The sequence below is a fragment of the Leuconostoc fallax KCTC 3537 genome, from assembly GCF_000165675.1.
In the GTDB taxonomy this organism is placed as follows: Bacteria; Bacillota; Bacilli; order Lactobacillales; family Lactobacillaceae; genus Leuconostoc_B; species Leuconostoc_B fallax.
This window is the reverse complement of record NZ_AEIZ01000026.1, coordinates 1-57671: the sequence shown is the minus strand read 5'-3', so window position 1 is coordinate 57671 and position 57671 is coordinate 1. Positions and strand designations below refer to the sequence as shown.

Genomic DNA, 57671 nt, shown 5'->3' with positions numbered 1-57671 from the left:
GATAATTCGATTAATACTTCAAATTTATCATGGAAACGAGAAGCAACACTAGCGTCGATATTATACTTGCCTTTTTGGGCGTTCTTAGTGATAGAAATAATACCATTGCGACCGTAAAGTGTTTCGCGCATAGCTTTAGCATCAGACGCACTTAGATTTTTACTGTTGTGCTTAATAATTTTAGTACCTGTTTTTTCAACAGCAGCCATTGTTGTCGGTTTTGTATAATCAAAATGGTCTAAATCATCAAGCAATTGAGAAATATTTTGCTTAGATGTTTTAAGTTGCCGATAATCGGATTTTGGCATCGAAACGCCAGCATAGGTTGGTTGCTGATATAGTGTTATAAAAGCAATAAATAAACCAACGACCAGGACACCAAGTGCAATTAATGCTTTTCTCATAAGAATCTCCATTGAAATGGTATTTATACTACTATATACAGTATACCAATTATATAGACTAAAAACATGTGGCGAAGGCCTAGTATATATGGTAAAATATTGTTCGTACGCACTGGTAGCTCAGCTGGATAGAGCAGCCGGTTTCTACCCGGCAGGTCGAGGGTTCGACTCCCCCTCAGTGCATTAATGATTTCAAGACGTTTCAAGAGATATCAAAAAGCTGATACAGCGCCTTTTCTAAAAAATAACGTTGCATTGCATTTCATAGTATTTCAAGCAAAAAGGTACTTTTCCAGGTACTAAATTAAATAAGCGAGTAGGCAGTGTAACGGCATTTAAGCCGTTTTTTATTTGCTTATTTTTATCAATTTTAGACCTCGTCAAGCTATGACGTTAGATGATAGAATGGATGCAATGATAATATCAATTTAGAGGTGATTATATTGGCTCAAAAAAGGACTTATGCGCATCTACTACGGAGCTATTTTGATGGTAGAATTGATGCCCTGATACATTTATTTGATATGAGATCACAGTACAATAAGTACAGTAGGGAAGCTAAACAATTTGTAGAAGAGGTCAAGCAAGTAATTGATGATTTTCTTAGTGAGCAGAGCCCTGAAATACAGGAGATGTATTATAAAAAATATAGGGATGGCATACCGTTTGGCGATTTTTACAATATCGTAGCACCGACAAATAAAATATTGGCACTGAATGCGGACTTAAAGCAACGTGTTGAAGCTATTAAACAGCCAGAACGATTCTATATTTATACATGATTTGCCTGCAATAATTCAGAATGGTATACTTTAGGTGTAATATGAAATCGGTTGGGCGTAAGCTTCAAGAATGAATTAGTCGGGGAACTAATTGATTTTTGAAGCTTTTTTATTAAGGAGATAATATGGTATACGGATTAATTTTATTACTGGTTGTAGTAACACTGATATTGGGAAAGATATCAATAAAACTAGGCATGTCAGAGGTAGTAGGCCAATTATTATCAGGAATTATTTTAGGCGCAGGTCTATTAAACATTGTGCATCCGACAAATTTAATTCATCTAATATCAGAAGTGGGTATTTTTATTTTAATGTTAAATTCTGGAATGGAATCAGACATTAAGGAGATGCGAAAACATATCAAGGCTTCTACGATAATAGCTATATTAGGTGTTGTGTTACCCATGGTGGCATTCCCTATTGTATTTGCATTATCTGGTTATAGTCTAATTAGTTCATTGTTTGCTGGTGTTGTGTTCTCGGCTACATCTATATCAATTACATTATCAGTACTTGCTGAGCAGAAGAAACTCGGGACCCCAATGGGTGCTATTATTCTATCAGCGGCAGTTTTAGATGATATTATTGCATTGGTTGCAGTGACACTGTTTTCTATATTTATTGGTGGCGGAACATTAGGTATTACTAGCATATTGCCGTTGATTGCTTTTATATTGGGTATTTTATTAAGAAAAATACCAGCCTCTGATATTTTATCTAAAGTATCAAGTCAGTTAGGTCGTTGGTTCTTCTATCCTGTGTTTTTTGGTGCCATTGGTTTAGAAGTTAGTATCCAAGGTTTGGGTAATAAAGTCATACCCATCATTCTATTTAGTGTGTTAGCTGTGATAACAAAATTTGCGGGTTCCTTCATTGGTGCTCGGTTATCTGGATTGAATTATAGGGTAGCTAATGCAATCGCTGCCGGAATGGTATCAAGAGGGGAAATGGCACTAATTATAACGCAGATAGGTATCGCAGCAAATATTATTAATGAGGACATTTCTGGAGAATTTATTATTGCCATTATTATTTCAACCATAGTAGCCCCGATTATGATGAAACCCTTATTTTCCAGAACCTAATCTTATTAGACGGCCCTCTATATATCTGAAGGGAGCGTCACAAGGTGGCGTCCTGAAGTCTTAACAATGCAGAAATTAAAACTTTTTAAGTGTCTATATTGACGTGGTAAAACACTGATATAAAGGCATTTTTAAACAAAAATAGGCGTTTAGGGGTAGCACAAACATTGGCCGTTATTATAACGATTTGATGCAAATAAGTTAGATTTACATGACAAAAAAGAAATAGGAACTTGCTATTCTAGTCTAACTTTTTATGATTTTTAGTGATAACTCCAAAAATAGGTTTATTAATTGAGTATCAAGTATAATTAGTTTTAGGATAGTATTTTATAAGTTTAAAGGAATGGATTAATGAAAATTTACTTTTTGTGCACAGGAAACTCCTGCCGCAGTCAAATGGCAGAGGGATTTGCGAAAGACATTATGCCTAAGAACTGGATAATTAAGAGTGCAGGTATTGAACAACATGGATTAAACCAAAGAGCTGTAAGTGTCATGGCAGAGGCGGGAATTGATATATCTAATCAAACGTCTGATTTAATTGATGATGATTTTTTATTTAGTTGTGACTATGTGATTACATTGTGTGGTGACGCCAATGATAAATGTCCTGTCACTCCAGCCAATGTTAAAAGGTTGCATTGGCCATTAACTGACCCGGCTGGTGCCACAGGGTCAGAAGAGGTTATTCAAAGTCAGTTTAGAAAGACACGTGATGAAATTCAGATTTTGGTACACCAATTAAGAATGAATCTTGTTTGATGAAAAAGCCAATAAAAAGAATTAGTCAAACCATAAAAAAGCAGATTATACTCGAATACCCAGAACTTGACGACGCATTAAAAGAGCAAGATTTCAGTTGATTAGTCGATAATAACGTTGAATAAGCGTCTTAAATATAAAATGGTGTTATTTATACCATTAACAACTAACAACGCTTAAAACGGCGTTCATAGCGTTAAAATAGACACAATAAAACCACGTCCTAGATTGAAACTGGAGCGTGGTTTTTTATTTTATATATGTTTGTTGTTCACTAAGGATAGCATCATATTGTTTACTTATCTCATCAGCATTTTTTTGTTTGCCAATATTTATTACACGACTAAGTAATAGAGCTTTATTAATTAATTTATCAATGTGTTCAATTTTATTGTTATAAGTGCTCCAGTGCATACCTTTTGGTTTATTGTGGAGTGATAACGTTATAGGCTCATACCTTAAATAACTTGAGAAGGCCCATTCAAATTTAGGGTTCAGTTCGGTGCGAGCTTTAGACAATAGACGATCATAATACAAGAATTGTGAAACACTATCACGTTGTACGATATTTTCTTGCAGTGGGTAATATAGTTTGGCACAGTTACGACAAGCCATTACTGACTTCACATCATATAATGTGCCTTTACGTTTACCACATACAGGGCATACAAGCCAATAACGCACACCACCATAATTAGGGAATGTTGTCGTGAGTTTCACTTTATGGTCATTGAATCTAACGCAATCCTTAACACTGTGAATATTAGAGACAACATTTTTTATATTTAGTTGTTTATAGTCTGTAACTGTACGCATATACTGTCTAAATCATTAAGCAAATTTTGTGACCGGTTGCAACCTTAATTGATTGTATATGTCTATTATACTTGATGTGGTAGGCGTTACAAACGTTGTTACAACGTGTAACCTTGGTTACAAAAAAGGCCAACTCATTTGAGCATTTCATTGACCACAAGATCAATGAACTAGGCTTAGCTGACACGGTTGGGTATTATACTAGACGTGTTTTTAAAAATAATCAATACTGTATTTGTGAAAGATTATGAAAATAATGACATCTTAATAGTTATAATCAATTTACGAACATTATTTTTAACGTGAACGCTTGGCACGTATGTACGCACTCTGTGAGTGCTTATAAAATTAGACTATTAATAATAGTATTGCGACAATGACAGCCAGCGTGCCTTGCTTGAAAAATATAGACTTATCTCCAGATGAGAAACTACCATACAAAGCTACTAGAATAATATAGATCATAATAGCAAGTAAGCTGTTGTGGTAGTTGTGTGTGAAGAACAGTGTATAAATTATACCTACTGCGATCAAACCATTGTAAACACCTTGATTTTTTAACAAAGTTTGTATTTTTTACTTTGTAAATCAGTTTCTGACATGTTAAACGTGTCGGCTGTCTTTGGGGATGTTGTAGCAAACGTTTCTAAATACATAATGTATAGAAATTCTACGGCAACTAAAAGGCTAATAATAGTGATTATTAAACTCATTTTTCTCTCCTATTGCTTTTAACGTGGTTCTGGCACGTATGTACGCACTGAAGCAGTGCATTATTTGTAAATTATCATAGCGGAATAGGCAAATATGGGTGTTTTATACTGCACTTCGATAATTTCATGCCCGTTTGCTTCTAGATCAGCTATAGCAGTATTTAATCTGTTAGTGAAGCTTGTAGTTGACCAGTAACCATTTACAAGTTGTGTTTTCATAGTTCAACATCCCCGTAATGCTTTTAACGTGGTTCTGCACGTAATATTTACGTACTTTTTGAGTGCTTTTTATTTTGATGAAATAGCTGAAATCGCTAGGTAAATAGTTGCCAATGCAATTAGCGGACTATTTGAACTATGACCGATATTAAACAGTGGCAATACCAATGCAAAAGTTAGATATAGTACAGCGACTATGTCTAATAATATGAGTACATGTTTCTTGGTTAATTTCATGTTTTCTCTCCTAGCTTGTTTGAACAGTCAGTGGGGATGTCATCCCCGCCCATAGCTTGAACAGGGAAGCGTATCACAGAGCAGGTTCCCTTGTTAAAACAAACAGCTATTTTTTCGTTTTATCCTGCTCTTTATCCTTTTTATATTGCTCGACGGTTTTACCACTAGCAAAGGCCCCGACTATTGATTGAAATAAGTCTATAATAACTGAAAACATAATTAACAACCTTTCATTTATATATTCTTCCGCACAGCACTTTCAAGCGACATAGGGATGCCAAAGTACGCCATGAAGTCGTAGAGTTTGCTGTATCTGTCTGTGCTTTCGTCAAAGTAGAAATCAGCAAGCATTTTTAGCGCATAGGCATTGGCATTTATTTCAGCGTCACTCTTGGCCAAAGGTGAGAACGCGTATGTTTTGTGTTGTTCGCCACTTAAAATGTGTTGTAACTCGTGAAACTTCCTAAAAGGCAGTGAGAACTTAGTCTTAAAGTTGGGGTTAATGATGATTGTATTGTCAAAAGGGGATGCAACATCAGGATCATATTCATGGCCAGGAACTTCAACGACATTTATTTGATTATAAGTTGAACGTTTAACATTGTATTTCACAATAACATCATCAAAGTATTCAAGTGGTGAACTGTAGTCGAGGTATTCATACATTTATTTTTTGCCCTCTCGCATAGTTTTTAACATTGCGATAATGGCTTGCTTATAGTCCTCTGATAGTTCTTTACCCTCAAAAGACATGATTAACTCATCATCATTTAAATCGACATACTTTTTGTCATCCCTATCATCAGAGCCATTATGAGACGTTTTAAGCGCGTTGTCTGTCTTACCTTGTAAATACTCTACTGTGGTGTCTAAAGCGTCAGCAATCAGTGAGAGCATGGCTAATGTAGGGGTGCTACGTGCATTTTCATATTTGGTTATTGTGTCTCTAGATGCTTCAATTTTATCAGCTAGCCCTTGTTGGGTTAGCTTTTTTTGTTTGCGTAATTTTTTATACGGTCAGCAGTAACAGACATAAAAATACCTCGATTAAATATTAAGAAAAATTAAAGAACTTAACTAAAAATAAAACTAGATTAAGAAACAATAAAGTTCGTTGCAGAAAAAATCTGCAAAATATATGATTAAAACATCGAATGAAGAAAAAAACAACAAATAAATGTGTAAATAATCTACATATACACACATCATACCAGACAAGAAAGGCTATTTAAAGGCAAATGAGGACATTAAAACATGGAACTAGTATATTACAAAGGCTTACAAGACGAGCCATACACAACAAATGAAGTTATAGCAGAGTACACAGGAATTAAATACAAATCAGTTTATGAAGCAATTAGAAACAACATAACAGATATTGAGGACTTTGGAGTTTTACCATTTGAAATGGTAAAACCTACTCAAGGTAACGGTGGACGACCTAAAAAGATTTATCACTTGAACGAACAACAAGCAACATTTTTAATCACATTGCTAGATAACACACCAAAAGTTAAAGAGTTTAAGAAGTTATTAGTTAAGAGTTTCTATCAGATTAAATCAGAGCTGGATGAACGAAAGATACACCGACAAGTCAACAAAGTAGTGAACATTAGTTTTGGGGATGTGATCAAAGCACATTATCCAGCGAGTAAGTACGCTTATAGTAACTACCACAGATTGGCGTATAAGTATGCTTTGGGCGTGACACCTAAGCAAATTAAAGAGCAACGTCACACAGATGACCCACAAAGTGCATTGACATCAGATGAAAGTGAAAGGCTAGAGCGTACTAAGCAACAAATTGCCTTATTTATTCAAGATGGCAATGATTATCAAGCTATTAAAACGAAATTATTTGCTGATATTTAAAAATACGTGCAAGAGTGAACCACGTTAAAAGCAACGAGATAGGAGGTAGTAATATGCAACGGCAAGAAGTTGTTCAAACAGTCAATTATTTTGACGATGTACCCGTTAGAGCTGTTTTATTGCAAAACAAGACATGGTTAGTTGCTAGAGATGTTACGAAAGCTATGGGATACAGCAACTCACGGCAAGCAATAAAAAATCATGTTTCAAAATTAGATAAGGGGGTCACAAAAATTGACACCCTTACAAACGGGTCAGTGGGTGGTGGTTTACAGGAAGCAACTATCATCAACGAGAGTGGGTTTAATGCTTTGATTTTACACAGCAAAAAACCTAAAGCGAAGAAGTTTCAACGTTTCATTACTAGTGAAGTAATTCCGCAGATTTTGAGAACAGGAAAATACGTTCCTAAATCCAAACAAGCAACAAATAGTTATCCTAAATTTAATACAGCAGACACTACACCGAAGTTAATTGAACAGATTAAATATTTTGAAGAATTTAAAGCATTTCAAGAAGCCCAAGGGTGGGTATAAGGAGAAAAACATGACAGTATCAAATGCATTATTCACAGAGGCACAAATTATTAAGGATACTAATAGCGCATTGGCAGACATCCAAGAAACGTTGGCTCTCTCATTGGTTGACAGTTTGAAAGCAGGGGACCACATCACAACTCCAACCGTCATTAACATGTTGAAAGATTTGGAAGAGATGCAACTCAAATATTATGACCGTTTGGAAGATAACGAGAACACACAAGGTGGTTTAGAACGTCAAGCACAATTAGGGGATGATGAACAATGAACATCATGGCATTTATCGGTGAAATTCTAGTATTGTTGCTTCTGGTTGGTGGCGCCTTTGTATTAGGGGTAACCATTGGTGGAAATGTGAAGGATGGACATTAGTCATGAGTATGTATATACAGACGTTACAAAAGCTATTTGAAACATTACCAATGATTGCAAACAGTGATGCAGTTAGTCGGCATGTTTTGGCCAAGGAAGAAATCATGTCAGCCTATGAACATTTGGACAAGGCAGTGACGTGTTTAATTATTGATCGGTGGTAATCAGCAGTTCGATTTAGAAAGGGGAAAACATGTCAGTTACTAATGATGATTTGATGTCAGAGTTGAAAATAATTCAAAGCTAATTAGATGGACAATCAGCACATGTATGGAAGAGAGCTGAACAGGTTGCCAAACACTTTGATGTTAGTTTAGGAACAGTTAAGAGTTGGAAACGTCAGGGTATCATTACACCACATAAGCATAATCGCACGGTTATTTATGACATAATCGCCATTGAACGTGATTTGTTTCAAGTGAGGCATTAGAAAGGAGATAGCAAAGTATGAAAAAGGGCAATAAAAAGGACATCCCCTACCGACCAAAGTTGTGGATGAACCTAACGACAAACGCCCTTTTAAAGCTTTTGTTATACACATTTTAACATGAAAGACGAAAATTTAAAAATATTGAGAACCAAATACTCAATACCTTGCCCGCAGGGCGCTCACAAGCCATTACATTAGAGAAACTAGCCTATCTCTTGCATATCAATAAAAAGCGTGTCAGTGATGTTGTAGCTGATTTACGTAAACGGGGTTATCTGATTGGGAGTAACCGTCAAGCACATGGTGGGATGTATCTCATTGTGACGAGTAATGAATTTTGGGAAACGGTTAACACGTTACAAAAGAGTGTTAATAGTCAGCAGGCTATTATTAATGCCTTGCTAAAACATGAAGAAAGATTTGCGAGGGTTTAATAATTATGGCCAAAGGAACGTTAGCAGATTTAGTTGAGACATTGAATGCCGAAAAGGCAGCAGCAAATCAAACAGCTTTTCAAGATATTAATGATGATGCGCAAGTATTACTAGAATATGCACAAGGTATGACTGATTATTTAAGTCGAATTAATGATAATCAGCATGCAATCAATCGCGATTTGGTTAAATCCGATTACCTAGGAGGCGAGATTAGCAAATCAGAAGTTGCTATCACAATGTTGGATAAATACTTGAATAAAGCAGTGGTGTTACTAGAAAAGGCACAGCGATGAATAAATGGGAACATATCAAGCAGTATCAACAAGCTGGTGCGTATGTCTTCATGGCATTACCTAATCAGAAACACAACGGCATTGCGGGTGGCTTTCATAATAGCTTTAACAAGTGGGTTGAGTTAAAAGACTGGATCAAACGCCACTCAGACTATCAAAATGGCAATGTTGGGATAGATTTATCAAAGAGTAATCTAGTTGTTGTGGATATTGATAAGCATGAACATAACGGTATGGCTAGTATCTTGGCATGGTTTAAAACACATCACATTGAGCCGGATACGATACAAGATACTTACATAAAGCGGACACCTACAGGCGGGTTACATGCCTTTTATCTCATCCCCAACGGACAAATTAAGCCTAAGCATGTGATCAATGCTATTAAGGGTGTGGATGTTTTATCAGAGACTGGTGTTACAGTGGCACCGTCCATGATTGATGAGGGGCAATATCGACAAATCACTGCTTTTGACAAAATTAAGCCAGTACCACAGTGGGTTTATGACTTAGTAAATGATTTGGGTACTGATAGACCTAATAATACTTACAAAGCAAAATACAGCCTTGCAGACAGGTGGGAAATGACGATAAACGGTTTTGATACAGGAGAGCGAAACAATCAAGCCATGAGTTTAGCAGGTTATCTGTTTGCCATTGATGTGACACCACAATACATTTACGACATTATGCAAACAGTTAATGAACGGAGTAACGAACCATTACCTGACCATGAATTAAATACCGTGTATATGAGCGCTAGAAGACGTGAGGAGAAAAAGCGAGCAAGGATGAGTGAATATGGCAGAGATTGATACAACAGCATTGCCAACAAGTCAGAACGTACCTGATTGGCTACACGTGAACGACAACGGGGATGTTAAAGGCATTGACACCTTAAAATTGAGTGAAGCAATCATCAAAGATAGTCCAGTTCTAGGCGTTCCTTTTAACGGTAGCATTAGATATTACAAATACAATGGCATATCATGGGAAAACCTAACAGAGAAATCAGCAAGGGCTTATATTGAACGTGAAGCATTGGAAAAGTTGAAACAATACCACGCTTACAATGTGAAGCGCATGCAAGATGTGAGCAAAACAACGCTTATTCAAACGATTAGTGAACACAACCCGTTTGAAGACCAGCGCACTGATATCATAGCGTTTAAAAATGGGACTTATGAGATTGAGACAGGGAATATCACACCTAATCAGCAATCACATTATTTGGTTAACGGGCATGATATTGACATCAACAAGGACGGACAAGCAAATAATATTGAAGAGTGGGGCAGTTACTTGTTTGGTAACTCGTGGCAGTTTATCAAAGAGTTGTTAGGATATGCCTTTATCCCCGAGTATAAGACTTTTAATACCATTGCAATCATTGTGGATGAAATGGGTGGCACGGGTAAAAGTTACTTTTTTGATAGTATTGTGTTCCCGTTGTTAGGAACTAAAAATATTGTCGCAAAGGATATGGACACAATCGCAGGCAGTAACGGCAAGAGTGCAAGATTTGGACTGATTGGATTATTTGAGAAGTTGAGTAATATTCATTTGGACTTGCCAGACACACGCATTGAAGTACCAGATACCTTAAGGAGCTTGTCCGGTGGCGACAAGATAGATGTTGAAGCCAAGAACGCAGACGCATTGAGTTTGAAATTCTACGCTTTGTTACTGTTTGGCGCAAACCAGACACCTAATATAGCGGTCAACGTAGCATTATCACAACGTATCAAGATTGTACCAGTGACAGCGCCCAGAGCTAGAGAACGACCACAGGAACAAGCCAAACGAGCGTTATTGTGGGATGAAAAACAAGCCGTTAAGGAAGTTGGTGCGTTTGCGTATAGTGTGTTAACAGCCTATCAGCAAGCAAAACAACGGGGTAAGTTTTCAACCAGTGATGAGATTGAGACAGCAACACGTGAATGGTTAGAACGCCAAGACTTAGTAACTATGTTTTTGAAAGACGCCGTACAAGACACCGAGATTGACTTTGGTGGCGGTGCTACCGTGGTGCAAACGTGGGAATTGTTCGAGTTATGGTTATCAGAGAATGGCATAAACTCAAAAATACAACGTAAACAGTTTAATGTAAAAATGGAGCAATTAGGTTACACCAAGGTTAAGACAAGAAAACATCAATCAGCCACTGAAACAGATAATCCAGTTTGGAGTTGGGATGGTTTAAATTTGAATAAATATTTTAGTGACTAAGCAAAATATGCAAAAAACACGAACCAGAAACGTACCTAGATAACTCCAAAAGTGAAACGCTGTAACCCTTGATATGTAAGGGTTTGTCCCAATGTTCCATTTGTTCCTATACTTTTCATTAAAAAATAAATAAACGTATATATAGTGCGTAGTATGAAAAAAGTTGGCACATTCGACACAAAAAATAAAAGTCAGTCATATCAAGGGTTACAGGCGACATAACTCGAAAAAAAGAGGCACATCATGGGGTATATTTTTGGTACGGATAACAAAATCAGGAGAAAACAACCGAAAAGGGGATGAAATGAACTATTTAATAGGCTTTATATTTGTAGTATTGGTAGCCATTATTCTAAGACAGCAATATCAATTTGGAAAAATGAGACAGTCAGCCAGGTTTATGAGTTACTATTCGAAATTAAACGAGAATGCCAAGCTACATGCAAAGTTTCAAGCAAATACAGCAGAAATGTTGTTGCGAATGCAGGGTTATGACGTTGAAAGAATAATCAACGGAGATAATAGTCAACGAGTTATTAATAGTATGGAAAAAGAATCTATTTTAAAAGAGCATGACGCTAACAAGAAAAAATAGATGAAGCAGACCAAGTATTTGAGGAAGTAAAAGCAAAGTATGAAAGTGAGGTCATGCAATGAAAATAATAATTGTGACCATATTCTTAGCATTAATTGGCTATATTATTGAACAGCATAGACATGCTAAGTATTTGGTAGAGCGTAATCTTAAACAAAGCAATCTAAATGTTATTCAAGATTATCAATATGAGATGTTGAAGCATAAGACAAACATGCTAGAGTTGATGCTCAATGCCTTAGGTTATGATTTTGAACGTTTCAAACAGAATGATTTTGTAAAAATACAACCAACGACAGAACAATTACAAGAGATTATGGCAACATATCAGCAAGAAGCTAGTAAGTCACGTAGTGAACAGATTAAGCTCGAGGTTGATATGGAGTTGCGAGGATTGAAGTAATAGCAATAATTAACAGATAAACATTAAAATTGGAACATTGCTTTTACTAGTAAGGAAGTGTTATGGATATTTACCAATACATGGCTCATTTAAAACCACGAGAAAAAACGTATGCAGAGCGAGAAAGTAGCATGTTTTATGTTTATGTTCATGAACTGGTTACAAGTGAATTAATTAAACGCAAACTTATTACACATAAAGCAATGAGATTTATTGTGGAATATACAACACATGGCAATAAAACAAGAGCTTATCTTGAAACCCACCCTATGGCTAGTAAACGGACAGCTAATGTTAATGCTAATAAGTACTATAAGCGATTTGATGTTTATGTATCACAGTCTGTAACAATGTATCTCGTTCATAAAAGTAGATTAGAGTTAGCGTGGGCAATTAAAGCCATCAATAAAATGGGTGTAGATAGGTATGTTAACCAACTCATACAAGAAATTTGGAAAGGAAAAATATGACATCAAGCACAGAACATCCCCAGTTATGGCCAAGATGGCTAAAACGGTCTCAAGCACATAAATATGCTGGTGTGGCGGATAATACCTTCATCAATTATTACGTTAAGACAGGTAGGGTAAAAGCTTATCCTACGGACCATGGCGTTAGATATGATAGTCAAGAAATAGATGAAGCTATTAAGCATTATTATGGCTAATAGAGTTTAAAAATTACTTAAGACCGGTGAGTAGATCGTAACAGTGTGGAATAATGAAGCGTGTGAACTTGTAAAAGCCCATGCTTTTTTATTTATCCCTGTACATAGCCTACTCGCTTGAAGATAGAGGGATAGGATTGATGAAGTTACAACAAGTGAATACACCCAAAGGAAAGGTTTGGGAAGTAAACGGCTATTTAATGAATGATGACCAGAAGGTCCGAGTTAAAAAGCGTGGTTTTGCTAATAAGCGTCGTGCGCAACAATGGTTTAATAACGAGAGTGTCTTATTTTATAATGGTGAAAGTAAATATAATAAAAAAGAACGCCCAACCGTATTAACGGTTAAAGCGCTGTATGATATATGGATAGATGCCTACCAACGGACGGTAGAAGAGAGTACCTTAAGAAAGACAATGAATCTCTTTGCATTGCATATATTACCCGATTGGGGGGATGTACTGGTTTCAGATATTAAGCCAATACAATTACAACTATATGTTAACACATTACAAAGTAAGCTATTACGTTATAGAGTAGTGATTAACTCCTTTAGACGACTATTAAGTTTGGCGTTAAAGATGGACATGATTGCTGTTGATCCTTTTACCAAAATTGATTTGCCAAAGGAGAGGCGAAGGCTTGATAAGCCCAAGCAATTTATGGATATTGATGAGTTTAAAAGATTTATTGATGTTTTAGATAGTCAATATCGATTGATTAATAAACAAGCTTACACGTTATTACGATTGGGCGCGTTCACTGGTATGCGTACCGAAGAGTTATTAGCACTACAATGGCAGTCTGTTGATTTTGATAACGGCTATATTAGTGTGGTCCAAGCTTTAGGTAGAGGACTAAATGGCGGTACGTATGTTAAAGAACCTAAATCAAGAACAAGTAGGCGAACACTAAAAATAGATAATAAGATGTTGGCCGTATTGTCTGAATGGTATGAATATACTGCCTATAAAGAGATTAATGATTATGTATTTAATCATGAAGGGCACACATTACAGATTTTACGACCGAATAAGTGGTTGCATGATGTCAGCAATAAATATAACGTAGCAGTGGGCTTATCCATGCACAAGTTACGACATACTTGGGCAACATTGGCTTTGGATAGAGGTGCTACAGTTAAACAAGTCCAAACATATTTAGGTCATGCTGATGCATCTATAACGTTAAATGTTTATAGTGATATTACCAAGAGAGCCAGTGATGAGGCGGGATCAATACTTTCTGGTATTATAGGATAGGTACTAAAGTAGGTACAAAACGCCTGAAACGTTGGTATATTAAGGCTGGATAAACTCCCCCTCAGTGCATATTTAGCCACTCTATCAAAAACTGATAGCGTGGCTTTTTTAAACCTTGATATTACAATATTTACTTGGCTTTTTGTGATATTTTTGGATTGAATGAAATAATCTATAAATGTTAAAAATTATTAGCTGTTTCTGGCAAGAACATATTGCTTAATATAGCAATCAGTGAATGCATAAGAATTACTAATAGTGTGAGGGGAACATACATATGATATTGAATATTATTTATTGGCTAGTTATCGTCATGTTGGTGACAGGTGGTTGTTTCTTAGTCTTTAAACGCTATAAATACAGTAATATTAAACTAGCCTGGTGGGATTATTTACTATACATATGCGTGTTCGTGGTATGGATTACGGTCAAAATAGATGCTAATATTAATTTCTTTATTTCTTTGGTCACGACGTTAGCGGTATTGTATTTAATGTTAGACAAATATAAGCAAAATAGATAATCTTAATAAAAACGCAATCTAAATCAAAACTCTTTGAGATAGTTGGAAATGCGTAACTCATAAAAATGTAAGTCTGAACGTTTGGTATATATGTATGCACTCTGTGAGTGCTTTTTTATTTCTTTTATTAAATATACAACTAAAAATATTTATCTATGTGTTGCAACTGATAAGCTAATTCAGTATTAACTGATCGTTTGAAATCGATATGGTTTCTTGATTATTTAAGGTGATGAGGTCTAGTTTGTCATGGTATTTGTTAAATATAGTGCTAGTTTCATTTTCAAAAGGTTTATCAAGATAGTGTGGTAAAATGCTGAAATCAGTTATGCCAAGCCCAGTATATGTATTCAAATTAGGCGCAAAACTAGCATCGTCCAGTTCTTGGATATAAGTAATATCTGGTGATAGTATAATTGCACCGGCTGACTCACCAATGTAAGGCGTACCAGTGTTTATTTTATCGATAAGTAATTTGTCTAGCTTTTGAGACTTTAGTTTGTCTAGGAGGTAGAAAGTATTACCACCTGCAATAAAAATCGTATCCGCGTTTTGTATTTGATTTTTTGATTTGATTTTGTCAGAATTTGAAATATCTAATGTGTCAATAGTATAGTTTAAATTCAATAAGGCTTTATACGCTTCATCTATATATCCTGTATATTCTTCAACCTTACTAGCAGTATCAATGAATAGGATATTTGTAATTTCAGTGCTTTGGTTAGCCATGAATTGCTTAAATTGCCGAATGGTACCCGCAAAATAAGAAGTTAATAAAATATTTTTCATGTTTGATCTCCAATTATATTTTGAGTGGTAGGCGTATGAGTGTTATGTATGCGACTGTATGGGTATTTATTTGTAGTGAAGTGGTTTTTTATATTTGCGAGATTTAATAGTAAGTGTTTTGCTACCACTTGTTAAAGTTTCATTACTTTTGTTTTTTTCCAGATAAGTGGAATCCATATAGTGTTAACCACCGTTAATATTGGATTTACCCATTTCCATGGAGTTGTGAAAAAATAACCAGTACAAATAAAACAGATATTGAAAATAGTAACCATTTTACTTGAGAAGTACTTAACACTTGATTGGGATTTCTGATTGTATCTTTTTTGGCCAGCCATAAAATCTCTGATATTATCATCATGAACACAGTTAAAATTGGAAATAGTGATTTTAAAATATTTAAGTGATACTGACCGACTGTGAACATATTCTGAATACTGCTGTTCATAAAAATTGGATAAGATACCCCAGTGATAGAAACAAGTATTATGGAAAAAATGAAAAACCAAAATTCCCATAATTTTATTGATGATTTACTTTTCTTAATAATTTATATGTTCTCCATTTATATATTCTTCTAAACGGCTTCAACTGACATGAATATACTAAAACACGCTATGATACGGAAACCGGGTCCTCGCTAATTCGTAGCTGGTTTTTAAATAACAGCCTTCTTCCATTTACGGATTTTAGTTCTGAATGTTTTAAAGGGTGCTACAGAGTTGATATGAACCCATTTCCAGACGGGCCATTGTGCGTTTATTGTGGCCCATCGACGATGGTTTGGTTCAAAAAGAATATCAGCAGGTAGCTTTTCTACCAAATTGCATAGCTCTGTTACGCGTAACGTCAGTAAGTCGATTAATTCTGGCAAGGAATGGCCACTGTATGTTTGATAGAAAGATTGATACAAGCCACCTAAGTTATTCCATTTGTAACCCTTAGCAGGCACGAAGACCTCTTTTCCCGCCATTTCGTCATTTTCCCAATTCAATAAAGCAGTAATCCATCCAATTTGATAGGCAAGGTTTTCAGCGGGAGTCCGATCTACTGTCTCAACACGTTTATCTTTCAAATCATTAGGAATATTCTTAAATTCTTCAATGTATTTTTGATAGCTTGTTTGAATGGCTTGAATTAATTCATCTTTATTTGAGTATGATTGCATCTTTAAATCCTCCTTAAATATACATATATCATATCAAATGGCCAAAGGTACTTAAAGTTAAATAAAGGCAATAAAGGCAAGCGTGAATCATGTTATGAGCAACAAAATGGGAGTAATTAGTATAATTTTTTATTATGAAAATGTTAAGAAAATGAATGCGCTTACAACTATTTCTACATGTGTGTTAACATTTACCCGTAATTTAATGTGGAGATAATGGAGAGTAGTATGAATAGGAAGTTATTTTGTGAAATTTCGCCTTTGACTTATAAAATATCGTACGAAGGACATATTTTAAAGCGTAAAATATTAGATAGAATAAGGAAAAAATTATCAGAAGAAAAATCTGACGAGCAATTGCCGTATTTGGTTTTTAGTCATCAATCGTTGATGCGACGCAGGTTACGTAAAGTTCCGCTTCCTGTTGAAGAAGCAAAAGTAGCTAATTTGAATATTGCAGCGCCAAGAGTAAATCATGTGTTAATTAGGCCGGGTGAAACCTTTTCGTTTTGGCATTTGGTGGGACGGTGTACAGAAAATGATGGTTACAAAATGGGATTAATGGTAGCTAACGATGGCGAACTCAAGAAAGGAACCGGCGGTGGTCTGTGTCAATTTAGTAATTTGATACATTGGATGATACTACATACACCGCTAGATATCGTTGAAAAGTATCATCATGAGCAAGTGGATATGTTTCCTGACTCTGATCGACAGGTACCTTTTGGCAGTGGAACATCTATCGTTTATAATTATTTAGATTATAGGTTTAAAAATAATACCAACTCTACATATCAATTAGTGACTTATGTTGGTGATACACATTTACATGGTGAACTATATGTCTCTCAACCACAAGAAGACAATTATGAAATTAAAATGGTTAATGAGAAGTTTATAAAAGAGGGTGCTATGGTTTATAGGTGTGGTGAAATATATCAGTATCACTACGATAAAGACCATAATTTATTGGATAAAAGGCTAATACAGACTAATCATGCTAGAGTTGCGTATGACACGAGCCATTTAAATGTCATTACTCAGGGCCAGTAATATAAAAAAGTAGTCTATTAAAATTGGATAGACTGCTTTTTATTTACAAATTAAATATGAGATTCCCATAGGTAAACGAGCTGTAGTAGCATCTACAGTGAAAAATAATTGTTATGAGCAACAAAAAAGAATCAGAGATACACGATGGATTTAAGGATTGTAACTTAAGATAGTGTGTATTCTGATTCAATTATTCAAATGATTAATCATTTGAATATGATTAATATATCGTATCTTGATTAAGTTAAAAATAAAAACCAAAATAACATTTTAAAAACGATATTTCAAGACTGGTCAGTCATACATCAATAATGGGAGTGAAATATATCGTTATTAAAAAATTATATTGGTGTGCAAGTAAATACATTTGGTAAAAAAATCTCATAATAAATTTTTAAAGGAGAGATCTACTTGCAACTTCATAATACCACTTTCTGAAAAATAATGTTAATTTTCAGAAAATAAAAGACTGAAGCATATACTCCAGCCTTGGAAGTGTAAAAAGTTAAAAAGTTGAGTAACCGAGTCATTAACAATAAACACTTCACCACTAAATATTACCACGTCGGTGTTTAAAACACAGTGATTAAGTTTGAGGGGTATGCGATATTACTAATAAATGATTTATTGTAAATAATGATTGAAGTATTGGACTAAATTGCGTTCGATGGATAAAAATATTGATATAATAAATTTTTGAGGTCAGTTAATTAACGCGATAAAGAACGGTATCTCATTCAAAAAATATGCTTACTTTATAAAAAGGGAACAACCATGTATTTAAATGAAATTTACACACGATTTGATAGTAATAGTTTTTTAGTTGGCGATATTGCATTCAATAATGACAATGAAGTTGTCATCCAATCAATTGACAGCGTAGGGCGGCATGATTCCTTTAGATGGATAAGAAAGCAAGATATTGTACATGTTAGCTGAGCAATCCAAATATCTTGACATGATGCGTTCATTCGTTGCATATCAAGAACAGCATGATAATTTTAACCCATTTAATTTACAGTTGGCAATTGATCAGGATGAAGTATTTTTGACTCAAATTATCAGCACAACAATTAAGAATCGACATCTCATTCTTGTCAAAAGTGGCGACGACTTTTTAATTGGATTTGTTAAAAGTTTTAATCAAAACCAAATGGTACTTGAAAAATTTGATAATGAATTATTTGATAGTAAAAATGTTTTATTATCACTCGACAAAGTTGATTATCTACAATTAAAGACAAACGAAACCACATTATTTGAAAGATGTTAATTAACATCTATTTTTGAGAATCCATTATGATACTGTATTATGCTTCAACTTTTCAACGATAGATTTTTACTGTATATAAAAATGGAGAATTATTAATATTTTTTATATGTGCTGACTAGATATTGTTTAAAATAAAGTACATAGTTATTTAAAAATATTAATTTGATTACTGTATTGACCACTATGAGTTAAGATAATATACTAGAATTATTGTTGCTCCATAGTTCAGCGGTAGAATAACGCACTGTTAATGCGCAGGTCCCTGGTTCGAATCCAGGTGGAGCAGTATGTTATATAAAAATAATAAATGGATATGCTATTTTTAGTTTGTAATAATCAGCACAATGGTAAAATGTATTTTATTTTTTCAAAAAGGTAATACAATAAAAAACGGATAGAGAATATTTAATAACGTATATTTTAAAATAAAAAGGAACCTTTATATCAATACAGGTTCCTTTTTATTTAGTAAAAATAATTCTTCAGTGCTGCAATGAACTCTACTTCATATAAAATATGGACAAGGAATTTTTGTTTGAAACACGATAGCACAAACTGAATGTTCAATACCATCATATTTCACAAATTTCTTTTTTGAAAGGTGGTTTGTAGTAGCTCAACATAATACACACAAGCATTTTTTAACTATATAAAAGTAGTTTTGAAATGACATATCCGCTCTTTTGGTATGTCGATTGATTGATGGTGTAGTCCATTAAATGTATTATTTCTCATATTTAACGAAACTAAAGCCCACCAAACCAAGAATTAGTAAAATGGCTGAAAAGTAAAAACCAATAACCATGCTACCAGTTAGATCAATAAATACGCCAGTAAGATATGGTGCTAGAATGGATGCAATCATACCAAAGAAATTGTATACGCCAAGGGTTGTAGATAATTGATTAGCTTTGGCATTCTTGTTAACTGTATAAAGTAAAATAGGGTCAATAGCCATTTTACCGGTAAATCCATAAACTAATAGGGCAATAATTAGTACAGGGTAAGAGTTAATTGACATACCAATCATGAGTGCTAAGGCAGCGATGGGAATCAAGATATAAAGCAGTAATTTTGGGTTAGATAATTTATCATTAATTCTTGCAAAAATTAGGGAGCTTGGTATGGAGGCAAAAGGTACGATGGAAGCAATCCAACCAACACTGGCACCAGATATACCGCGATCGGTAATTAAAAATTGGGGTAACCATGTTAACATGGCAATTTGACCGTAAATTGACGCGAATAGCAAAAGGTAAGTGAGTATTAAATTTTTATTGAATAATGCTTTAACGTCTATTTTAATTAGTTCATTGTTGCTATTTTGATACATAGTGCTATGAAGATTATTTGATTCTAAATTTTTAAGACGGCGTTTTTCATTAACAAAGATGAGATACATTAAGCCAACAAGAACGGTTGGAATTGAAATAATGATAAACGGTGAAGACCAATGCATATTATATTGTAATACTAAAAAGCTAGAAAGTAGTGTACCAGCTGCTTGTCCGAATGCTTGTCCGGAATTAATAAGCGCTGTACCGAATGTTAATTTTTTAGTAGGAATATTTTCAGAAGCTAGACTGAATGAGGGACCATAAAATGTTCCTTCACCAATTCCTGTCAGTGCACGCATCAATAAGAAAAGGCCAAATGTGGTTACAATACCAGAAAGCAGTGTCATTAGACCAAAAAAACAAATCCTAATCCGATAACCCATTTTTTCCCAAGGTAATCTGCAATAGCAGCAAAAGGAATTTGTGCAAAGGTATAGGTTAGAAAAAAGACGGATGAAATCAAACCTAGTTGTGAATTATTCAAGTCAAAATGACTTTGAATATTTGGCATAATTGGATTTAAAATAGTACGATCAGCATATATAAAAATCCAGCCAAAAAAGTTTAAAAGCACTATTTTTTCCAGGAATTTTGAACAATATTAGCATTGGTTTGATGATTTGTCATAATTTCTCCTTAAAAACTAATCTTTAGTTAATTATGTAGAAAAAATAAAACATTTCATCGTGCTTTCAATACAAAAAATTAAATTTTTGGCTTGTTTAACATATATAATCGAATTGCTAATTGTAATTGTTCACTTTCATTGAAATCATCCAACTGAAATCCGAGTAGTTTTTCGATCTTTTTTAAACGATACATCGTAGTATTTCGATGAACAAATAATATTTTTGATACAGATAGAATTGAACGGTTTTCTGTAAAGTAATAAGCAATAGTTTGCAATAATTGTTCACGCTCGTCTTTATTTTTAATATCCAGTATGGGTTTTAGAATGTTATCAATAAAAGTGGTTGTCTCTTTTTCAGGTAATAATTGTAGGAGATCAGATACTTGTTTTGGTCGAAATTTTGTTAATTTGGCTTTATTACTATGAATAGATAATGTTAATGCTTCAGTTGCTTCATTAACAAGTTTTTTGATATCTAGCAATGTTTGCTCATAAGGTGTGTAACCAATGTGTATCTTTGAGTTAACAAGTGTTTGTTGTAGGAAGTTTTGTAATAATTTTAATTCGGCTAATATATTAGTAGAATATGGTAATAAAACAAATAATTGAAAATTCCAATAAATAGTAATCGGAGTAATATCCTTTTTTCAAAAAACCAATGAATTAATGAAGAAACACGATGCATAATAGAATTATGATTGGGTGCTTTAATAAAATTCATATCTTCAATGGCAAAAGCTTGATAATAATCGTCAACACTGAATCCATTGAGTTTGAGGTTGCTTGAGATAATATTTTTTGAAAGTGATTGGTTTAGTAAAGTAACAAATAATTCGTTTTGGCGAATGCGGGAAGTCGATATATTCATTTGAACTTTCATATTTTCTAAGCTCAAAAGATTAACAATATTTTCAATGAGTAACCGTTGTTCAGAATATTCTATTGATTTTTGTTGAAGAATTAAAAAGCGTCGATTTAAATTGTTGTCCGATTTTAATGGAAATAGTAAAACTGCAGTATCTTTTAAGTACAATAGTTGTTGGTTATTAATACTGAGTAGATCTAACTTTCGAGTGTTCTCTTCTAGATCTTCTTGATTAATAATGGCGTTGTTATTTTTTGAAATCAATTGGCCATATGAGTTGATCAAAAAAACATTATGGCCTAATAGAGAAGCAATTTGTGTTAGTATTTCCTGATCGCTTCTCCCTTTCAATATGAATTGTGATAATAAAAGTGTTTGTTGCATAATATTAGTTAATTGGTCAGTTTGCTGTTCTAAGACAACATGTAATAAATCACGCACAATAACTGATAATCCAACGTCTGCCGGTAGTAGAAGAATTGCAAATTTGAGGTCATTAGCTTTTTGCAAAACTACATCGGGAATCTTGTCAAAATAGCGATGTTGTTTAATACCTATAGCTGCTGCACGATGTTTTGACATGACCTCAATAAGGGCAATTAATGCGGGAATATTATTTTGAAAGTGAAAACCTGTGGTCACCAGTATCTGACCAGGTACGACATATTCTGCTATATCCGGTGCTTCCATCATACCAATCGTAATAACATTGACATCTAAATTTGCAGTATGATTAGCTAAAAGAATACGATTGAATTGTGGTTGATTTAATAGTATAGATAGTTGCATAGCAGCTCCAAATTTATAAATTTTAACTAAAATATTAGCTTAAATTATGCAATTTTACAATGCTTGTTGCGAGAATTATTGACATAATAATCTTATTAAGGAGATGGCATGTCAAAAATCACACAATTAAAAAGTTTAATCACATTATTGAACGAGTTTAAGATGATTGGCGCAACTAACCAGCATGGTGTTACTAGATGTGTGTACGATGAACACTGGATATTAGCACAAAAAAATATGCTGAAATTGCACGCAATTATGGGTTATATCCGTTTGTGGATAACATGGGTAATGTATACGCATCTACTTCTAAAGATATTAATAAACAACCAGTTATCTTAACAGGTTCACATATTGATACAGTAATTAACGGTGGTAGTTTAGATGGTACCTATGGTGTACTTTCTAGTTTAACGTCATTAGGTGAGCTCGTACAGCAGCATGGTACCCCTAAAGTACCAATAGTTTCAGTATCTTTTTCTGAAGAAGAAGGTTCACGCTTTGATGCGACGTTTACAGGGTCTCGTTATTTAACTAATCAATTTGACGAAAGTATTTTAAGTCTTGCTGATAACAAGGGAGTTGTTTTTGAAACTGCTCGACAATTAGCAGTGACTGAACTTCAACATGAGATGCCCATTCAAGAGTATTGGAATATTGGGAAATATCTCGAATTACATATTGAACAAGGACCAATTCTAGAACAAACATCTCAAAATATTGGTATTGTCACAGGTATTGTTGGACAAAAACGAGCACAAATTAAAATTGTCGGACAAGCTAACCATGCGGGCACAACGCCAATGAATATGCGACATGATGCTTTACGACAAGCTATAGAATTAATCAGTAACATTCATGAATGTCTTGATGATGTAGCTGATTTACGTTACACTATTGGACAATTTGATGTACTACCTAATGTGTCAAATGTTGTTCCTGGAGAAGTTACTTTTTCATTAGATATGCGGCAACTTAACCAGGATATTTTGGAAAAGTACTTCGCTCAAGTTGAAAATATAGTCCATCAGTATCAGGGTACTATTGAACCCACAACCAATGTAAAATCAACTAAAATGTCTGACGAGTTACAGAAAATTTTGGTTGCTGCAACGGAAGATCATGAATTAACTTATACTTCATTGCCTTCAGGTGCAGGGCATGATGCACAGGTTATATCTTACAAAATACCTACTGGAATGATTTTTGTACCTAGTATTGATGGTGTTAGTCATTCACCACTAGAACAAACACAAGATGATGATCTTTTAAATGGTCAACATGTGTTAAAAAAAGCTCTTTACAAGTTAGCATATTAGAATTGGAGATAAAATTATGTCACTGGAAATTACTGATCGTCAAATTATGACACCTGGACCGACTATGGTAGATCCACGTGTTTCACAAGCTGCAAGTAATGCTATTTTGGGACAATTTGATCCTGCATTTACACAAATTATGAATGAAAATATGGATTTTATTCGTAAAGCATTTCAGACTAAAAATTATTGGTCATTTCCAATTGATGGGGCTTCAAGAGCAGGATTAGAAGCCGTTATTAATTCAATTGTTTCACCCGGAGATAAAGTGTTGGTGCCACGGATGGGGCGATTTGGTGATTTGGCAGTAGAATTAGCTACACGCGCTGGTGGCAAAGTTATTACGATGGATACTGATTGGGGAACAGTATTTAATCAAGAGGATATTATTAAGAAAATTAATGAAGTTAAACCCAAAGTATTAGCTATTGTACATGGCGAAACATCGACTGGAAGATTACAACCTATTGATAAAATCGGTGCAGCTGCGAAAACCGTTGGAGCATTCACAATTGTAGATGCTGTAGCTAGCTTTATGGGAGTAAGTATTCCCGTTGATGATTGGGAGTTAGATGCAGTAATTGGAGGCGCTCAAAAATCATTATCAGCACCGGCTGGTATTACACCAATTACGTTTAATGAACGTTTTGCAGATGAAATTAAGTTACGTAAACGTGTCGAAGCAGGAGTGGCGACGTCAGAATCCGATATATCAGAGAATTATATTAATTCAAACTATCTTGATTTAACACAGTTGATGGATTATTGGTCACCGGCAAGGTTGAATCATCATACAGAATCAACAATTTTAAATTATACTTTGCATGAGGCTCTTTCATTAGCTGTTGAAAATGAGGGAATATTTGAGCGCTTTAATAGGCAAATAAAGCAACAACAGATATTAAAAGAAGGTCTCAAAAAATTGGGCTTGAAAATATTTGGTGACGAAGACCACGAAATGCCTAATATGGTAGCTGTTGAAATTCCAGAAGGTGTTGCTGGAGATAAAATAAGAGCTATTCTGCTTAATGATTATGGTGTTGAAATTGCATCAAGTTTTGGACCAATGGCAGGCAGAATTTGGCGTGTTGGTTTGATGGGATATGTTGCACAGAAACATTATGTGTTAAGATTCTTATCAATTTTTGCCAGTGTATTAGCACAAAATGGTGTGAAAGTGAATACAGCACTAGCATTAAATTGGGTTACAGAAGCTTATCATGAATTAGAAAACTAAGTAAAAGAAACTATCCATAAGGACAGTTTCTTTTACTTAGTTTTCTGTTAATCCGCTATTGATAATTATAAAAATATCCTGATAAGGTTGATGCCAACAAATCATTGGTCACTGAGATTATCAGGATATTTTGCTATATTCAGCAATTGTTATAACTGCGGATGACTAACGTGATAACCATTGACCAATTGCAGGAATTCCTCTCGAAAAATTCAGCGCTTGGACTAATTATTTGATGTAGTTTTACTATTGCGGCTGGTAGTTTCATATTATGCGTCAGAGAATATCCTACAATCGCATTGTTTAATTTAGTTTTGATTGTTTGGCGATTGACACCATTCTCGAGTGCCTTGGCAGAATTTAATAATATTCTTGCTAGATCAGCATTATCTTTAACGTCGGGATCATTGTAAGCAATATCAATCGCTGAAAAAAGGGCAGTATCTTTTTTGTTCATTCTGAATACCTTTCTGATATCAATTTGATATCTGTTAATGACTGCACCGCCATTATACACTTTTTATCATGAAATTGATTAAAATTATCGCATATAAAATAACTTTTACTATTGTATCTGCAATGGAAGTTTGTTATTCTTGTATCAAATAGTAATGGTTACTATTTATATGTCCATATATTTGAAGAATACGGAGATAAGAATTCATGAAAGCACTTGTTTTGAATGGCATCAAGCAGTTAGCTATCGAGGACTTAGAACAGCCAAAACCCCAAGATGATGAGGTTTTGGTAAAAATTGTGTATGCTGGTATCTGTGGCACTGATAAGCATCTTTATGGTGGCTTGCCCGGATCAGCACCAGCAGAGCCACCTATTGTATTAGGACATGAAAATTCTGGTACAGTAGCTGCGATTGGGAAAAATGTCACAAATGTTAAAGTTGGAGATCGTGTCGCAATTGACCCCAATATTTATAAAGATGATGATTTTTACACGCGTACTGGCCGTCCTGAATTATCAGACGGATTATCTGCTGTTGGGGTAACACGTGACGGTGGTTTTGAAGAGTACACAACGGCGCCTTCATCAGTTGTTTATTCAATTCCAGAAAATGTGTCGTTTAAAGCAGCTGCCATGATTGAACCAATTAGCTGTGTGATTCATGGTATCAACCTAATCAAGTTAACGCCTTATCAAAAGGCTTTGGTTATTGGGGATGGCTTTATTGGCCAATTATTTGTACAAGCACTTCAATCTTACGGTGTTCATCAAGTCGATGCTGCAGGTATCAGTGATGAAAAGTTAAAGAAAATGAAAGAACTTGGTGCAGTTGAGACTTTTAATACCTTAAAAGATGACATTAAGTCAGGCTATGATATTGTTGTTGAAGCCGTTGGTTTACCAGCAACCCAAAAGGCAGCCATCGAAATGGCAGCCAAGGGTGGACAAGTATTAATGTTTGGTGTTGGTAAGCCTGATCAAACATTTGAAATCAACACATATGAAATTTTCCAAAAGCAATTAACGATTCAAGGTTCATTCATTAATCCGTTTGCCTTTGAAGATTCAATTGCCTTACTGCAATCTGGTAATATTGAAGCTGAAAGTTCAATCAGTCATGAATTATCTCTGGAAGAAGTTGAAGATTGTCTAGAAGGTAAGATTGAAAATGTGAACAAAGCCGTTGTTAAAGTATCAGATTAATTATATTTAAAGCTGAGAAGAGAAGGAAAGTAGTTGCCTTCTTTTTTGTGCAAAACGTGATGATACTATATGGATCGTAATTAAATTAACCAAAAAAGCCCGCTAACATAGCGGACTTTTAATATTCAATTATAAATCGATTTATGCCTTAACCCATTTATCTCCGGGCTTATTGGTAGGTGGCAAGCGGTCACCTTGATCGATCATGACGTTTTTACCATCGGGAACGGTGCCACCTCGAGGTCCAACCTCTTGGTAACGGCCAGCGGGCTGATTATCAGTGCCGGGATTGATTAACTTATTATCTGCCATTGCTTTTGCTCCTTTCGATTACTAGGTGATCAATATCGCCTACACCCTTATTATATGACGAAGGGGTAAAAGTTGTTCAAATTATGATTATAAATATTTTGTATGCCACTTTATTGATACTAGGACTGTATTTTTTTAATAGTATTCTTAATTGAACGTTGGACCAATTTCTTTTTGTCAGATTGTTCGATGAATAATGGCACAGTTTCTTCAATAACATCACTGAATTCTAGGCCATAAAAGTTACTTGGTGATACAGTGTGTGATTGTAACCATAATCTACCACCGATGAGTAAGCGATCAATTGAACTAATTTGTGGTAGGTTTAGCAAATCAGCATAATATTGAGTCGCAATAACGTACTTAAAGTCACCAATATTACCATGTTTATCAATGGCATATTTAGGGAATTGTGGTGACAAAATCTTTTGTTTGACGAGGTTATTGGCGATTTGTTTAATGTAGGTGTGAATTTGCGGTTCAACTTTAAAGCCAAGGTACAAAGTAACGTGAATAATATTTTCTGTTCCCAACATGTCGAGTGTATAACTTTTTTCGTGGGGATCAGATGACTCTTGAACCGTCACAAACCAGTAAACGGCTGCCTTTTTCGGACGAGAACCAATCAAGGAATAGATGATTGAACGTTTGAGCGCATAATTTTGGTGCATATTGGCGATATAAACTAAGTTCGTTGCAAAGGTTGGTTCGTCGACATCCTTTGATAAATTCATTAATTGTTTACGATAGTCTTTTAATGTTAGATAATCATCCTTACTTGAAATGGCTTCACGTCGCTTATTGCCATAGAACCAAAGCACCATAACGGCCAAAATGACTCCCATAATAATCAGTGTGGCATAACCACCGTGAAGGAATTTCCCTAAACTTGCAATGAGGAAAACAGATTCAATAAAACCAAAAATGAGCAAGAAGGTAATCGCAAAAATGGTTTTGCTTTGTCGACGAATAAATTCAAATAGTAAAACAGTTGTCATTAACATCGTAATTGTAATTGAGAGACCATAGGCCGCTTCCATATTATGCGATGTTCTAAAGGAGATAACAATAAAAATAGCAATGATACATAATAGCCAATTGACCGCACTGATATACATTTGGCCTCTAGTGTCACTGGGATAGAAAGTTCTCAATCGTGGCAATACTTTTATACTGATTGCTTCGCTGACTAATGTATAAGCACCAGAAATTAATGCTTGTGAGGCAATAATAGCAGCTAGAGTGGCTAAAGCAACACCAACAAGACGCCAAGGACCCGGTAAAATTTCAAAAAAGGATTAGAAGATTGTTCTAATAAGTTGGTTTGATGACTATGTGATATAATCCATGCACCTTGCCCCATATAATTCAAAATTAGCATACTATAAACAAATGGCCAACTAATGTAGATATTTTTCTTACCAACATGACCCATATCTGAATACAGTGCTTCGGCACCAGTTGTCGCCAAGAAGATACTACCAAGAATGAAAATACCGCTTTTATTTATTGGACTAAACAAAATTTGTATGGCGTAGACGGGAGATAACGCTTTTAAAATTGATAAATCAGCAAAGATGTTAATGAATCCAAAAAGCCCAATAAAGCCAAACCATACCAGCATAACAGGGCCGAAAATATTACCAATTTTTTGGTACCAGCTCTTTGAAAAATAAAAATCATGAGTAGCAATATCGATACAATGACAATGACTAAAGTTTGATTGTCTGGGAAGACTAGGTTGCCAATGTGCTGACTTTTTAAACCTTCGATGGCTGTCGTTACGGTAACAGCAGGGGTTAAGGTGCCATCTGCTAATAATGCAGAACCACCAATTAATGCAGGAATAAGTAACCATTTTTTGTGCGTATCTTTGACACGACTGTATAGCGCGAAAATACCACCTTCACCATGATTATCTGCGCGTAGTGCAATAAAGACGTACTTGAGCGTTGTAATCAACATTAACGTCCAAAAGACTAGTGACACAGAACCGATAACAAATTCTTGTAGTTGTTCTGTATTGCGGGCGCTGTTTAAGACAGAATTCATGGTATACAACGGTGATGTACCGATATCACCGTATACGATGCCAAGCGCAATCAATGCACCGGCTGCAGTCCACTTATTCTTTTTTAGTGTCATTTGGTGTGTTTCTCCTGAGGATATATTTCTAAATTCTGACGCTTATTATCTCACATTCTGTCCTGGTTGCGTAGTTTTTTATTATTTAAAGTAAGTGTATGTGCTGAATGAAGTAGTGGTGCGAATTTTATCAAACAAATACGACTATACATTTTGAGAAGTATTGTAAACTTTAACTAATATATGTCACAGAATTGATATGGATAGTTCAGGAGGTTATGATGACAAAAGAAGTCACTAATTTTGACGAATATCTCAATACAATTGCTAATCCAGCGCATCGTAATGAATTGGCACAGGTATTGGATTGGGTGAGCCGTCAGTATCCGCAACTTACTAAGATAATGGCTTGGAATCAACCGATGTTTACGGATCATGGTACTTTTATCATCGGTTTTAGTGTTGCGAAAGGGCACTTCTCAGTGGCACCAGAACAAAAGGCCATTCAAAAGTTTAAAACAGTATTTGATGAACGGCAATTATCATATGGGAAGGCTTTAGTACGTTTCCAGTGGGGCGGACATACAGATTTTGATTTGTTAGCTAAAATGATTGCGTACAATATTTCAGATAAACAAGATATATCAAATTTTTGGCGTAAATAAAATACTTGTAGGGCGGACAACAGCCGACAGGTATTTTTTGTGTTTTAAAATTAACTTGACATTACATCAAGTTAGAATTATTCTAAGTTGTAAACAAAAAGGAGAACTACCATGCCAATTGATGCAAATAAAGCCCAAGATGTTTGGAAAGATGTTGGAGAACATGTCCAATTCAGTATTTTAAAATTAACTCGTGAAAATCAAAAGGTAGCCCAAGAGACGATTGCTGAATTTGCGGATCGCTCACAAGCGATTATCCGATCATTAAAAATTCGCGATAAAAATTTGGCATCACAAAGCGAATTAAAGGTTGCTTTTGGTTTTAGTCAAAAAGCCTGGCAATTTTTGTTTCCTAATTCTCCCCAGCCAAAAGAGTTAGAAACATATCAAACGCTGTCACATGATGAATACACAATGCCCGCTATTGATGGGGATATTTTCTTCCATATTCGAGCAAGCAATGAGGCGGTAGTTTATGAAGCGCAAACACAATTTATGCGTTTCTTAAAGGATATTACCGAAGTAGTCGACGAAACAAAAGGATTTAGATATTTTGAAGGTCGTGCAATTATTGGCTTTATTGATGGTACAGAAGCACCTGATGTCCATGATGCAGCAGAATATGCACTCGTTGGTGATGAAGATGAGACATTTATTAATGGCAGTTACGCGTTTGCACAAAAATGGCGTCATGATATGGATTTCTGGCATAATTTAAAGACTGAAGAACAAGAAAAGGCAGTTGGCCGAGAGAAATTTAGTGATTTAGAGCTCGAAGATGAAGATAAATACCACAATGCACATAATGTGGCTTCTAAGGTAGAAATTGATGGTGAAGAGCAAAAAATTATTCGTATGAATGTACCGTTTTCTGAACCAGCTTCAGGTAAAACAGGCACTTACTTTATGGGCTATGCTCGGCATTGGGAAGTGACTAAGTCAATGCTGGAACAAATGTTAGAGCAGTCAGACTATTTGTTACACTTTTCAGATATATTGTTTGGTCAATTATTTTTCATTCCTTCACGGCCATTATTAGAAAAAATAGCTGATGGTGACTTAAATTAGTATATTGTTACATTTTGTAAGTGCTATTATTTACTCAAACTGGGACATTCGTTATAATAAACTTATTAATCTTGAATAAAGATAAAATAAAAGCTTGTTTAATGGGAGTATAGTGATGAAATTTATAAATGCAACGTCAAGTTATTTGGATGATATTGTTCGCATTGAAAATGCTGGTTTTAATCCCGAAGAAGCAGGATCACTTAGTCAATATACTGAGCGAATTCAACGTTTCCCAGAGACATTTTTATTGGCTATTGATGAGCAGAAAACACTTTTGGGATTCATTTGTGGCCCAGCGGTGCAAGCACGTTTTGTTGAAGATTGGATGTATGAGGACAATCCTGAAAATATTGCCACAGGTGGACATCAAACGATTTTGACAGTTGCTGTTTCACCAGAAGCACGAGGACAAGGTGTTGGCAGTCAACTACTACAAGCTCTAGAAAAGGTTGCCAGAGAGCAAGGGCGCGAAAGCATTGCGCTAACTTGTTTAGAAGATCGTATTCCATTCTATGAAAAAATGGTTATATTAACCGAGGTGAATCAGCATCGCAGCATGCTAACGAGCAATGGTACAATCTGGAAAAAGTCCTTTAATAGTCGTATCATAATGAGCAAATTTTAATGTATCAATGGTGGTTATTTGCCTTTAATACTGGTAAATTAATGACGTAGGACTATCAAACACAGCCCTTAATAAATAGTATTATGGAGAAATGATGTCAATCTATCAAGAAATAATGGAAGATTCGCAAAATGTCGCATATACGAATAAGGGATGGGAACCGATTTTTTCAGTGAATAAAGCTGCGCGCATTCTCATCGTTGGTCAAGCACCTGGTAAAAAAGTGCAAGAAACAGGCATTATGTGGAATGATGCGTCGGGTGATCGTTTACGTGAGTGGATGGGTATTGATCGTGACATTTTTTATGAATCAGGTGAAATTGCGGTAATTCCCATGGACTTTTACTATCCGGGAAAGGCCAAATCTGGTGATATGCCGCCGAGAAAAGGTGTTGCTGAAAAATGGCATACGCGCTTACTCGCACAGATGCCCAATTTACAATTAACTATTTTAATTGGTGCTTATGCACAAAAGTATTATTTACACCTAACTGCTAAAGATAAAATTACGGATATCGTGGCAAATTATCAGGCGTACTTACCACAATATTTTCCAATCGTTCATCCGTCACCGCGTAATAACATTTGGTTGAAACGCAATGCGTGGTTTGAAGAGGATGTTGTCCCAAACTTGAAGTTGAATGTTAGCCGTATTTTAAACCAAAAATCATATAGCTTAGTAAAAAATGAATCATTAATGTAACCTGTTATTTTGTCATAATAACAGGTTTTTTATTATTTTGAATTGAGTATTGAAATGTCCACAGATTCGTTTATAATTTATTAAAAGTAAAAAGACCTAAAATAATTTAAAATTAGGAGATGAATGGGATGACAAAAGGGATAGTTAATCGGGATCATAATTTACGTGTATTTCTTATTATTGGGACGGCCTGGATGTTTGATGCTATGGATGTTGGTCTGCTGTCATATATTATGCCGTTGGTGCATAAGGAATGGGCATTAACAGCTGCACAAACCGGTATGTTAAGTTCGGTGAGTACAGTAGGTATGATTTTGGGTGCGTTTATTTTGGGCCATCTGGCTGACCGGATGGGACGGAAAAAACATTATTAATTTCATTATTAATATTTTCAATCGGTAATGCTTTTTTGGCCTTTTCACCAAACTTTTACATGTTCTTAGTTATTCGATTTGTCGTTGGTATTGGATTAGGCGGAGAGCTACCTGTGGCCGCTACTTTTATATCTGATTTGTACCAAGGGAAGGTTAGACGGAAGATGTTAATATTGGCTGATAGCTTTTGGGCATTAGGCTGGCTAGTAGCAGCGCTATTATCATTTTTATTGAGTCCGTATTTAGGCTGGCGTGGTTTACTTCTTTTGACAGTATTGAGTGCGCTCGTGGCATTATTATTTCGTAAACATATTCAAGAGGACAATGTTGAATATGTAAAGGACCGACATAATATTGATAATTGGCGCCATGCTTTTACCCGAACCACACCATTGTTATGGCTTGCATGGTTGATGGTAATGTTTAGCTATTATGGTATGTTCATGTGGTTACCTAGTATTTTAATCAGTCGTGGCAATACAATTGTGACTAGCTTCGGTTACTCAGTAATAATGATCATTGCGCAATTGCCGGGTTACTTTGGTGCAGCATGGTTATCGGGTAAAATTAAAATTAAATACGTCTTTGCAATATATATGGTAGGCACTGCTGGTGGAGCTATATTATTTGGTAGTGCAACATCATTGTTTATGACCTTACTGGCGGGTTGTATTTTGTCTTTTTTAATCTAGGTGCTTATGGGGCTATTATTGCATTAACACCTGAACAATATCATATGACGTATCGTGGCACAATGACAGGATTAGCACAAGGTATTGGTCGAATCGGTGCTGTGCTTGGTCCATTGCTGGTAGGTATCTTTTTGGATAATGGGACGTCGATTGGTACCATATTTATCTTATTCATGGTGTCACTAGTGATTGGCGCCGGGTCTGTTTTGTTATTACCAGATCAGCCGAAAGAGCATTAATGCCAGTATTATTAAAATGTCTCTTTTTAATTATGGCATCAGGGAGTACAATGAAGAAAAATAATTTTGTGGGATAATCATGATGCATAATGTTAAAAAATATTGAAGTTACCAGTTATTGTTTTATTCGTTTTGATGCTAACAATTATTTATGGCATTTGGCGTGATCATCAACCAATTAATATTAAACAGTCGCGACATCAGCCCTTAATTATTGGTCACCAAGGTCAAGATTATACCTTAGCAAATTATAATGTTGCTTTAAAATCTGGTGTGCAGTATATTGACCAGAAAGTTTTCTTGAGTCAAGACCATCATTTAGTTGTAGCTAACGACAATAATTTAAATCAAGCAACTGGTCAAAATATCAATATCACGGATTCGAATTATCGGACCATTCAGCATCATAAATATCATAATGGTGAATCGGTGCATACGCTTAACCAAATATTTGATAAATACGGTGTTATGACCAACTATGTTATTGCGATACAAGAGCAAAATAATCATCATGAGCTTTTGGAACGGGGGATTATCTCTTCTATTAGAAGAAATCATCTGACAAATCATGTTTTGTTGCAGTCGACGGATGTTAATAGTTTGAGTTATATGCACCAATCACTACCACAAGCCCCTGAAATATTACAAATCAAAAATACCAATCAATCCAAAGTAGATTGGCAAAAAACTGTTAGCCAGTTGCCAGCAGCTGTTCAATTTATTGCCCTGAATCAATCGCTAGTGAATCGTGAAACTGTATCATTCCTCAATAAGCATCATAAGATGCTGATGGTCAACGATTCAAATAGTAAATCAGACTTTGTCCATGCAAAAAGTATTGGTGCTCAAGCTATTGTGACAGATAATACGAAAGCAGCAACAATTTATTTCAAATAACCAATAAAAAAGCAATCACAAATGATGTGTTGCTTTTTTATTTGTTCAAAGTGAAGATTTAACGATTGAATCTTTAATGAAGGATTCAATATGCTTCACCATTGCAGCGACAGAGGGGGATGTCATTTGATTCTTATTCACAACGAGCGCAACCTGACGTGTAAAGGTTTCACTGAAAGGATAGACATTAATATCACCATTAAGTTTATTCAATGCTAAATCAGGCAAAATACCAAGGCCGATACCAGCTTCGACCATTGAAATAATCGATTGGTCATCTATAGAAAAATTAATCGAATTGAGCTCAACATTGTAATAATCAAGTGCTAATTTAGTATCACGATCATAATCCATTTTTTGTAAAATGAATTTTTGACCGATTAAATCATCTTTGGTAATACTATGACGATTTTTGGGTACGAAAGAAGAAGGTGTAACACACCTAATTGGATCTGAGATTAATGGTAAGACAATCAAGTTTTCATTAACAGGGAGTGTTGTAAAACCAATATCGATTTCTCCAACATTGGTTTTTTAGAAATATCGCTAAAACTACCTTGGGCAATGGCAATTTTAATTTTAGGATATTTTTGAGAAAAAGAGCGAATAATATGGGGCAGCCAGTTCACACAGACACTACTAAAAGCGCCGATTCTGATGTTACCAGCGTGAAGTCCCTTGATATTATCAGCTATCTGTAGCAATTTGTCATCAGCATTGATAATTTCTTGAATATAGGGCAGAATATATTGGCCATCATCCGTTAGCCGCATCCCTGTTCGACTGCGAATGAAGAGTGGAAACCCTAAAGTTGTCTCTAACTGATTAATAGAGTGGCTGACAGCACTGGGGGTAACATTTAGCTGGAGCGAAGCTTTATAAAAAGACTGTTGCGTGACGACGGTTGTAAATACTTTATAAGCGAAATTTGTCAAAATGTACATCCTTAGAATACTTTTATTCATTTAAAATTGAAAAAGTTGAGTTTTACTTATTATAAATTATAATCTAACATAAATTAAGTTGATATTTTAATTTATAGGGGGAAATATAATGAGTGAGAATCATTCACTTGAACGGCACCTCTCGGGGCGTCATGTTAATATGATTGCCCTAGGAGGCACAATTGGTACAGGGCTATTTTTGGGCGCTGGAGAATCTATTCAAAAAGCCGGACCAACCATTTTATTGATTTATATTGTGACTGGATTTTTGTATTCTCAATGATGCGTGCCTTAGGTGAGTTACTTTTATCAGATACAAATCAAACTGTTTTTATCGGTTTTATTAAAAAATATCTAGGCGAGCGAGCTGGATTTATTATGGGATGGACCTACTGGTTAGGGTGGATTGTCATTGCGATGGCTGAACTAACTGCCATTGGTAACTATATGCGTTACTGGTTTCCAAGCATTCCGATATGGATTTGGGGTATTGTATTTTTAGCTGTTTTGTACAGCATTAATATCATTGCCGTGCGTGCCTTTGGCGAAACTGAATTCTGGTTTGCAATGATTAAAATTGTGGCTATCTTAGCGATGATTGCAGCGGGTGTTATCATGGTTATTTTACACACGCGTACTGAATCGGGTATAACGCATTTGTCTACTTTATGGGAACATGGACTAATTGCGGATAAGGGACATGATGTTTTGTCTGCATTTCAAATGGCGTTCTTTGCCTTCTTGGGTGTAGAATTTGTCGGGATTACAGCATCAGAAACAAAGAATCCTGAAAGTACAATTCCTAAATCGATTAATTCGATTATTATCCGTATATTAATTTTTTATATTGGTGCCTTATTAGCCATTATGGTGATTCAACCCTGGACTCATTATAGTTCAGAGATGTCACCATTTGTACAAGTATTTTCAGGAATTGGTGTTCCTGCGGCAGCGGGGATCATTAATTTTGTGGTCCTAACGGCAGCGGCCTCTTCGCTCAATAGTTCGTTATTTACCACAGGCCGAATGTTATTTGCTTTGTCAGACAAAAAAAGTATGTTTTCGAAATTAAATCATCGTGCGATTCCAATGAATGCTATCACATTTTCAACCATTCTAGTTGCAACTGTCGTGTTGATTAACTACTTATTCCCAAATGATGCATTTAGTATTGTGACATCCATTGCTTCGGCAACATTTATTGTTATTTACGCCACATTAATGGTAGCGCATATCAAATATAGAAAATCGGCTGATTATCATAAAGGGCAACAATTATTTAAAATGCCAGGCGCACCTATAACAAATTACCTAACCATTCTATTTATGGGGACAATTTTTTAATATTATTATTGTCTAAAGGTACAATGATTACAACATTATTAGCAATCTGTTGGTTTGCTGTGTTATTCTTTGTTAGCTTACGAAAGTATCAATAATTTGGCTGAAAAATAAATAAGATAAAAGTCTATTGAAACCGCTTACAAAATAGTGTACAATTTAAATGTGGTAAGGATTGTAACCGTTCTAACGGGCAAAACCTAACGATATACTGTTTGAGATGAACCTTTAGGGGAAACGTCTCGACATTTATTGTTAGGTTTTTATTTTTACATATTTGAAAGTCAGGAAGTGGTTGATGGAAATAAAGAAAATATTTAACAATAATGTGTTGCTGGCTGAAAATAATGGACATGAAGTTGTTTTAATTGGAAAAGGTCTTGGATTTCAAAAAAAGTTGGCCAAGCAATTAATGAAAACCAGATTGATAAAATTTATACACCAACAGAAGAACACTGGTTATCATTATTTAATGAATTGATTCATGATATTCCTCCAGAATACTTTGAAATCTCATCCAAAATTATTCGGTTGGCAGAGGATAAATTAAATACTAAGTTCAATGCTTATCTATTAATTGCAGTGACGGATCATATTCATTTTGCCATCCAAAGAGCAAGAGATGACATTGTGATTCGAAATGAATTATTATGGGAAATTCAACATTTTTATCCAATGGAGTATACAGTTGGTCAAGAAGCACTACAATTAATTACGCGGGAATTTGGTATTACGTTGGCAGAAGATGAAGCAGGCTTTATTGCTTTAAAATTTGTTGAAAATCGGACCTCTTCACAATCAAATATTAAAAAGGGTACAGAAATGACCCAATTGATTCGTGATATTTTGACCATTGTGCAATACCAATTACAAATTCAATTAGATGAAACAAGTATTAGTTATCAGCGATTTCTTGTCCATTTACGTTTCTTCGTGGAACGGATCACAACGACAGCAAAAAATCAGAAATCAGAACAACCAGATGATGTTTTGTACGAACATATCTTTAAAAAATACCCACAAGCATTTAAATGTACACAGAAAATTATGCAATTCGTACAAACTAAATTGCATCGCGATGTTTCTGTTAATGAACAAGTTTATATTACGATACACATTCAAAGAATCATAAATGAACTCAATCAGCACGATTGAAGGGATTGTAACTATTCAATTAGGCAAAACCCAAGTTAATGATGAACGGCGTTTTTAACGTTAGTTCGCATTGGCTTGGGTTTTGTGGTTATAAAGGGTGAATGATAATGGATTATAAATTATTAGCAAATGAAATTTTATCAGGTGTTGGTGGTAAAGAGAATATTAATACTGCTTGGCATTGCGCGACACGGCTACGGTTCAAATTAAAAGACGAAAGTAAAGCCGATACACAAAAAATAGAAAATCTAGATGGTGTCGTGACTGTTGTCAAGTCTGCCGGTCAATATCAAGTCGTCATTGGTAATGCAGTGGCTAAAGTTTTTGAGCCACTAGCGCAATTAGCCGATTTAGAGAATACCGATAATCAAGATACTGAAACTACTACTAACAAAAAAGAAAATATAATGAATCGCTTTATTGGTTTTATTTCTAGTGTCTTTACACCGTTCTTGGGTGCTATGGCTGGTGCTGGTATTCTAAAAGGTCTGCTTGCTTTGTTCGTTGCAATTGGTTGGCTAACTGATAAAAGTGGTGCATATCAAATATGGTATGCAGCAGGAGATGGCTTTTTCTACTTCCTACCTGTATTGCTTGCTTTTACAGCAGCCAAACGTTTGAAAGTGAATCAATTCGTTGCTGTTGCCTTAGCAACGACGTTAGTTTATCCAACATTAGTGGCGATATCTGGCAGTGCCCAAACAATTAATTTCTTTGGTATACCAGTTATTCCTACCACATATACATCTAGTGTCATTCCGATTTTACTAGCTGTTTGGGTTCTATCATACTTAGAACCCGTATTAAATAAAGTATTTCCAGAAGCTGTGCGCAACATCTTTACGCCACTATTTTCTCTAATGATTATGGCACCATTAACGATGATTGTTGTCGGACCATTAGGTGCTAGTGTCGGGACACTACTTTCTAGTGGCGTATCAGCAATTTATAATACAGCGCCAGCAGTTGCAGGTGCTATACTTGGCGCTTTCTGGCAAGTATTTGTGATTTTCGGCGTCCATTGGACATTTGTGCCAGTTATGATGAACAATATTAGTAAATTAGGTTATGACCCGTTGCTACCAATATTGAGTGTTGCGGTATTGTCACAAGCCGGTGCCGCTCTAGGCGTTTTCTTGAAATCCAAAGATAAGAAAATGAAGTCTTTGGCCGGTTCATCCGTTGCAACAGCTGTATTAGGGATTACAGAACCAACCATCTATGGTGTTACTTTAAAACTTAAGCGTCCCTTTATCTGCGCTGCCATTGCAGGTGCGATTGGTGGTGCTATCGCTGGTGGCGGGCAAGCACATGCCAGCTCATTTACGCTTCCTAGTTTATTAGCCTTGCCAACTTATCTCGGTAGTGGTTTTACTAGTGTGATAATTGGTTTGGCGGTGGCCTTCATTTTAGGAACTGTGTTGACTTATTTCTTCGGTATTCAAAGATCAAAAGAGACATTAGCATCATCTGTAGTTGTTAATGAAAAAAGCCAGGGAATGAATATTTAGCAGTACCTATTGAGGGGACGATCATCCCTTTGAAAAATGTAAAAGACGAGGTATTTTCCTCAGAAGTAATGGGGCAAGGTGTTGCAATAGTGCCAACTAGTAATATTGTTAAATCGCCAGTTGAAGGTACAATTAGTGCAGTTTACCCAACTGGACATGCCATTGGTATTATTTCAAAAGATGGGGCAGAAGTATTGATTCATATCGGCATTGATACCGTTGAATTAGATGGCCGATATTTTACAACCTTAGTACAACAGAATCAAAAGGTAACCCAAGGGGAAGCAATTGTCGAATTTGATCGAGAAGCAGTTAAAACAGCTGGCTTTGATACTACCGTGATGATGATTGTGACCAATACACCAGATTATAATATTTCGGTAACACCTGATACAACAACAAAGGATACTCAGTGGGTGATATCCTTAGCAGAAAAGAACACTAAAAATGAAACAATGGATCAAGGAGAAATCAAACATGTATAACGTAACATTTCCAAAGTCATTTCCAAAAGATTTCTTATGGGGCGGTGCGACTGCGGCGAACCAAGTTGAGGGTGCTTGGCGTATTGATGGTAAAGGCTTAAGTACAGCGGAAGTTGTTAAAAAAGCAGATGATCGACGCCAAGTGTCGATGAGTGACGTTACAGCAGAAACATTAAAGGTGGCATTAGCTGACACCACTGATGTTGCGTATCCTAAAAGACGTGGCATTGACTTCTATCATCATTATCAAGAAGATATTGCTTTATTTGCTGAAATGGGCTTTAAAGTTTATCGCTTTTCAATTGCTTGGTCACGTATTTTCCCGAATGGTGAAGATGCACAGCCTAATGCGGCTGGTTTAGCCTTTTATGATAGGGTTTTGGCTGAGCTTGCTAAATATAATATCCAACCTTTAATTACGTTATCACACTATGAAATGCCAATTGCTCTAACACAGAAATATAATGGTTGGGCTGGTCGAGAAACAATTACGGCGTTTAATCGTTTCACAGAAACTGTGTTTCAGCGCTATCAAGGCAAGGTACCGTATTGGCTAACATTTAATGAAATTAACACTGGTACCTGGGGATTCCATGAAACAGGTGCTATTGATAAACATCTATCTGAAAAAGAGCAACTGCAAATTCGCTATCAATCTTTGCATCATCAATTTGTTGCGAGCGCGCGTGCGACACAACAGTTACATGAAATTGATCCACAAGCTAAAATAGGTGCTATGTTAGCGAGAATGCAGACATACCCAGGGACACCAAATCCGATTGATGTTCGCGCAGCACAGTTGGAAGATCAAAAAAATCTTTTCTTTACTGATGTACAGGCACGCGGTGAATATCCGGAATACATGAATCGTTATTTTGCCGAAAATGGTATCACAATCAAGATGGCGGATGAGGATCAAGCGCTATTGGCAGCGTATCCTGTTGACTTTATTAGCTTTAGTTACTACATGACAAATGTCACCCAACATGATCAAAGTGCTGATTCAATGGGGAATATGGTTGTGGGCGGTCGTAACCCTTATTTGGAAGAATCGGATTGGGGCTGGCAGATTGATCCAATCGGTCTTCGGATTACTTTAAACGCAATGTGGGATCGTTATCGTAAACCACTATTTGTGGTAGAAAATGGCTTGGGCGCTTTGGATAAATTAGAGAACGGGCATGTGCATGATCAGTACCGTATTGACTACTTGCGTCAACATATTGAACAAATGAAGGAAGCAATTGCTGATGGTGTCCATCTCATGGGTTATACAATGTGGGGCCCAATTGATTTGATTAGTTTTTCAACATCAGAAATGTCAAAGCGTTATGGTTTTATTTATGTTGATCAAGATGATGATGGTAATGGCACATTAAAGCGCATTAAAAAGGACTCATTTGATTGGTATCGAAAAGTTATCGCGACAAACGGTGAAGATTTGGTATAAAACAAAAAAGGCTGTGAGCTATCACGGCCTTTTTTTGTATCATTGATGTTTCGGTTTAAATATAAAAATAACAGCTATTGATAATAATGCGATTGGGAAAATAACCTGATAAACGTTTAGAAAGGCTTTAGCAACGTTCTTTTTGAGTTGACGATGCACATCAACCGTAAAATGCTGAATTTTTGCATGAATGGTAGATTCTTTTTGATTAATTGTTGTATTAACTGTATGTGTTATTTGTTGTCGTATTAGGGCTTTGGTAGATGCTGGTATTTGATCCACCGTCACTTTTTTCTGTGTGGCAATATGTTGTAAAGCATCTTGATAATGCGTATTGATAAGTGTATGTCGTTTGGCTTCAGATATTACGACTTTGGGTACTTTGATACTACTTTGATTAGAATTGATTGATTGGTGGTTAGCATTAAGTTTTTGAGCTAGTTTCTTTTTAATAGTTTTCTGCTGTTGCTGGTTTAAATGAAGGGTTTCCAGTCGATCATAGCTATAAGCTAAAGTATGTGATTTGGCGGTAGTAAGATAACTCGTTAATAGCGACATGCAAACAGCAATAGATAATACTAAACCAACTTGACGCAAAACATTGGCCACACTCTGCGATGAGGTTAATTGAACACCATGGAAGTCAGCAATAACCATGATATTCGCGATAGCTGCAACCATCCCAAAACCGATACCTAATAAGATGTCACTTATAATTAATTGTAGGACGTAGTCTTTATCCGGAAGTTGACTCAGAACATAATAACTCCCACTAATGAGTAAAAAACCAGTGCCAATCATGAATTTGTGATTGATTCTTTTCGCTAGTAATGCTGACAAAACAACAGCGATCATAACGGAAACGGAATACGGCGTAATTAAGAGCGCTGCATGGATTTCACTAAGATTGTGTATTTTAGTTAAAAATGTCGGCATGAGAACGACCATGCCACCTAGAAAGAAATTACATAAAATCAAAGCAAAACAGGCTGCGTTGAAATTACGACTTTTGAATAAAGATAAGTCAATCATAGGATGTGCGATATGTCGTTCCCAGAATAGAAATAGAATAGATGCTAGTAAGGCAATAAGGAATAAGAGTAGAATAATCTGACTATGCCAACCCCAACTATTGCCTTTAATTAATCCCAGGGATAATGTGAAGAGTGCAATGATACTCAAAAAAGTGCCAAACCAGTCGTTTTTAGTTTGAATGGTTTGTTCATTTTTGATAGATAGTACAAAGGGTAATCGTAATAATATTAATATGATGAAGGGGATGTTAATGAAAAAGACCCATCGCCAATCCCAGTACTGTGAAATAAAGCCACCCACACATGGACCAAGTGCAACGGCTAAACCTTGTGATCCAGCAAGAATACCCATTATTTTATTACGATTTTTGCTATCAGTGAGTTCTAGTGCAACCACCATACTTGTTGGAATAATAATTGCTGCACCTAAGCTTTGAATCGCACGAAAAATCAGTAGCACATTAAGATTTACAGCAGTCCCGCTACCTAATGAACCGAGGCCAAAAATACATAAACCAATAAAATTAATTTATTACGCCCCATTTTATCGGCTAAGCGACCGAATGGAATAATAAATGCAGCAAAGATAATGGTGTAAATATTAATAACCCAGGATAAATCATCTAAACTGACATTGAAGGTACTTTGTAATTTTGGCATAATGATGGTCACAATTGAAACATCCATCATGCACAGAATATTACCGATAATGAGCAACGGTAATACTGGTCTTACTTTTTGCATTGTTATTCTCCTTTATGTGTCACAAATGTTGGAATTGGTTACATGTGTGACATTTATTGCTGGGTTTAGTATACTCAAGACGCAAGGATTTACAATACATGATGTTAAAGTGCTACATAAATGAGTTTATGTGCAGGAAGAGAGAATTGTTATGCTAAATGGAAAACAACGACAAGCAGCGCAGTCGTGCCTTTGGATATGGGAAGCACTTGTTAAATTATTACAGGAGCAAGATTATCAAACGATTAAAGTTGCAGATATTTGTCAAGAAGCAGGGCTATCACGTAGAACTTTTTATCGATATTTTGACCATAAAGATGATTTGATTGATTATTATTGTCACAATAAAACACAAGATTATATTACTGAATGCCAAAAAATCGATATGGTACACACACCATTTGAAGAGATATGGCAGCGTTTCTTTGAATTTTGGTGGCAAGAACGTGATATTGTTAGGCTACTCATTGAACAGCAACTTTTTTATCGTGTTTCATTGCAGATGACGCAGCAACTTTCGGGAGTTTATACAATGTTTGATGCGCCGTGGCATCTTACAGAAAACCAAGAAGAAATTGATTATATTATGAGCTTCTCAATCGGTGGATTATTTAATGTTTTAAATAAGTGGTTGGTTAAAGCACAACCCGAAAGCCCAGAAAAAGTAGCACGTACTTTAATACATGCCACTCAATTTTGATGCAAAATAAAAAAGCATTCAGTTAGAATGCCGTGCAAATTATCTATTATCATGCATCAGGTTTAAATAGAGGGAGGGGTTGAAGATAGACAATATCGTCGCGTTTTGCGGCATCGCCTTCAGCCAATATAGCCGCTTTGGTTATAATTTTAACATTGATCTGCTGTAATAAGGTTTCAGCAGCTAATAAGGAACCACCACTACTAATAACATCATCTAATAAGATGATGTTTTTATTTTGCAAATAATCAGCGTCATTTTGATCCAAGACAAGTTGTTGATGTGCTTGTGTTGTAATTGCTGAAACGTCTGTCGTCAGTGGTGAGTTCATATAGCTTTTAACAGACTTGCGTAGGACGACATAACGTGGTTGCTGCATGAGTACAGCTAATTCTTGTGCTAAAGGAATACCTTTACTTTCCATCGTGACAATACAGTCGAAATCTTTAGGTAATCGATTTTTTAATTGTTGCGCTGCTTCATGTGCTAATTCTGCATCGCCGAGCAAAACAAATGACGCAATACTCGTTGTTGAGTTGATCGGTACAATGGGGAGGTCACGTTTTACGTGACCGATTGCTAAAGTATAATTTTTTGATATCATGTTTTAAGCTCCAAAACCTACGACGGGCAATAAGAATTTCAAAATGCCAGCAATCAAAAGTCCTGCAAAAGGATCAATAATTGCGGTGACAACTAATGTAATTGCTGGAATGATAATCTGTGTTCCACCTAGAGCTGTTGCAGCATCAGCCGGGAAGATAACGACGGCGCCAAGAACTAACAAAAAACCAGCAATGGATGTACTCGGAACATATTTACCAATTTTGGGTAACCAACCAGTAAATAAAATGATAGCCATCATAAGCATCATCATGATACCGGCTATAACTGGTTCAGGGGCACTAGCAGTAACTGAAATAATGGCTTCTACAGGCGCACCACCTAAAAGACTGGTACCCATATCAGCTAGTGCTTGTGTTGACGTTAATAAATTAAGATCTACTGGATTGGGTTTTATACCAGTCATCGATCCAGTAATTAAACCATATGAGATATTAGCGCCAATATTCAAACAGGCCAGACTCAAGGCACCACGTAAAATATTGAAACTCATCTTAGGTTTATAAAAGGTAAATTTACGGGCAGTAATATGGGCAGGCAATGTTTGTTCATAATTTTGGACAAAACGGGCATAACAGCTAGATAAAATAACGGATAGTGCAATTGTCCAAATTAAATCTTGCGTCAAGATATATGTCAAACCAGCGACTAAAATTGAAATAATGCCGACTTGCTTATCATCTTTTGCCATATTAATTGCGATTCGACTTAACATGATACCAACACCTGCCATCATACCGGCCATAATGGGCGCTCCCATGAAATCAACAATTTTGGTCAACATACCTGAAAAGCCAATAAATGCCATAATAACGGAACCAAAGAAAACGATGGAAACACGCTCCCGCATATCTTTACCTAGACCGCCAGTTAATGCAAGCGATTCGGCCTGGAAAGAAAGCGGTGCTACTGAGCCAAAAGTACCGTTGACAGCTGAGGCAAAGACAAAAGAAAAAGTGGTTGGAAAAACAGCGAACCCCAATGACATGGCTAAGATACCTTGTGGAATACCATTAAGCACGACACTGATGGCTGCAATGAAGTCTTGAAACCAGTGCATAATAAAAAATCTCCTATATGTGATGTTCATTCATAAATCATATAATAGCATATAAAAAGAGATTTAAGTTCGTTATAATTTGTTTATATTGTAAATATTTCGCTTATAAACGAAATAAAGTTCGTCTTTTATTATCTTTTATTTTGTGAAGCTTTACTACCTAGTATAATGGCGCCAGTTAAAGCGAGGATAACGAGTAAAGCTGCCAATATTGGTGAAGCCAATTGTACAATCATAATGATTGTTAAAATTAGTGTCATAACACTACTGATGATGGCCAACAAGAATGAAAAATGTTTACGGTCGACATCCACGGCTTTAATCGTTTTCATGACGAAGTAAAAACTAAAGCTGGTGAGGATCACAAGAATCAATAGACCAAATACAAAATAATGAATTGACGTACCATTATTTGCAGTGAGCCAAGCGTAGTTATTTTGAAGAGGGAACTTACGTTCAGGCATAGATTTAAGCATATGATTATGATGATACAAATAAACATTATAAATAACAGTGATAATCATAAACAAGATATTCAGGAGTGCTGCAACTTTAATCCTTGTAGGAATATTTTGTAAATTAATTTTATTAGGTTTCATATGGTTGTTAAGTATGTTGATTACGTTCTAGTAATCATCCTTTCATTTTTTATTTTAACGCTTTTATCAAGATAATGATGATTTGCGCATTATAAAATAAAAACATCAGTGTCGAGGGACACTGATGTTTTTTATTTAGTGTGTTGTAACACTGGCACCATCTTTTATAGAAATCGATGTATAGGCACTCTCAATGTGAGTTTTTTCGATAATTTGTTTGGTACCTTGAACGCCCATTTCGTAAAATGATTGTTTAATGCTGGTTAATTGTGGATAAATAACGTCACACAGTAGTGTGCCATCAATGCCCATAACTGATAAATCAGAAGGGATGACGCGGTTCAATTGACGTGCACGATTCATTACACCAGCAGCGACTAAATCACTTCCAGCTAAAATAGCAGTTAAGTTAACTTGCGTTTGTAAAATATTGACGGCATGAACACCATCAACGTAAAGCCAATTACCACCGATCACATAATCGTCGTGATAAGTAATATGATGCTCCTTCAGCGCTTGACGATAGCCATCAAGACGTAGATGTCCCACACAAGATTCAAGATTAGCACCAACAAAAGCGATATCATGATGGCCATGATTAATGAGATATTGGGTTGCTTGATACCCAATATCAAAATCGTTTGATGCAATGAAATGTAAATCTGGTTCAGATTGAGCAACTGATAGAAATATATAGGGAATATCAGCAGAACGTAAGAAATGTTCATTAGTTGGGCTAAGTGTAATACCGAGTAAGAGAATCCCCTTAACACTTCTTTCAGAGATTGTTTTGAGTGCCTGAAGCTGTAAGGCGTCATCATCTTCACCAGCATAAGCAATAATGGTATCCATATGGTGTAAAGAAGCTTCTTTTTGGATACCAGAAATAATCTCTTGCGCAAAGTTAGTCGGAGTTGCCGATAAAATAATTCCCAATACTTGACTTGTTTTAGTTACTAACTCAATTGCTGAACGATTTTTTCGATAATTTAAGTCTTCAGCAATTTGTTTAACCCGGGTAATGGTTTCGGTGGCATAGCCACTATATAATGTTTGCTTATTCGATAATATACGTGAAACAGTTGATGGAGAGACGCCAGCGACGCGGGCGATGTCTTTTATTGTAGTAGCCATAATTGTTACCTAGCTTATTTTAGATTCATTAGTTTAACTATAAGGTAGTCGTGCAAAATAGTAAAATAAAAAATATAATAACTATTGCAAACGTTTGCATAAAAGTGTTATAGTACTTTGTGTAAACGTTTACACGATTTTGATTAAACACGTTAGTTATTCAATCAATAGGCAAATATTTAATATTATTTTTGAATAATGCTTGATTGAATGCAATCCACCACATTTTGAGAAAGGTTAATATCATGAAAAAGCAATATCCGCGTCACATACTGGTATGATGCGTTACGCGGTACTGTCAATATCTCTAATTATTACGACTGGTCCGGCAGTTTCATCAGCACTACCGTTAATGGCAAAGAATTTTCCCAACATCTCATTGGAAATGATTGATATGATTGCAACTGTTCAGCAATTTACAATTATGTTATTCTTGTTAATCTCAGGTACCATTGCAAAGAAGATAGGTATTAAGCGAACAATTGCGCTAGGCTTAATGATTACAGGCGTAGCTGGTATATTTCCTGTATTTAGTCAGAGTTTTGAAGCAATATTTATATCGCGACTATTGTTAGGTATTGGTATTGGTCTATTTAATTCACTGGCAATAACGGTTATTGATTTATTGTTTAGCGGCCATGATAAAGCACAAATGCTAGGTAATCGTTCTGCAATGGAACAGCTTGGTGTCTGTATTTTGAATTTAGTTGTCGGCCTATTGTTGTTAATTAATTGGCATATGGCATTCTTGATTTATGGCTTGGCATTTCCAATTATGATCTTCTTTTGGCGATATGTACCAGAACCACAAATTGATGACGAAAACAAAGAGGCACACCAAAGAATTAATTTGCCAGTAGTGCTGCTAGCCCTATTACTCCTATTCTTGGTGATGTGTTCAACAGCAATTATTGTGCAGATACCAAGTATCATCGTTCGTGGTGCTTTGGGATCAGCGACAACGGCTAGTCTGATTATTTCTTTGAACACTTTAGCTGGTATGGCAATGGGATTTTTATTTGGACGTATATACAAAGTGGCACGTTACATGACGCTACCCATTGGTACTTTTTTAATGGCGTTGGGTGCTATTCTGATCGGTACAGGTGGTAATCTATATATTGTGTCATTAGGTACAATATTGTGTGGCTTTTCTTATCCATTAGCTGGTACTTATGCATTTAATTTATTATCTAAGATTGCACCTGCTGGCTCAGAAACTTTAGGTAATTCAGTTTTGCTTATCGGCTGTAACTTGGGATCGTTTATTAGCCCAATTGGTGTTAGGGTATTAGCAAAAATTAGTGGTAATGGTTTTATCGGTATGTTTATTGTGTTATTAATCGTAACTGTTGGTATTGTAGCTTTTCAGTGGATTAGTAGAAGTGTTTCTAAAATAACGAAAGCGTAGGAAATGAATGATGAAGAAGAAAAATTGGTGGCAAGAAGCAGTTGTTTATCAAGTATATCCAATGAGTTTTCAGGATAGTGATGGTGATGGTATTGGCGATATTGGTGGTCTAACGCAACGATTACCTTATATTAAACGTTTGGGTGCAGACGTGATTTGGTTAAATCCAATTTATTGTTCACCTAACAAAGATAACGGTTATGATATTAGCGATTATCGGAATATCCAACCAACTTATGGCACCATGGCACAATATGATGAGATGCTAGCAACGGCGCACAAGTTGGGATTGAAGATTATGATGGATCTTGTGGTTAATCATACATCTGATCAACATGAATGGTTTATTGAAAGTAAAAAATCAAAAGATAATCCATATCGCGATTATTACATTTGGCATGATCCTGTTGATGGTCAAGCACCTAATAATTGGGGATCATTCTTCAGTGGTTCAGCTTGGAAATTTGACGAAGCTACTGGACAGTACTATTTGCATCTTTTTGCCGATGTTCAACCAGATTTGAATTGGGAAAACCCAGTTGTCCGTAATGAAGTATGGGATTTGATGAAATTTTGGCTAGACAAGGGAATTGATGGGTTCCGAATGGATGTGATTAATTTGATATCCAAAGAAGCTGGATTACCAGATATACCAAAACCAGATAATGCCATTTATGCTGATGCAACAGCTGTTGCTAATGGTCCGCGTCTGAATGAATTTTTGCAAGAAATGAATAGTAAAGTTTTGTCCCATTATGATGTGATGACTGTTGGTGAGATGCCAGGTGCAACACCTGAAAAGGCACAAGAATACACTAATTTGTCTGGAAATGAACTGAATATGGTATTCCAGTTTGAACACGTTGCGTTAACGCCCAATCCAGATGAAAGATTAACGAAATGGAATGATGAAAAGATTAAGCTGACTGATCTTAAAGCATCGCTATCTAAGTGGCAACTTGGTCTTGATGGCAAGGGATGGAATAGCTTGTATTGGAATAACCATGATCAGCCACGTGCTGTATCACGATTTGCAACAGATGACCCTAAATATCGTGTCAAAGCAGCTAAAATGTTAGCCACAACTTTACATATGTTGCAAGGTACACCATATATTTATCAAGGTGAAGAAATCGGTATGACGAATGTTAAATTTGACGACATTTCTCAATATGAAGATATTGAAACTTTGAATGCTTATCAACAGTTTGTTTTAGAAGACAAGATTGTTGATAAGGAAACGATGATGCGCTATTTCGCAACCATGTCGCGTGATCATGCGCGAACACCGATGCAATGGTCAACTGAAGAAAACGCTGGTTTTACAACTGGAAAACCTTGGTTTAATCTTAATCCAAATTATACTGATATCAATGTCGAGGCATCTTTGGAAGATGATGATTCTGTCTTTTATTATTACCAAAGACTCATTCAACTACGCCACGAGAGTGAATTGATTGTCTATGGTAGCTATGAAGCCATTGATCCAGAAGACAATGAAGTATTTGCTTACCGTCGTCATTATAATGGGCAAACATTGCTCGTTTTGAGTAACTTTACTGATCGAGATGTTGTACGTGATTACGGGCAGCGTAATGCCAAGCAGTGTTTGATTAGCAATTATGATGATGATCAGAGTGATCAACTAAGACCATACGAAACCAAAGTATTCTTATTTCAGTAACAATAAAAAACATCACGGGACGTGATGTTTTTTGTTTTGCATACCGATAATCATATTATTTGTTTGGCAAATATCATTATGTTAGTCTGAACGTGTAAAGAAGTTATCGTATGTTGGAAATAACTTCTGAGTTGAGTAACTGAGTCGTGTAAGTAAGAAAGGAGATATTATGGGACTATTATGGACATTGATTGTGGGGGCTATTATTGGTGCAATAGCTGGTGCAATTACAAGTAAAGGTGCCGCGATGGGGTGGATTAGTAATATCGCTGCAGGTCTTATTGGCTCATGGTTAGGTGAAATGCTACTTGGATCATGGGGTCCTTCACTAGCAGGAATGGCAATTATTCCATCTATTATTGGTGCGGTAGTATTAGTAGCTATAGTATCTTGGATTGTTGGTAGTCGGTCATAAATGAGTTGTGAAACACATATGCAGGAGGGTCTATGAATAAATTGATTAAGCTTCTGCTGTCCTTAGTTGGGTTGGTGTACATCGCAGCGTTATTACCAATTGCTGTAACAAGACGAGCGTTTCCGTTTTACCAAAATATTCATGACTACATGAGACAATTACCATTAGATCGACAAGAGTGGTCGCTATATTATTATTGGTTTGTGATAGGCTTACTTGGAGCACTCATTTTAGGTTTATTAGTTGTTTGGCTTTATCCAAAGCCACAGTATAATTTAACAATGACTAAGAGCCAAGAAGGGCAATTATTACTCACCGATCGTAGTATAACGAATTTTGTTCACACAATTGTTTCAGGGCGTGGTATTGATAGTACTAAAATCAAAGTGAAAATACGTCAGCGTCAGGTCAATATTATCGTTAAAGGCATGACGGCTAAAAAATCACAGATTAATGGTGCTTATGAAGATTTGGTGACAGAAATTAATCGCAAAGTGAATGGTTTAATTGGTAAGGATGATATTGATGTGAAAACTAAAATCATCGTTCATCGACAAACTGATCATAGTAGAAAAAATCCAAGAGTTGTGTGAGGTGAATACATGGAAAATTTTGATTTTCATCGTTGGAAACCGCTTATTGGATTGTCAGTTGGACTAGTTGTCGCCGTATTGTTTTTGACGATTGGTTTTTGGAAAACAGTTTTGTTAGTCTTACTATCATCTGTTGGTTATGCTATCGGCTTTTATATGCGAAAACATGATTTGAGTTTGGCAGTGGTTTTTGAAACGATTGTGTCAGTATTAAAACGTAGATAAAGAAGGAGAATGAATATGGTTAAAATTAATGAAACATCAACACCAGAAAAAAGTAGCAGTGATATTAAAGGCGAGCTATCTTATGACGATAAAGTAATTGAAAAAATCACGGGCATTGCTCTGGAACAGACACGTGGTTTACTAGACATCGATGGTGGCTTTATCTCAAATATTAAGAATAAATTGGTGAATACCGATAATCCCACCGACGGTGTTAGCGTTGAAGTCGGAAAAGAACAGGTTGCTGTCGACTTGAACATTATTGTAGAATACGGTGCGGATGTACGACGTGTATATGATGACATCAAAAGTACTATTTCACGCGAGATTAACAAGATTACAGGACTAGATGTTGTAGAAGTGAATGTTCGTGTTGTTGATATCCAGAAAAAGGAAGAGTTCGATAAAAAGTCTACTTCGTTGCAAGATAAGGCACAAGATGTCACATCTAGTGTTGGTAAATCAGCTTCTAAGGGAATCGACAAAGCAAAAGATACCATGAAATCAGACGAGGAACCTGCACGAGTTAAGTAGTTATGAATAATCAATAGTCAGTGGTAGATTAACACTGACTTAAAAAGTCTATGCTTTAGCATTGCTAAAAGCATAGACTTTTTTGTTATATTAAAACACTGAATATTATTCTGTGCTGACTTTTCGAATGCGGAAGACGAGATAAAAGTTAAAGAGTAGCATACATGCTGTAATCAAGAAGACAGACTGATAACCTAATATACCGGATACGACAGAACCAAGTAAGGGGCCAATAACGCCACCGGCTGCTTGGAATGATTGGTTATAACTAAAGATTCTCCCGAAAGCTTCGCGTGGGACACTGATTGTCAAAATTGTTTGTACAGCGGGAAGCATTGCCGCATTGGCCAAGCCGAACAAAAATCTTAAAGCAGCTAATGGCCAAGGGGATGTGACGAAGAACATAGGGATAAAAATAATTCCTGCGAAAGCTAAGCCAGCTAATAATACTTTGATTGGACCAGTTTTGTCCATCTGATGTCCGAGTCTTGAGGCAATGAGCAATGTACCAAAACCTGGCATTGCAGCAACGACACCACTAACAAATGATACGTTACCTTGATTACCCATTAGGTCTTTCACTAATAAACTGATAATGGGGGCGACTGACATTAAAGCAGCTTGGACCATTAATGTGGTACAAAACATCGTGATAATCATATTCGTATTCTTAAGATTGGCAAATATTTCTTTCATTGGCTTGAGCACTTTAGCCGTATTGGCTTTGAAGTGTTCCTGTGTATTAAATAATGTGAGCAAAAAGACCATTCCCATCATAACACCGGTAATAAAGAAAGGAATTCTAAAGCCAAACAAATCAGCTAAAGTACCTCCAATTAGCGGTCCGATGAGGTTACCTGTCACGCTGGCTGTCATCATGTTTGCCATGACTGATCCAGAACGACCGTGTTCAGTTTCACCAGCCATAAATGCAGTGGCATTATTGACATAGCCGGAAAATGCACCTTGAATGAGTCGCAAAGCAATAATCATCCAAACACTATTTGCTAAACCAGTTAAAAAGATTGTAAAGGTCATCACCAATGAGGCGCGTAGGCACATTAATTTGCGACCTTTTCGATCGGCTAAATTACCCCAGTAAGGTGAGACAATCGCTTGCGCTAAAAATGTGACAGCAAAAGCAATACCAGAATAAACATTGAGCTCCCAATGACTAAAATGACCTAATGTTGCGATATATAGTGACAGAAAAGGCATCGTCATTGAAAACCCTAACCCAGTCATAAAGCAGCCAAGCCAAAGCGTTACAAAGGTGCGTCGCCACTCACGGTATGCTTTTTTTCGTCTTTTTGCATATTGAAACTCTCCAATGTCTTAAAAAACAATAATTATACTATTACTAAAAGTATACTAGTTTTTAATGAAATAAATCAAAAGCACGTCATGTTTACGATGATTTTGTGAGCGTTTATGCATCATATTATTTTGGGGAATGTTAAAATGAATGCAAATTCGAGTTGTTATTATACGACAAGGAGGTCTATGTTGATTGAAAAAGTAATGTTGAATGATGGGAATATGATGCCCCGTGTTGGCTTGGGAACTTACGAAGTTAGGGGTGGTCAAGGTCTCAATCAAATATTAGCTGCTATTCAAAGCGGTTATCGATTATTAGATACATCAACTAATTATGATAGCGAAGGGATTGTAGGTGAAGCTATTCGACGCTCAGGTGTCAGAAGATCTGAATTTTTTGTGACAACAAAATTACCCGGAAAATATCATCATTACAAAGATACACTTGATGCCATTCAAGAATCGTTGTGCAGAATGGGCTTGGCTTACTTTGATTTGTATTTAATTCATTGGCCATTACCGCAACGCAATCTATATGATGAAGCCTGGCGAGCTATGCTAACAGCGCAACAACTTGGCTTAGTGCGATCTATCGGCGTATCCAACTTTGAACCACAGCATCTGGATCATTTAATTCAAGAAACTGGGGTGGTTCCGGCAGTAAATCAAATTGAAGTACATCCGTATTGGATTAATCAACGAATGATTGATGAAAATCAAAAGCGGAATATTGTTACAGAGGCATGGAGCCCGCTGGGACGCCACAATGAGGCTAAATCAGAAGCAGCACTTGTAGATTTAGCTCGTAAATATCATAAAACACCTAGCCAGATTATATTAAGGTGGCATCTAGATAAAGGCGTAGTGCCATTGCCAAGATCACAAAATTTGGCACATCAACGTGATAATTTAGCCGTTTTTGATTTTAAATTAATGCATCAAGATATGGCGTTAATTGATACGTTAACACAGAAAAATGGTAGAATTGATAATCAAGATCCAAACACATATGAAGAATTTGAGTAATATTGTATACGGAGTATTTGTATGATTTGCCTTATTTTTTAAAATGTGATAATCTGGTGGCATATTAATCAAATGGAGGATCCGCTATTGAAGAATTAAACTGATTTTGAAACTGTATGAACATGTTATCTTTTAGATTTTAAAGGATATGTACGCAGATTTTCAGAATTGGGATAATTTTTGATAGTGGGTCTTTTTGTGTCCAATTATTTAAATATTCATTCTGAAAATCCTAATATGCTCACCAATAAGGTGGGCTGAAAGGACTAATATGACAACGATTGAATTTAAGAATTTAACTTTTGGTTTCGATACACAAGCATCATATTTATTTGACCAAACGCGTTTAGTTTTGCAATCTGAATGGCAATTAGGACTAGTTGGACGTAATGGGCGTGGTAAAACCACTTTACTCCGCCTCTTAATGGGCGACTATCACTACAAAGGTAAAATTGAACATCAGCTGGATTTCATATATTTTCCACAAAAAGTGACAGATAAAACAAAATTGACATATGATGTTTTACAGGATTTATCTCATTTTGAATTATGGAAAATTGAAAAGGAAATCACCTTACTTAATATGAACTTAGATAGTTTGTGGCGACCATTTGAAAGCTTATCTGGTGGCGAACAAACAAAAATTTTGTTAGCTTTATTGTTTGTAGATGATCAACATTATCCGTTAATTGATGAGCCAACGAATCATTTAGATGCAACATCTAGGCAACAAGTTGCACGATATTTACATGATAAACAACAGGGCTTTATTGTTGTTAGTCATGATCAATTATTTATTGATCAGGTTGTTGATCACGTCCTGGCAATTGAAAAGAGTCAATTAGTATTGTACCAAAGTGATTTTTCAACTTATCTGGAGCAAAAACAGCAACGCGATCAATTTGAATCAGCGCAGAATGAAAAACTCAAAAAGGAAATTACTCGTCTGAAACAGACTGCTGTGCAGAAGGCTGAATGGTCAAGAGGACGAGAGAGGGACAAGTTAGGTTCTCCAAATCAGCCGGGAAGTGGGGCTATTTTTGATACTGGTGCAATTGGTGCACGCTCGGCACGGATGATGAAACGCTCTCAAACGATGATGAAACGTATGCGCCAACAAGCCAATGAGAAGGCGCAATTATTGAAAGACGTTGAATATGTTAAATCATTGCATATGAATGTTAAACCATCACATCGTCAAAAAATATTAACAGTTGAGCATTTACAATTAAGTTACAATAATCAACCATTATTTGATCCAATTTCTTTTGAAATTCAAAAGGGACAACGGCTTGCAATTCAAGGTTCTAATGGTTCAGGTAAATCATCTATTATTCAATATTTATTTGACGCTTTTCATGGTGAAGCCACTGGGATAACAAGTCGGCTACAAGGATTAGCAGTAAGTTATTTATCTCAAGATTATGATAATAATCAAGGGACGCTACGTGAGTTTGCAGATCAACATGCATTGAATTATTCAGATTTTTTGAATAATTTGTGGCAACTAGGTGTAGAACGTCAGGTATTCCAAAATCGTATCGAAGATATGAGTATGGGGCAACGAAAACGAGTGGCTTTGGCACAGTCTTTAGTGACGCCAGCAGAACTGTTCATATGGGATGAACCATTAAATTATTTAGATATTTTTAATCAGCAACAATTAGAAGCAGTAATCCAAAAGATACAGCCCACGATGCTAATCATTGAGCATGATCGTCATTTCTTAAAAAATGTGGCAACAAAAACGCTAACTTTATCTTTGAATAATGGTAAGTAACGGGTAGCCATTATCGTTTTTTAGTATTAGTGATGTAGTAATTTAAGTAAACGATCAAACATTTTGAGCGTCTCTTGACTATCGACATAAGTAGCAATTTGATATGCTTGTTCAATCTTCTCATGTGTATTGGCTGTTATATTTTGTTGCTGCTCAAAAAAACCGGTCCAAAATAAAAGCCAGGTCTGAAATTTGAAGTTTTTACTTTTAGGTTGCCATAAGGGAACTTGGGTAAGTAAGTATTTTGTAACATGATACTTTTTCTGCATAATGCTTGCTTCTAATAAGTTAATAATGGTTTGACCAACAGTGTTTGAAACGGATTCTGAAAAATGGTCACAATTATCTTGATAAATAATTTCGGTAATATAAGGTTTTATTTTATCGACATCAATAACGTAGAGCGTGTGTTCTAAAATTCGAAGATCATAGTATTGCCATTTTGGTACTTGAAAGAAATAATCGATTAACCTATTTTGTTCAAGTTCAGTTGTTAATTTAAAATCCAGATGATATAACGTTGCTTTTACAACCATGTATTTGTGAAAGAGGCTGACATCATCTGGATTTCTTTTTATTGCTTGCAAAGATGAGATATACAATTTTTTAAGATCATTTTGATTATTAGTTTTGTACGCTTGCGATACAAAATCAAATAGGCGTTCGGTATCGGACGCATGAGTACCATAGACCATATCAAAATATTCATCAAAAGATATATTGAGTGCATGACAAAGCAGCAGCAAGGTATGATCACTTGGCTCTGCTTTGTTATTTTCTATTCGGGATACCATTGATTGGGAGCCAATTAACTGGCCTAATTGTTGTTGCGATATCCCTCTGAGTTTTCTAATTTCTTTGATGACTGATCCATGATTATTGTTCATTTTTTACCAATTAAAATTATTCAATTTTGCATATTCCAGATTTCGAAAGTTTTTCCACTGTATATTAGTGCAGTTGGGTTGCAATATTAAATTAAATATTTTTTGATAAAATGTTAAACGTTAATCATTAGCCACTAATCATCCGTTTACTTATAATTTAGTCACATCTATCTTAATAAGAATAATAACATACTAGAAAATGTTAATGGTTATCCGGCACCATTTATTCACGAAAAATATGTAGTGGAATATTGTAACTGAGCAGAGCATCACGAATGATCCAATATTAAAAACATACTGGAAAATGTGTGTTTTTTAATATGCCGATTTTCGTGGTAAGTAACAGTCACTGTATTTATATTTTAAGGAGATATTTGGGATGAGAGATGAAATGAGACTGGTCAGGAAAAAGTTATACAAATCTGGGAAAGCATTAGTGACGGCAGGTATCTTTTCTGTAGTTGGATTTGGTGCTTTTATACAACAGGCTAGTGCAGATAATACACAAAATGATAGTATAACATTGGTCAAAGACGCAGGAGATGTATCGCATAAAACGGATACGATTTCTGTTCAGACAGCTGAT

The 57671-nt window shown here is 35.7% G+C and carries 53 protein-coding genes, 2 tRNA genes and 11 pseudogenes (1 of these 66 running past the window's edge); 44 read left to right on the top strand and 22 right to left on the bottom strand.

Annotated features, from left to right (window positions below):
• Positions 1 to 404, bottom strand: the 5' portion of a protein-coding gene (locus tag LEUFL_RS0107585; protein ID WP_010008557.1) for a hypothetical protein. It extends 121 nt beyond the left edge of the window; the window shows 404 of its 525 coding nt (coding positions 1-404); the start codon lies at positions 402 to 404; its stop codon lies beyond the left edge, outside the window.
• A gap of 109 nt (positions 405 to 513) precedes the next feature.
• On the opposite strand from LEUFL_RS0107585, the gene LEUFL_RS0107580 reads away from it, so the two are divergent.
• From LEUFL_RS0107580 to arsC, 4 genes are all read left to right on the top strand, one after another.
• A tRNA-Arg gene (locus LEUFL_RS0107580) sits at positions 514 to 587 on the top strand.
• 260 nt (positions 588 to 847) lie between these two features.
• Entirely contained in the window at positions 848 to 1186 is a 339-nt protein-coding gene (locus LEUFL_RS0107575) for a hypothetical protein (RefSeq protein WP_010008556.1), read from the top strand.
• A gap of 125 nt (positions 1187 to 1311) precedes the next feature.
• Entirely contained in the window at positions 1312 to 2274 is a 963-nt protein-coding gene (locus LEUFL_RS0107570) for a cation:proton antiporter (RefSeq protein ID WP_010008555.1), read from the top strand.
• A 354-nt stretch (positions 2275 to 2628) separates the two neighbouring features.
• On the top strand, positions 2629 to 3039 hold the full coding sequence (gene arsC, locus LEUFL_RS0107565) for an arsenate reductase (thioredoxin) (RefSeq protein ID WP_029508719.1): 411 nt from the start codon (positions 2629 to 2631) through the stop codon (positions 3037 to 3039).
• Positions 3040 to 3288: 249 nt separating this feature from the next.
• Here the strand turns inward: arsC and LEUFL_RS0107555 are convergent, their stop codons facing one another.
• From LEUFL_RS0107555 to LEUFL_RS12070, 5 genes and pseudogenes are all read right to left on the bottom strand, one after another.
• Positions 3289 to 3855: a hypothetical protein gene (locus LEUFL_RS0107555; protein ID WP_010008552.1), complete on the bottom strand. Its 567-nt coding sequence runs from the start codon at positions 3853 to 3855 to the stop codon at positions 3289 to 3291.
• Positions 3856 to 4203: 348 nt separating this feature from the next.
• A pseudogene (locus tag LEUFL_RS12075) lies at positions 4204 to 4568 on the bottom strand (DUF1304 domain-containing protein).
• Between the two features lie 288 nt (positions 4569 to 4856).
• Positions 4857 to 5024, bottom strand: coding sequence for a hypothetical protein (locus LEUFL_RS12950; RefSeq protein WP_010008549.1), 168 nt, complete (start codon positions 5022 to 5024; stop codon positions 4857 to 4859).
• Between the two features lie 234 nt (positions 5025 to 5258).
• Positions 5259 to 5690: an ImmA/IrrE family metallo-endopeptidase gene (locus tag LEUFL_RS0107530; protein ID WP_010008547.1), complete on the bottom strand. Its 432-nt coding sequence runs from the start codon at positions 5688 to 5690 to the stop codon at positions 5259 to 5261.
• A pseudogene (locus tag LEUFL_RS12070) lies at positions 5691 to 6058 on the bottom strand (helix-turn-helix domain-containing protein).
• Between the two features lie 220 nt (positions 6059 to 6278).
• Between LEUFL_RS12070 and LEUFL_RS10460 the strand changes: the two are divergent.
• The 14 genes from LEUFL_RS10460 (at position 6279) to LEUFL_RS0107450 (ending at position 14646) form a co-directional block, all read left to right on the top strand.
• On the top strand, positions 6279 to 6896 hold the full coding sequence (locus LEUFL_RS10460) for a Rha family transcriptional regulator (RefSeq protein WP_010008545.1): 618 nt from the start codon (positions 6279 to 6281) through the stop codon (positions 6894 to 6896).
• A gap of 53 nt (positions 6897 to 6949) precedes the next feature.
• Positions 6950 to 7432, top strand: a complete 483-nt coding sequence (locus LEUFL_RS10455) for a BRO-N domain-containing protein (RefSeq protein WP_010008544.1) — start codon at positions 6950 to 6952, stop codon at positions 7430 to 7432.
• Between the two features lie 10 nt (positions 7433 to 7442).
• A complete protein-coding gene (locus tag LEUFL_RS0107510; protein ID WP_010008543.1) occupies positions 7443 to 7703 on the top strand; it encodes a hypothetical protein in 261 nt (86 codons plus the stop codon).
• 106 nt (positions 7704 to 7809) lie between these two features.
• On the top strand, positions 7810 to 7971 hold the full coding sequence (locus LEUFL_RS0107500) for a hypothetical protein (RefSeq protein ID WP_010008541.1): 162 nt from the start codon (positions 7810 to 7812) through the stop codon (positions 7969 to 7971).
• A gap of 481 nt (positions 7972 to 8452) precedes the next feature.
• Positions 8453 to 8671 (top strand): hypothetical protein, encoded by a 219-nt coding sequence (locus LEUFL_RS0107495; RefSeq protein ID WP_237697931.1) that lies wholly within the window; start codon positions 8453 to 8455, stop codon positions 8669 to 8671.
• Between the two features lie 5 nt (positions 8672 to 8676).
• On the top strand, positions 8677 to 8967 hold the full coding sequence (locus tag LEUFL_RS0107490) for a hypothetical protein (RefSeq protein ID WP_010008539.1): 291 nt from the start codon (positions 8677 to 8679) through the stop codon (positions 8965 to 8967).
• A complete protein-coding gene (locus LEUFL_RS0107485) occupies positions 8964 to 9782 on the top strand; it encodes a bifunctional DNA primase/polymerase (RefSeq protein ID WP_010008538.1) in 819 nt (272 codons plus the stop codon). Before LEUFL_RS0107490 ends, LEUFL_RS0107485 begins: the two co-directional genes overlap by 4 nt.
• Complete coding sequence (locus LEUFL_RS0107480) at positions 9769 to 11196, top strand: DUF5906 domain-containing protein (RefSeq protein WP_010008537.1); 1428 nt, start codon at positions 9769 to 9771, stop codon at positions 11194 to 11196. The genes LEUFL_RS0107485 and LEUFL_RS0107480 overlap by 14 nt, the downstream gene beginning before the upstream one ends.
• A gap of 163 nt (positions 11197 to 11359) precedes the next feature.
• Entirely contained in the window at positions 11360 to 11791 is a 432-nt protein-coding gene (locus LEUFL_RS0107475) for a hypothetical protein (RefSeq protein ID WP_141557426.1), read from the top strand.
• Between the two features lie 58 nt (positions 11792 to 11849).
• A complete protein-coding gene (locus LEUFL_RS0107470; RefSeq protein ID WP_010008535.1) occupies positions 11850 to 12194 on the top strand; it encodes a hypothetical protein in 345 nt (114 codons plus the stop codon).
• Between the two features lie 62 nt (positions 12195 to 12256).
• The gene (locus tag LEUFL_RS0107465) at positions 12257 to 12664 is read left to right on the top strand and encodes a hypothetical protein (RefSeq protein WP_010008534.1); all 408 of its coding nucleotides are present in this window, start codon (positions 12257 to 12259) and stop codon (positions 12662 to 12664) included.
• A complete protein-coding gene (locus LEUFL_RS0107460; RefSeq protein ID WP_010008533.1) occupies positions 12661 to 12861 on the top strand; it encodes a hypothetical protein in 201 nt (66 codons plus the stop codon). The genes LEUFL_RS0107465 and LEUFL_RS0107460 overlap by 4 nt, the downstream gene beginning before the upstream one ends.
• Positions 12862 to 13001: 140 nt before the next feature.
• Complete coding sequence (locus tag LEUFL_RS0107455) at positions 13002 to 14123, top strand: tyrosine-type recombinase/integrase (RefSeq protein WP_010008532.1); 1122 nt, start codon at positions 13002 to 13004, stop codon at positions 14121 to 14123.
• A gap of 277 nt (positions 14124 to 14400) precedes the next feature.
• Entirely contained in the window at positions 14401 to 14646 is a 246-nt protein-coding gene (locus LEUFL_RS0107450) for a hypothetical protein (protein WP_010008531.1), read from the top strand.
• Positions 14647 to 14820: 174 nt separating this feature from the next.
• Here the strand turns inward: LEUFL_RS0107450 and LEUFL_RS0107445 are convergent, their stop codons facing one another.
• A complete protein-coding gene (locus LEUFL_RS0107445) occupies positions 14821 to 15435 on the bottom strand; it encodes a Type 1 glutamine amidotransferase-like domain-containing protein (protein ID WP_010008530.1) in 615 nt (204 codons plus the stop codon).
• A gap of 658 nt (positions 15436 to 16093) precedes the next feature.
• Positions 16094 to 16603: a ClbS/DfsB family four-helix bundle protein gene (locus LEUFL_RS0107435; protein WP_010008528.1), complete on the bottom strand. Its 510-nt coding sequence runs from the start codon at positions 16601 to 16603 to the stop codon at positions 16094 to 16096.
• 228 nt (positions 16604 to 16831) lie between these two features.
• Here LEUFL_RS0107435 and LEUFL_RS0107430 point away from each other — a divergent pair, with 228 nt between their 5' ends.
• The 3 genes from LEUFL_RS0107430 to LEUFL_RS0107415 all read left to right on the top strand — a co-directional run bounded on the left by LEUFL_RS0107430 (position 16832) and on the right by LEUFL_RS0107415 (position 19215).
• The gene (locus LEUFL_RS0107430) at positions 16832 to 17656 is read left to right on the top strand and encodes a VanW family protein (RefSeq protein WP_010008527.1); all 825 of its coding nucleotides are present in this window, start codon (positions 16832 to 16834) and stop codon (positions 17654 to 17656) included.
• 928 nt (positions 17657 to 18584) lie between these two features.
• Complete coding sequence (locus tag LEUFL_RS0107420; protein WP_010008525.1) at positions 18585 to 18929, top strand: hypothetical protein; 345 nt, start codon at positions 18585 to 18587, stop codon at positions 18927 to 18929.
• 214 nt (positions 18930 to 19143) lie between these two features.
• Positions 19144 to 19215: transfer RNA gene (locus LEUFL_RS0107415), tRNA-Asn, on the top strand.
• A gap of 438 nt (positions 19216 to 19653) precedes the next feature.
• On the opposite strand, the pseudogene LEUFL_RS12065 reads toward LEUFL_RS0107415, so the two are convergent.
• The 3 genes and pseudogenes from LEUFL_RS12065 to LEUFL_RS0107400 all read right to left on the bottom strand — a co-directional run bounded on the left by LEUFL_RS12065 (position 19654) and on the right by LEUFL_RS0107400 (position 22551).
• Positions 19654 to 20777 (bottom strand): annotated as a pseudogene (locus LEUFL_RS12065) (MFS transporter).
• A 194-nt stretch (positions 20778 to 20971) separates the two neighbouring features.
• The gene (locus tag LEUFL_RS0107405) at positions 20972 to 21379 is read right to left on the bottom strand and encodes a PucR family transcriptional regulator (RefSeq protein ID WP_029508717.1); all 408 of its coding nucleotides are present in this window, start codon (positions 21377 to 21379) and stop codon (positions 20972 to 20974) included.
• 86 nt (positions 21380 to 21465) lie between these two features.
• A complete protein-coding gene (locus tag LEUFL_RS0107400; protein ID WP_029508716.1) occupies positions 21466 to 22551 on the bottom strand; it encodes a PucR family transcriptional regulator ligand-binding domain-containing protein in 1086 nt (361 codons plus the stop codon).
• Between the two features lie 284 nt (positions 22552 to 22835).
• Between LEUFL_RS0107400 and LEUFL_RS12060 the strand changes: the two genes are divergently transcribed.
• Both LEUFL_RS12060 and LEUFL_RS0107390 read left to right on the top strand, forming a co-directional pair.
• Entirely contained in the window at positions 22836 to 23870 is a 1035-nt protein-coding gene (locus LEUFL_RS12060; RefSeq protein ID WP_010008524.1) for a Zn-dependent hydrolase, read from the top strand.
• Positions 23871 to 23886: 16 nt separating this feature from the next.
• Positions 23887 to 25107, top strand: a complete 1221-nt coding sequence (locus tag LEUFL_RS0107390; protein ID WP_010008523.1) for a pyridoxal-phosphate-dependent aminotransferase family protein — start codon at positions 23887 to 23889, stop codon at positions 25105 to 25107.
• Between the two features lie 139 nt (positions 25108 to 25246).
• Here LEUFL_RS0107390 and LEUFL_RS10440 read toward each other — a convergent pair whose 3' ends face one another.
• Positions 25247 to 25564 (bottom strand): bacteriocin immunity protein, encoded by a 318-nt coding sequence (locus LEUFL_RS10440; RefSeq protein WP_010008522.1) that lies wholly within the window; start codon positions 25562 to 25564, stop codon positions 25247 to 25249.
• Between the two features lie 206 nt (positions 25565 to 25770).
• Here LEUFL_RS10440 and LEUFL_RS0107380 point away from each other — a divergent pair, with 206 nt between their 5' ends.
• Entirely contained in the window at positions 25771 to 26769 is a 999-nt protein-coding gene (locus LEUFL_RS0107380) for a zinc-dependent alcohol dehydrogenase family protein (RefSeq protein ID WP_010008521.1), read from the top strand.
• Positions 26770 to 26910: 141 nt separating this feature from the next.
• Here LEUFL_RS0107380 and LEUFL_RS12715 read toward each other — a convergent pair whose 3' ends face one another.
• Positions 26911 to 27081 (bottom strand): YjzC family protein, encoded by a 171-nt coding sequence (locus LEUFL_RS12715; RefSeq protein ID WP_010008520.1) that lies wholly within the window; start codon positions 27079 to 27081, stop codon positions 26911 to 26913.
• 119 nt (positions 27082 to 27200) lie between these two features.
• A pseudogene (locus LEUFL_RS12055) lies at positions 27201 to 29226 on the bottom strand (KUP/HAK/KT family potassium transporter).
• 218 nt (positions 29227 to 29444) lie between these two features.
• Between LEUFL_RS12055 and LEUFL_RS0107365 the strand changes: the two are divergent.
• From LEUFL_RS0107365 to LEUFL_RS0107340, 6 genes and pseudogenes are all read left to right on the top strand, one after another.
• The gene (locus tag LEUFL_RS0107365) at positions 29445 to 29831 is read left to right on the top strand and encodes an iron chaperone (RefSeq protein WP_237697930.1); all 387 of its coding nucleotides are present in this window, start codon (positions 29445 to 29447) and stop codon (positions 29829 to 29831) included.
• A 111-nt stretch (positions 29832 to 29942) separates the two neighbouring features.
• A complete protein-coding gene (locus tag LEUFL_RS0107360; protein ID WP_010008518.1) occupies positions 29943 to 30899 on the top strand; it encodes a Dyp-type peroxidase in 957 nt (318 codons plus the stop codon).
• Between the two features lie 115 nt (positions 30900 to 31014).
• Positions 31015 to 31499: pseudogene (locus tag LEUFL_RS10430) on the top strand (GNAT family N-acetyltransferase).
• Between the two features lie 122 nt (positions 31500 to 31621).
• Positions 31622 to 32230, top strand: coding sequence for a uracil-DNA glycosylase family protein (locus tag LEUFL_RS0107350; RefSeq protein ID WP_010008516.1), 609 nt, complete (start codon positions 31622 to 31624; stop codon positions 32228 to 32230).
• Positions 32231 to 32358: 128 nt separating this feature from the next.
• Positions 32359 to 33535 (top strand): annotated as a pseudogene (locus LEUFL_RS12050) (MFS transporter).
• A gap of 102 nt (positions 33536 to 33637) precedes the next feature.
• Positions 33638 to 34432, top strand: a complete 795-nt coding sequence (locus LEUFL_RS0107340) for a glycerophosphodiester phosphodiesterase (RefSeq protein ID WP_010008512.1) — start codon at positions 33638 to 33640, stop codon at positions 34430 to 34432.
• A 45-nt stretch (positions 34433 to 34477) separates the two neighbouring features.
• Here the strand turns inward: LEUFL_RS0107340 and LEUFL_RS12045 are convergent.
• Positions 34478 to 35367, bottom strand: a pseudogene (locus LEUFL_RS12045) (LysR family transcriptional regulator).
• A 118-nt stretch (positions 35368 to 35485) separates the two neighbouring features.
• On the opposite strand from LEUFL_RS12045, the pseudogene LEUFL_RS12040 reads away from it, so the two are divergent.
• The 4 genes and pseudogenes from LEUFL_RS12040 to LEUFL_RS0107310 all read left to right on the top strand — a co-directional run bounded on the left by LEUFL_RS12040 (position 35486) and on the right by LEUFL_RS0107310 (position 41318).
• Positions 35486 to 36815 (top strand): annotated as a pseudogene (locus tag LEUFL_RS12040) (amino acid permease).
• A 200-nt stretch (positions 36816 to 37015) separates the two neighbouring features.
• Positions 37016 to 37872, top strand: a pseudogene (gene licT / locus LEUFL_RS0107320) (BglG family transcription antiterminator LicT).
• Positions 37873 to 37979: 107 nt separating this feature from the next.
• A pseudogene (locus LEUFL_RS12035) lies at positions 37980 to 39868 on the top strand (beta-glucoside-specific PTS transporter subunit IIABC).
• On the top strand, positions 39861 to 41318 hold the full coding sequence (locus LEUFL_RS0107310; protein WP_010008507.1) for a glycoside hydrolase family 1 protein: 1458 nt from the start codon (positions 39861 to 39863) through the stop codon (positions 41316 to 41318). The pseudogene LEUFL_RS12035 and the gene LEUFL_RS0107310 overlap by 8 nt, the downstream one beginning before the upstream one ends.
• A 39-nt stretch (positions 41319 to 41357) precedes the next feature.
• On the opposite strand, the pseudogene LEUFL_RS12030 reads toward LEUFL_RS0107310, so the two are convergent.
• Positions 41358 to 43012 (bottom strand): annotated as a pseudogene (locus tag LEUFL_RS12030) (MFS transporter).
• Positions 43013 to 43247: 235 nt separating this feature from the next.
• Here LEUFL_RS12030 and LEUFL_RS0107300 point away from each other — a divergent pair.
• The gene (locus LEUFL_RS0107300) at positions 43248 to 43796 is read left to right on the top strand and encodes a TetR/AcrR family transcriptional regulator (RefSeq protein ID WP_010008504.1); all 549 of its coding nucleotides are present in this window, start codon (positions 43248 to 43250) and stop codon (positions 43794 to 43796) included.
• Between the two features lie 49 nt (positions 43797 to 43845).
• Here the strand turns inward: LEUFL_RS0107300 and LEUFL_RS0107295 are convergent, their stop codons facing one another.
• The 4 genes from LEUFL_RS0107295 to LEUFL_RS0107280 form a co-directional block, all read right to left on the bottom strand.
• Positions 43846 to 44400 (bottom strand): phosphoribosyltransferase family protein, encoded by a 555-nt coding sequence (locus LEUFL_RS0107295; RefSeq protein WP_010008503.1) that lies wholly within the window; start codon positions 44398 to 44400, stop codon positions 43846 to 43848.
• Positions 44401 to 44403: 3 nt separating this feature from the next.
• Complete coding sequence (locus LEUFL_RS0107290) at positions 44404 to 45480, bottom strand: guanine permease (protein WP_010008502.1); 1077 nt, start codon at positions 45478 to 45480, stop codon at positions 44404 to 44406.
• Positions 45481 to 45611: 131 nt separating this feature from the next.
• Complete coding sequence (locus tag LEUFL_RS0107285) at positions 45612 to 46079, bottom strand: hypothetical protein (RefSeq protein WP_010008501.1); 468 nt, start codon at positions 46077 to 46079, stop codon at positions 45612 to 45614.
• A 135-nt stretch (positions 46080 to 46214) separates the two neighbouring features.
• The gene (locus tag LEUFL_RS0107280) at positions 46215 to 47213 is read right to left on the bottom strand and encodes a LacI family DNA-binding transcriptional regulator (protein WP_010008500.1); all 999 of its coding nucleotides are present in this window, start codon (positions 47211 to 47213) and stop codon (positions 46215 to 46217) included.
• 277 nt (positions 47214 to 47490) lie between these two features.
• Between LEUFL_RS0107280 and LEUFL_RS0107275 the strand changes: the two genes are divergently transcribed.
• The 6 genes from LEUFL_RS0107275 (at position 47491) to LEUFL_RS0107250 (ending at position 52075) form a co-directional block, all read left to right on the top strand.
• The gene (locus tag LEUFL_RS0107275) at positions 47491 to 48624 is read left to right on the top strand and encodes an MFS transporter (RefSeq protein WP_033192955.1); all 1134 of its coding nucleotides are present in this window, start codon (positions 47491 to 47493) and stop codon (positions 48622 to 48624) included.
• Positions 48625 to 48634: 10 nt separating this feature from the next.
• The gene (locus tag LEUFL_RS0107270) at positions 48635 to 50308 is read left to right on the top strand and encodes a glycoside hydrolase family 13 protein (RefSeq protein WP_010008498.1); all 1674 of its coding nucleotides are present in this window, start codon (positions 48635 to 48637) and stop codon (positions 50306 to 50308) included.
• Between the two features lie 169 nt (positions 50309 to 50477).
• On the top strand, positions 50478 to 50723 hold the full coding sequence (locus LEUFL_RS0107265) for a GlsB/YeaQ/YmgE family stress response membrane protein (protein WP_029508711.1): 246 nt from the start codon (positions 50478 to 50480) through the stop codon (positions 50721 to 50723).
• 32 nt (positions 50724 to 50755) lie between these two features.
• Positions 50756 to 51316: an alkaline shock response membrane anchor protein AmaP gene (gene amaP, locus LEUFL_RS0107260; RefSeq protein WP_010008496.1), complete on the top strand. Its 561-nt coding sequence runs from the start codon at positions 50756 to 50758 to the stop codon at positions 51314 to 51316.
• Between the two features lie 9 nt (positions 51317 to 51325).
• Entirely contained in the window at positions 51326 to 51541 is a 216-nt protein-coding gene (locus LEUFL_RS10400) for a DUF2273 domain-containing protein (protein WP_010008495.1), read from the top strand.
• A gap of 15 nt (positions 51542 to 51556) precedes the next feature.
• Positions 51557 to 52075, top strand: a complete 519-nt coding sequence (locus LEUFL_RS0107250) for an Asp23/Gls24 family envelope stress response protein (protein ID WP_010008494.1) — start codon at positions 51557 to 51559, stop codon at positions 52073 to 52075.
• A 105-nt stretch (positions 52076 to 52180) separates the two neighbouring features.
• On the opposite strand, the gene LEUFL_RS10395 is transcribed toward LEUFL_RS0107250, so the two are convergent.
• Positions 52181 to 53407, bottom strand: a complete 1227-nt coding sequence (locus LEUFL_RS10395) for an MFS transporter (RefSeq protein WP_050792594.1) — start codon at positions 53405 to 53407, stop codon at positions 52181 to 52183.
• Between the two features lie 171 nt (positions 53408 to 53578).
• Between LEUFL_RS10395 and LEUFL_RS0107240 the strand changes: the two genes are divergently transcribed.
• Positions 53579 to 54418 carry an aldo/keto reductase gene (locus LEUFL_RS0107240; protein WP_010008492.1) on the top strand — a complete coding sequence of 280 codons (840 nt, stop codon included), beginning with the start codon at positions 53579 to 53581 and terminating at the stop codon, positions 54416 to 54418.
• A 271-nt stretch (positions 54419 to 54689) separates the two neighbouring features.
• Complete coding sequence (abc-f, locus tag LEUFL_RS0107235) at positions 54690 to 56198, top strand: ribosomal protection-like ABC-F family protein (RefSeq protein WP_010008491.1); 1509 nt, start codon at positions 54690 to 54692, stop codon at positions 56196 to 56198.
• Positions 56199 to 56224: 26 nt separating this feature from the next.
• On the opposite strand, the gene LEUFL_RS0107230 is transcribed toward abc-f, so the two are convergent.
• The gene (locus LEUFL_RS0107230; RefSeq protein WP_010008490.1) at positions 56225 to 57085 is read right to left on the bottom strand and encodes a helix-turn-helix domain-containing protein; all 861 of its coding nucleotides are present in this window, start codon (positions 57083 to 57085) and stop codon (positions 56225 to 56227) included.
• 379 nt (positions 57086 to 57464) lie between these two features.
• On the opposite strand from LEUFL_RS0107230, the gene LEUFL_RS10390 reads away from it, so the two are divergent.
• Positions 57465 to 57671: KxYKxGKxW signal peptide domain-containing protein (locus LEUFL_RS10390; protein ID WP_010008489.1), on the top strand; the 207-nt coding region annotated here is incomplete at its 3' end.

Bases quoted from the DNA above. Each gene is read 5' to 3' on its own strand.
- LEUFL_RS0107445 (WP_010008530.1), bottom strand. From the start codon at position 15,435: ATGAAAAATATTTTATTAACTTCTTATTTTGCGGGTACCATTCGGCAA.
- LEUFL_RS0107555 (WP_010008552.1), bottom strand. From the start codon at position 3,855: ATGCGTACAGTTACAGACTATAAACAACTAAATATAAAAAATGTTGTC.
- LEUFL_RS10455 (WP_010008544.1), top strand. From the start codon at position 6,950: ATGCAACGGCAAGAAGTTGTTCAAACAGTCAATTATTTTGACGATGTA.
- LEUFL_RS12715 (WP_010008520.1), bottom strand. From the start codon at position 27,081: ATGGCAGATAATAAGTTAATCAATCCCGGCACTGATAATCAGCCCGCT.
- LEUFL_RS0107490 (WP_010008539.1), top strand. From the start codon at position 8,677: ATGGCCAAAGGAACGTTAGCAGATTTAGTTGAGACATTGAATGCCGAA.
- LEUFL_RS0107400 (WP_029508716.1), bottom strand. From the start codon at position 22,551: ATGCAACTATCTATACTATTAAATCAACCACAATTCAATCGTATTCTT.
- LEUFL_RS0107365 (WP_237697930.1), top strand. From the start codon at position 29,445: ATGATGACAAAAGAAGTCACTAATTTTGACGAATATCTCAATACAATT.
- LEUFL_RS0107250 (WP_010008494.1), top strand. From the start codon at position 51,557: ATGGTTAAAATTAATGAAACATCAACACCAGAAAAAAGTAGCAGTGAT.
- LEUFL_RS0107310 (WP_010008507.1), top strand. From the start codon at position 39,861: ATGTATAACGTAACATTTCCAAAGTCATTTCCAAAAGATTTCTTATGG.
- abc-f (WP_010008491.1), top strand. From the start codon at position 54,690: ATGACAACGATTGAATTTAAGAATTTAACTTTTGGTTTCGATACACAA.
- LEUFL_RS0107360 (WP_010008518.1), top strand. From the start codon at position 29,943: ATGCCAATTGATGCAAATAAAGCCCAAGATGTTTGGAAAGATGTTGGA.
- LEUFL_RS0107295 (WP_010008503.1), bottom strand. From the start codon at position 44,400: ATGATATCAAAAAATTATACTTTAGCAATCGGTCACGTAAAACGTGAC.
- amaP (WP_010008496.1), top strand. From the start codon at position 50,756: ATGAATAAATTGATTAAGCTTCTGCTGTCCTTAGTTGGGTTGGTGTAC.
- LEUFL_RS0107285 (WP_010008501.1), bottom strand. From the start codon at position 46,079: ATGAAACCTAATAAAATTAATTTACAAAATATTCCTACAAGGATTAAA.
- LEUFL_RS0107530 (WP_010008547.1), bottom strand. From the start codon at position 5,690: ATGTATGAATACCTCGACTACAGTTCACCACTTGAATACTTTGATGAT.
- LEUFL_RS0107455 (WP_010008532.1), top strand. From the start codon at position 13,002: ATGAAGTTACAACAAGTGAATACACCCAAAGGAAAGGTTTGGGAAGTA.
- LEUFL_RS10400 (WP_010008495.1), top strand. From the start codon at position 51,326: ATGGAAAATTTTGATTTTCATCGTTGGAAACCGCTTATTGGATTGTCA.
- LEUFL_RS0107290 (WP_010008502.1), bottom strand. From the start codon at position 45,480: ATGCACTGGTTTCAAGACTTCATTGCAGCCATCAGTGTCGTGCTTAAT.
- LEUFL_RS10440 (WP_010008522.1), bottom strand. From the start codon at position 25,564: ATGAACAAAAAAGATACTGCCCTTTTTTCAGCGATTGATATTGCTTAC.
- LEUFL_RS0107420 (WP_010008525.1), top strand. From the start codon at position 18,585: ATGTTAGCTGAGCAATCCAAATATCTTGACATGATGCGTTCATTCGTT.
- LEUFL_RS0107480 (WP_010008537.1), top strand. From the start codon at position 9,769: ATGGCAGAGATTGATACAACAGCATTGCCAACAAGTCAGAACGTACCT.
- LEUFL_RS0107435 (WP_010008528.1), bottom strand. From the start codon at position 16,603: ATGCAATCATACTCAAATAAAGATGAATTAATTCAAGCCATTCAAACA.
- LEUFL_RS0107485 (WP_010008538.1), top strand. From the start codon at position 8,964: ATGAATAAATGGGAACATATCAAGCAGTATCAACAAGCTGGTGCGTAT.
- LEUFL_RS0107450 (WP_010008531.1), top strand. From the start codon at position 14,401: ATGATATTGAATATTATTTATTGGCTAGTTATCGTCATGTTGGTGACA.
- LEUFL_RS0107265 (WP_029508711.1), top strand. From the start codon at position 50,478: ATGGGACTATTATGGACATTGATTGTGGGGGCTATTATTGGTGCAATA.
- LEUFL_RS0107380 (WP_010008521.1), top strand. From the start codon at position 25,771: ATGAAAGCACTTGTTTTGAATGGCATCAAGCAGTTAGCTATCGAGGAC.
- LEUFL_RS0107390 (WP_010008523.1), top strand. From the start codon at position 23,887: ATGTCACTGGAAATTACTGATCGTCAAATTATGACACCTGGACCGACT.
- LEUFL_RS0107470 (WP_010008535.1), top strand. From the start codon at position 11,850: ATGAAAATAATAATTGTGACCATATTCTTAGCATTAATTGGCTATATT.
- LEUFL_RS0107510 (WP_010008543.1), top strand. From the start codon at position 7,443: ATGACAGTATCAAATGCATTATTCACAGAGGCACAAATTATTAAGGAT.
- LEUFL_RS0107460 (WP_010008533.1), top strand. From the start codon at position 12,661: ATGACATCAAGCACAGAACATCCCCAGTTATGGCCAAGATGGCTAAAA.
- LEUFL_RS0107570 (WP_010008555.1), top strand. From the start codon at position 1,312: ATGGTATACGGATTAATTTTATTACTGGTTGTAGTAACACTGATATTG.
- LEUFL_RS0107465 (WP_010008534.1), top strand. From the start codon at position 12,257: ATGGATATTTACCAATACATGGCTCATTTAAAACCACGAGAAAAAACG.
- LEUFL_RS0107240 (WP_010008492.1), top strand. From the start codon at position 53,579: ATGTTGATTGAAAAAGTAATGTTGAATGATGGGAATATGATGCCCCGT.
- LEUFL_RS0107350 (WP_010008516.1), top strand. From the start codon at position 31,622: ATGTCAATCTATCAAGAAATAATGGAAGATTCGCAAAATGTCGCATAT.
- LEUFL_RS12060 (WP_010008524.1), top strand. From the start codon at position 22,836: ATGGGTAATGTATACGCATCTACTTCTAAAGATATTAATAAACAACCA.
- LEUFL_RS12950 (WP_010008549.1), bottom strand. From the start codon at position 5,024: ATGAAATTAACCAAGAAACATGTACTCATATTATTAGACATAGTCGCT.
- LEUFL_RS10460 (WP_010008545.1), top strand. From the start codon at position 6,279: ATGGAACTAGTATATTACAAAGGCTTACAAGACGAGCCATACACAACA.
- LEUFL_RS0107270 (WP_010008498.1), top strand. From the start codon at position 48,635: ATGAAGAAGAAAAATTGGTGGCAAGAAGCAGTTGTTTATCAAGTATAT.
- LEUFL_RS0107280 (WP_010008500.1), bottom strand. From the start codon at position 47,213: ATGGCTACTACAATAAAAGACATCGCCCGCGTCGCTGGCGTCTCTCCA.
- LEUFL_RS0107230 (WP_010008490.1), bottom strand. From the start codon at position 57,085: ATGAACAATAATCATGGATCAGTCATCAAAGAAATTAGAAAACTCAGA.
- LEUFL_RS0107275 (WP_033192955.1), top strand. From the start codon at position 47,491: ATGATGCGTTACGCGGTACTGTCAATATCTCTAATTATTACGACTGGT.
- LEUFL_RS0107300 (WP_010008504.1), top strand. From the start codon at position 43,248: ATGCTAAATGGAAAACAACGACAAGCAGCGCAGTCGTGCCTTTGGATA.
- LEUFL_RS0107500 (WP_010008541.1), top strand. From the start codon at position 7,810: ATGAGTATGTATATACAGACGTTACAAAAGCTATTTGAAACATTACCA.
- arsC (WP_029508719.1), top strand. From the start codon at position 2,629: ATGAAAATTTACTTTTTGTGCACAGGAAACTCCTGCCGCAGTCAAATG.
- LEUFL_RS0107430 (WP_010008527.1), top strand. From the start codon at position 16,832: ATGAATAGGAAGTTATTTTGTGAAATTTCGCCTTTGACTTATAAAATA.